Raw genomic sequence first — 51,900 nt, 5'->3', positions numbered from 1 at the left:
ACAAGCTTCGCAGCGACGATTGTTACGTTGATTTCGGCAAGGCAAACGGACTTTCAGAGTGATTTCTGATTGGTAACTTTGGGCTCAAAGCTGCCCTTTACAACCGCAAGAACAAGCTGAAGCGACCTTAGCGATTACTCTCCATAAAAAAAAACCCGCCAACATCTCTGCCGACGGGCCCTAAGTCGCTTATTCGTCAGATCACATCCGCGACGCGACGTTTTCCCAGTTCACCAGATTGTCGAGGAAGTTCGACAGGTAAGCCGGGCGCTTGTTGCGGAAGTCGATGTAGTAGGAGTGCTCCCACACGTCGCAGCCCAACAGAGCAGTCTGGCCAAAGCACAATGGGTTCACGCCGTTTTCGGTCTTGGTCACGGCCAGCGAGCCGTCTGCGTTCTTGACCAGCCACGCCCAGCCCGAGCCGAACTGACCGGCACCAGCAGCGCTGAACTGCGATTTGAATTCGTCAACCGAGCCGAAGCTTTCGGTCAGAGCCCTTTCCAGCTCACCGGGCATGGCGTTGCCGCCGGGGCCCATCATTTCCCAGAACTGGTTGTGGTTCCACAGCTGGCTGATGTTGTTGAATATACCGTTCTGCGCGACGGCGTTGGCGTCATAGGTGCCGGTGATGATCTCTTCCAGCGACTTGCCGTCCCACTCGGTGCCGGCGATCAGCTTGTTGCCGTTGTCGACATAGGCCTTGTGGTGCAGGTCGTGGTGATATTCCAGTGTTTCCGCGGACATACCCTTGGCTGCCAGCGCGTCATGTGCATAAGGAAGATCAGGAAGTTCAAAAGCCATCTCGGCCCCCTGTAAATATAAGTTGCGGTTCCCAAGCGTTAAATGCTTTGGCAAGGGCCGCAGGTCAAGGGCAGAGACAAGAAAACCCGGAGGCAGGCGATGCTGACCCAAGCGCGCAAGATGTTTTACCGCGCCCGCGGATACTATGCAGGCCGCCTAAACGGCGAACCGTTTCGCCTTGATCCCTATCATTCGAAATTCTGGCGCAAAGCCTCCTCTGGCGCGTGGGAGCCTGAGACATTTGCCATCCTCGACAGGTATCTAGCCCCGGATCAGGATTATCTGGATATCGGCGCTTGGATCGGGCCCACCGTCCTTTATGGCGCGCGCCGGGCGCGGCATGTCTGGTGTTTTGAGCCCGACCCAACGGCCTTTCGTCATCTGGCCTGGAACCTGGACCTGAACGATATTCATAACGTCTCGGCCTTTGGAGTTGCCCTATCGGACCAGTTTGGCGTTGCCCGGATGGCCTCGGTCCGGGGGGAGCCTGGGGATTCCACAAGCTCGTTGCTGCACGATGCGGCGCATGGAACCGATGCCCTGACCATCGCATGGGCGCAGTTCGAGGCTGCGAATGACCTGTCGGCGGTGACGCTGGTCAAAATGGACATCGAAGGGGCCGAGTACTTTGTGCTTCCGACGCTGCTGGAGTGGTTGGAACGCACCCGACCGGCGCTGTATCTTTCCCTTCACGCGCCCCTGCTGGCAGAGGGTGACAGAGCTCAGAAGACAAAGACCCTGTTGGAATGTCTGGGTTTTTACTCGGAATGCTGTGATGAAACTGGCAAAGCGCTGGACATTCAACAGCTTCTCGACCCCGGCGCGTTGGACCGGTTTAGAACGATCCTGCTGAACAACTGATCCGCGACATATTGCACCCCATTAAGGGGAAACGATCCTTGCACTTTCTGCTTTGGGTTGCTCAGATGTATCTACGGAATAGAAGTTGGAAAAACAAAAATGAAAGTCCTTTTTGCCGCGATCCTCACGGTCGCAGCTTCGGTGCCGGCATTCGCTGCGCAGCCCAAAAATTATCATTGCACCATGACCAGACAGGACAGCCACGGCTGGATCGCCGAAGAGTACAAGTTCCGCATTGACGCCGACCAGAACACGGCAGAAGCCGCAAGCAGTTTTCAGGACTGGACAAATGCGAAGCTAAAGGTCCGATCCGGCGATCGCTATCGGATTTCATGGAAGGTCACCCTGCCTGCAAGCGACGGGGCAAATCTTCGGATGAACTATCAGGCCAATCTGGACGCGTCGGAGGACACGGTTAGGGTGCGGGCCAGTTTTGCGCATGTGAGCGCCGCGAACAAACCCTTTGGCACCGGCACCTGCAAAATCGAAAAGTAAGCCAGAAGACCACTGAGTTTCAGAGGTCTTCCACTTAAGATCGGATCAGTAAACTCCAACCTCGCTGCCCGGTTGGGCGGCGACCTTCAGCAACTTGAACACGTAATCCGCAGCCGAGCGAAAACAGACGACGCGGAACGTGTCGGGATCATCCATCCAGAAAGCCCCGGCCACCTGCGCCAGACGCGAGCGGCGGACCTGGCCTGGCTGGAACGCTTCTGTGGACAGATCGACGGGCGCGAGCTTGCCCAGCACTTCGCGCGCGTTTGCGCCTGAGACGCGGAACACCGCCCGCGCGTCCGAGACATTGACAGCCAGCGCGTGGATACCGCTGAGCGCGTTGGTCATCGTGGCCAGTTTCGCTTCGACCTCGGCATAAGGTACCAGCACCAGCAACTCATCGGGTGACATCCAGGCGACGCCGGTGTCCTCTTTGATCAGAACCTCTCGCTGGCCCGGGATCTTTTGCCCGGTGGCGTCCTTGACGGCCTTGGCCAGCACCTTGTCGGACAGATCTCCGCGCAGGGTGATCATGCCTTGCAGGCCGCATTCCTCGACCTTGGCAATGCCGTCATAGCTGGCATGGTTCAATGCGCTGATGGGTTCAGACATTCTGCTTCTCCCCGTCTTTGTCATAGAAGATCGGGTCCACGATCCTGGCTTTGTAGATTGTGTCATCCGTGCCCGGGAACTCGACAATCTCTCCCATCCGGTCAGGCCCATGCTTGATCAGCCCCATGGCGATGCCTTTGCCCAGATTGGCCGAGTAGTATGTCGAGGTCACACGCCCGATCATGTTGCGCTGACCGTTGGCATTGACGCCCTCGCCCACCGCATAGGCGCCGTCCGGCAGAACCGATCCATCCACAGTCTCAAGCCCGACCAATCTCCACCGCTCAGGGTCTGCCATGTGGCTGCGCGAATGGGCGCGTTTGCCAAGGTAGTCCTCTTTCTTTTTCGACAGCGCCCAATGCAGCCCCAGATCCTGCGGGATCACGGTGCCGTCGGTCTCGTCGCCGATCATGATAAAGCCCTTTTCGGCCCGCAGGATGTGCAGACATTCGGTGCCGTATGGCATCACGCCGAGTTCTTTACCCGCCTCCATCAAAGCATCCCAAAAGGCCTGTCCCTGCGAGGCAGGCACGGCGATCTCATAAGACAGCTCGCCCGAGAACGAGATGCGATATGCTCGGCAGTCGAAGTCACCGATCTTGCCGTCACGCCATTCCATGAAAGGCAGCGCATCTTTGCTGACATCCATGCCGCCCAGCTTCTCCAGCACTTTGCGGGCGTTCGGACCGACCACAGCGACCTGCGCGTATTGCTCGGTCACGTTGGCGACATAGACTTTCCAGTCCCACCATTCGGTTTGCAGCCATTCTTCCATGTGACCATAGATCGTCTCGGCCCCACCGGTGGTGGTGTGGCACAGCCATGTGTCGTCGTCGATGCGGGCCACAACGCCGTCGTCGATCAGAAAGCCATTCTCGGAACACATCAGCCCATAGCGGCATTTGCCGACCTTCAGCGTGGACATCATGTTGGTGTACAGCATGTCCAGAAACTTGCCCGCATCGGGGCCCTTGACGATCAGCTTGCCCAGGGTCGAAGCATCCAGCAGGCCGAGGTTTTCGCGGGTGTTTTTCACCTCACGATTGACCGCATCATGCACGGTTTCGCCGGGACGGACATAAGCATAGGTCCGGCGCCAGTGACCGACGGGTTCCCACTCGGCTCCGTTCTTGTCATGCCAGTCATGCATCGGTGTCTGACGGATCGGCTGGAATACTTCGCCGCGCGCCTCGCCCCCGATCGCACCCATCGAGATGGGGGTATAGGGCGGGCGGAAGGTGGTTGTACCGACCTTCGGAATCTCAGATTCCAGCGCATCAGCAAGGATCGCCAATCCGTTGATATTGCTCAATTTACCCTGATCTGTTGCCATGCCCAAAGTGGTATAGCGTTTGGTGTGTTCGACGCTTTCATAGCCTTCACGCACGGCCAGTTGGACGTCGGAAACTTTTACGTCATTCTGGAAATCCAGCCAGGATTTCATGCGCAATCCGATCTCGGCATTCGAGGGCATCAGCCAGACCGCGGCCATGGCGGCTTCGTCCGTGCTCTCGCCGACCGGAGCTTTGGTTGCCTTGGGCTTGGACCCTGCCGCCTTGGCTGCCGCCTGACCCGCCGCATGCGCATCGGCCAGAACCGCGCCCAGCACCAGCGGGCCGTTCGACGACCCCGCGGCCAGAACGAAACCTGCGCCATCCGCGCCCAAAGGCGGACGTTCGGGATCGGGACGGAAATGCGCCTGCGCCTCATCCCAGATCAGCTTGCCGCCGCAATGGGACCACATGTGAACAACCGGAGACCACCCGCCGGACATTGCAACTGCGTCCGCTTCGACCTCTTCGCGTGCGCCGCCGATGCCGTCCTGATTGCAGATGGCAACTTTCTTGACCCGCTTGCCGCCCTTGACCTTGGCGATCGCTTTTCCGGGATCAACCCGGATGCCAAGGTCACGCGCTTGCTGGGCCAAGGGCCCTGCCGCGGCGCGCGCGTCCACAACCCGCAGGACATCAACACCGGCCTGTTTCAGAATTATCGCGGTACGATAGGCGTCGTCGTTATTGGTGGCCACGATCACACGCTCACCCGGGGTCACACCCCAGTTCACGACATAGTCGCGCATGGCCGAGGCCAACATTACACCGGGAACATCGTTACCCGCAAAGGACAAGGGACGTTCAATCGCGCCGGTGGCTGTCACTACCTGCTTTGCCCGGATCCGCCACAAGCGATGACGTGGCCCCTGCGCACCCGGGTTATGGTCTGTCAGACGCTCGTACCCCAGCACATAGCCGTGGTCGTAGACGCCCGCACCCATGCAGCGATTGCGCAGGGTGACATTGTCCATTGTTTCCAGTTCGGAAACCAATTGTTCCACGAACTTATCCACAGGCTGCCCGTCAACCGTGCCGCCGTCAACCGGGGCGCGGCCGCCCCAATGCGCGGTCTGCTCGATCAACAGAACCTTCGCGCCGGATTGCGCCGCCGCTTTGGCAGCTTGCAGGCCCGCCACACCGCCGCCGATCACCAGCACATCCGTGAAGGCATAGAAATGTTCGTAGGTGTCCGCATCCCGCGTGTCCTTGTCGGGGGCTTTGCCCAGACCCGCGGACTGCCGGATGAACGGCTCGTATACGTGCTTCCAGAACGGTTTGGGATGGATGAACATCTTGTAATAGAACCCGGCGGGCAAGAAGCGCGAAAGATGGGTGTTGACCGCACCCACGTCAAACTCAAGGTTCGGCCAGTGGTTCTGCGATACCGATGTCAATCCATCGAACAGTTCGGTCGTGGTGGCGCGCTGGTTCGGTTCGAACCGATTGTCCTCACCCAGACCAACCAGCGCGTTTGGCTCTTCGGCCCCGCTGGCGACAACACCGCGCGGGCGGTGATATTTGAACGACCGCCCCACCATCATCTGGTCGTTGGCCAGAAGAGCCGAGGCCAGCGTGTCGCCCTCATACCCCTGCATCACGGTGCCGTTGAACGTGAAGTTAACCTGTTTCGACCGGTCGATCAGGCGGCCTTGTTTTGCGAGGCGGGTGCTCATGGTGCGGACCTTTCGCATGTGGAGGCGTCAGAGCCTCCGGCGGGAGTATTTTCGAAAAGATGAAGCATCAGGAGAACTCTCTCCAGCTCCAACCCGGGCGCTTGGCAGTGATGGCATCCTTGATGTCTTGGGGCGGCTCGGTCGTTTGGGCCGCGTAGGTTCCAAAAACCTCAAGCGTCCGCGTGCAGCGCGCGGCGTGGAACCACTTGCCACAGCCATTGGCATGGCGCCAGCGTTCGAAATGCACATCTTTGGGATTTTCGCGCGTGAACAGGTAGTCGTGGAACTCATCATCAGACGAGCCCGGACCGAAGCGTTTCAGATGCGCCTCACCGCCTGCAGCGAGTTCGGTTTCTTCGGCATCAACGCCGCAATAGGGGCAATTCAGGATCAGCATGTGGTCATCCTTTTGTCGCCAGGCTGATCGGAGAGACCAGACTAGAATTAGCTACATCAACGTGAACAACTGTTTTGTTTTTCTTGAGGTTACGTGGAAGTCGACACCCTGCGTTCGTCTTGTCCGAAGTTATCCCCAAAGATTTACAGATTGCGTTGAGTCCCATAGCTAGCTTAGCATTGGGGTAAATGGAGAACACACAGCCTTGAAGTACCGTATGAACAATTACTGGACACATCTGGCTTTTGAGCTTGAAAGCATTCACAAACAGACTGTGGAAGCCTCCAAAATTGCAGACGGCGATGAAAGCGGATGGCAAAAACTTCGAGATGTTCGAAAGTCTTTCGAAAACTGTCTTGAGCGCATCCGTTCTGCTGAAGCTTCGGCTAAAGAGAAGTTCCGAAAATCTCACGAATCTCGTTCTGGACTTCGGTCCTTGCAAGGTGAAGTCGAGGACGAGTTCTTCCGAAATGGAGAAGAAGCGAACGACTGGTTTAGACATCAATGAGCCACCCCAGCAGCGACGCTTTCGTCGATGAAGCGGCCTTCTTTGAAACGGTCCAGCGTAAAGGCTTCGGTCAGTGGCGAATGGCCCGTGGCCATCAGTTGCGCCATGCCCCAGCCCGAGCCCGGGATGGCCTTGAATCCCCCCGTGCCCCAGCCGCCGTTAATAAAACAGCCTTGCAGCGGTGTTTTTGACAGGATCGGTGACCGGTCGCCGGTCATATCCACGATCCCGCCCCATTGGCGCAGCATTTTCAGGCGCGAGATCATCGGGAAGGTTTCGACCAGCGCCCGCACTGTTTCCTCGATATGGTGGAAGGAACCGCGCTGGGTGTAGTTGTTGAACCCGTCGGTGCCGCCACCAATCACCATCTCGCCCTTGTCCGATTGGGACATATAGCCGTGCACGGTATTGGCCATCACGACCACATCCATGCAGGGCTTGATCGGTTCGGACACCAGCGCCTGAAGGGCCACGGCCTCAAGCGGTAGACGGAAACCCGCCATTTCGGCCAGTTGCCCTGAATGCCCTGCGACCACGATGCCCAGCTTGTCGCAATCAATCGCGCCCTTGGTGGTGTCGACACCTACAACGCGACCCTGATCCCGGCGCACGCCTGTGACTTCGCATTGCTGGATGATATCCATTCCCATGGCCGAGCACGCCCGCGCATAGCCCCAGGCCACCGCATCGTGGCGTGCGGTACCACCGCGTTCCTGCCAGAGACCGCCCAGAACCGGATAGCGCGGGCCGTCCAGATTGATGATCGGCACCAGCTCTTTCACGCGCTCGGGCGTGATCCACTCGGTTTTCACGCCCTGCAACGCGTTGGCATGCGCCGTGCGCTGATAGCCGCGAATTTCGTGTTGTGTTTGCGCCAGCATGATCACGCCGCGCGGGCTGAACATGATGTTATAGTTCAGATCCTGGCTTAGATCCTCATAAAGGCTGCGCGCCTTTTCATAGAGCGCCGCCGAGGGATCCTGCAGGTAATTCGACCGGATGATGGTCGTGTTCCGACCGGTGTTGCCACCGCCCAACCAGCCCTTTTCGATCACAGCCACATTCTGGATGCCGTAGTTCTTGCCCAGGTAGTAAGCCGTCGCCAAACCATGACCCCCCGCACCGACGATGATCACGTCATAGCGTTTCTTGGGCTCGGGCGAGCGCCAGGCGCGTTCCCATCCGGTGTGATAGCGCAGCGCTTCGCGCGCGACAGCAAAGGCTGAATAGTGTTTCATGTACGAATCCATCCGGTTCGGTGATTGGACACAGATATGCCGTGCTAGCGCTGTTTCCCTACGCCATGCAACGGCACAATATCGCAATATTGCGACATGCAACTGTTTCGCGGCCATTTGTCCCTTTTTTAAACGGCCAGAGAGGGCTAAGTCGAGGCTGCAATACTGGAGTGACCATGACGTTCTGGGTTCTCATTTCTCTGACCGCTGCGCTGATTGCCGGGCTGCTTGGGTTAACCATGCTGCGGGGGCGTCGCGCGGATGAACCGACCGCGGCCTATGACCTGCGTGTCTATCGCGAGCAATTGGCGGGCGTGGACCGCGATCTGGCCCGCGGTGTGATCGGCGCCGAGGATGCCGAGCGGGTACGCAACGAAATCTCCCGGCGCATTCTAGCGGCGGATGCAAAGATGCGCGCCGAAGAGCAGAACGAAGGCCCCGGACGGGCGGTCTCTACCGTCTCGATAGCGTTGGTCGGCGCTGTTCTGATTGGTGGCGCATTGTTGATCTATCGGCAAATGGGCGCTGTTGGATATCCCGATATGCCTCTGGCGCAGCGCATCGCGTTTGCCCAGGAACTTCGCGAAAACCGGCTTGACCAGGCCGAGGCAGAGGGTCAGTCACCCGGGTTTGAGAAACCTGTCCTGGATGAAAGCTATGCGGCGCTGTTGCAGCGCCTGCGGGACACCGTCGCGCAACGGCCTGACGATCTGCAGGGGCACATCCTGCTGGCACAACACGAGACGAATGCCGGAAACTTCAAGGAAGGTTACGAAGCTCAGGTTCGCGTGATCGCCCTGTCCGGCGATCAGGTAACAGGCGAGGCTTATGCGGATCTGGCCGAGATGATGATTCTGGCGGCGGGCGGCTATGTCTCTCGCGAGGCGGAAGATGCGTTGACACAAGCGCTAAATCGCACGCCCGATCTGGGTCCGGCGCGGTATTACTGGGGGCAGTTGCTGGCGCAGACCGGGCGACCGGATCAGGCTTATGTGGTCTGGGCGCAGGCCTTGCAGGATGCGCCCGCTAACGCGCCCTGGGCAGATGCGATCCGCTTTCAGATCGAAGAAATGGCCTTTCGGGCCGGTGTCTTTAACCCACCGGACTTTACAGCCAGCCCCGCTGCCCCCGGACCGTCTGACGAGCAGGTTCAGGCGGCAGCCGAGATGACGCCGGAAGAACGGCAGGAAATGATCGTCGGCATGGTTGAAAACCTGTCGGACCGGCTGGCGACGGACGGGGGCTCAGCCGAAGAATGGGCCCGGCTGATCGCCGCACTTGGTGTTTTGGGCCAGACCGACCGCGCAGAGGCCATTCACGATGAGGCATTGGCGACATTTGCCCAGGACGACGCGGCCTTGCAGATGATTGCCGCCGCCGCACGTCAGGCGGGTATTACGCAATGATCCACGACGACTTTCAGGACTATGCCGCCGCCCTGCCCGCAATGACCGCGCTGATGGGGCTGGACCTTGGCGAAAAAACAATCGGTGTCGCCGTATCGGACCGGATGCGCACCGTTGCCAGCCCGCTTGAGACGGTGCGGCGCAAGAAATTCACCCTGGATTCCGCCCGGTTGATTGACATTGTGAAAGACCGTGAGATCGGCGGCATTTTGTTGGGCCTGCCCAAGAACATGGACGGCACAGAAGGCCCGCGATGCCAATCCACCCGTGCATTTGCCAGAAATCTAAGCCGTTTGACCGATCTTCCCATCGGTTTCTGGGACGAACGGCTCAGCACGGTTGCGGCAGAAAAAGCACTGCTCGAGGCGGATACGACACGAAAACGTCGCGGACAGGTTATCGATCACGTCGCAGCTGGCTATATCTTGCAAGGGGCGCTCGACAGGATGCGCTTTTTGTAACGGATCGGAAAACGCTGATGACAAACATGGTTTGGAAACGGAACGAGGTCGAAAGCCCTTGCATCCAGATCTGTGTCGTACACCCGACCGAACGCATCTGCACTGGCTGCTATCGCACAATGGACGAAATTGCTCGTTGGTCGAAAATGGACAGCTCTGAACGTGCGGAAATCATGAAGGCCCTGCCCGACCGCAAACCGCAACTGGCCAAACGCCGCGGTGGACGTGCCGGGCGGCTGAACAAGGCCTGAAGCCATTTCATGTCCAGTTGGGGGCCTGCGCCGTTGCGGGCCGGTATGAACTCCGAGGGGGATGAGTTCAGGTATCGAGCGTGAGTGAGCGACAACCCACAACGGCGCGTTTCCGTCAGAAATGTTCCCAAGCGGCAGCCCGGGGAACCTAGCGCTCTTAGTCTTTTACTGATCGGTCAATCAAGAAAAAGTTGTGCCTCTCGCAGGGTGACCTTGCGTCATTTGTCTGCACAAAACCGGTGCTTTTCCTAGCCCGCTGCCAACCAGATTTTTGCGTCTTCATAGGCATCGGATGGGAAATATTGGGTGCGTGTGCCAAGTACATGTCCAGCGATCCGTTGCGCCAAATGCTGCCAGGTCTTGTCGCCAACAATGGCGGCCCGGTCCAACTGTCCAATATGACCGGCGGCCAGACGGACATGGGCCGTCAATGCCGTCAAACCTTGCCAACCATCGAATTCGCTCAGGTCGATTAGCAGGCGAAAGCCGTCCCGGTTGTGCAGCAAACTGTCCAGGTCGGTCTGCGCCTGCCGATATTCGTCGGGTTCCAGTTTGCCCAGCAGGCTGATCTGAACACAAGGACCGCCCAAATCCGTCACGTGGATCGCACCCAGCGATTCCCGTATCCAGCGCCGCGCCGTTTCAATCTCATCCATTCCGAATACCTGAACCGGGCACGGCAAAATGGGTGCAACCAACCGGACGCTGGTCTGAACCCAGCCCTCATCAGCGACAACGCCAATACGGTCGAAACCGCGCCAGTGCCCCAGTCCCAGCTTGGTGTCGGCCCAGGCCGCGCTCAGGTCGTAGCCTTTGAACTCGGGCGTCATGATGACCAGCAAGCGAACCGCATCATGGTCCGCAAGGGCGGTTTCAATCGCAGGAACCAATGAGGTCGCGTAATCCGCGGCCGTAATCTCGCCCGACAATTCTGCTTCGATCAAAGAGCCATCTGAATTTGTCTGGATCGTAATCATGAAAGAAATCCTCCAAAGCCGAATAATGGCAATACGTTAGGGGGATTCTATCCATTCGGCTACACCGCCCGTCAGTTCCGGGCGGAAATAGGCGATCATTCGACCGTCCGGACCGGCCGCCGCGCTTTCGCCCCAGGGCGCCACGCCATGCAGACAGTGCCGATGCAAGATATAAGCCTCGCCCGGTCGCGCCGGAACTTCGATGCGTTTGCAGCTGTCAAAAACGGCCCGACGCGTGGCCTGATAAATCTCGGTCACGTCGGCCTGTGCCATGTCCTCGGGCGACACACCACCCAGCGCCTCGCTAAATGCTGCGGCCATGAGTTTGTGGCTGCCTTCCCACAACACCAGCGGCGCGGCGTCGGCGCTGGCCTCGTTCAGCGGGATCCCGAGGATCCAGGCATGCGGTTCCTCGACCCGCCTACGGCGTTCCGGGCCGCTGGGCCGCAACCCGTCAATATGCGCCGCATCGCGTTTGGCGCGATACCTTGCGGCGGCGTCATTCTCGCCCTGTTTGGGACGGGGGTAGCCGGGGTAGATGACCGAAATCTGCCCCTTGTGCAGTGACAACGCCCCATAATGCTGGGTCAGAAAATCCAGGGCGCGGCCCGCCAGAGGGGCCGATCCCCCGACCCGTCCTTGCGCATCATTATCCAGCGCATCGACCCCGACGAACCAGGTCCCCTCGCAATCATGCCATTGCGCGTGCGCGGGATCATCAATGGACGCCCGTGCCAGCGGCAGAGCCTTTGCCACCCATTGCTGAACCGCTGGGTCGACAGAGAACTTGGCCCAGCCTTTTTTCCAAAACTCCGCTACCACCCCAGCGCCTTTCGCAGCATGTTCAGCGCAACCAGCGTCAAAAACACCGCAAACACACGTTTGAGCGGCTTCGGGTCCATCGCATGTGCCAGTTTCACGCCCCAGGGCGCCGTGATCATGGTCATCGCCACCACGATGCCGAAGGCCACCAGATTGACCGCGCCGATAGTCAGCGGCGGGCGATGCTCCGCTGCGATCGGCAAAAACAGAAAGCCCAGAACCGAGGGCACCGCGATTATCACACCAAACCCAGCGGCTGTGGCCACCGCGCGGTGGATCGGCGTATTGAAAAGGCTCATCAGCGGCACGCCGAAGCTGCCGCCTCCGATCCCCATGAGGACCGACAAAAAGCCGACGCCCGGCGACAGGGTCGCGCGGCGCAGGCCTTTGGGCATCGCATCACCCAACCGCCACTCGGAGCGTCCCAAGCCCAGATAGAGACCGATGACAATGCCCAAGACACCGAACAAGGCTTGCAACGCCTCAGTCCGCAGCGCTGACGCAACCAACACCCCGGCCACCGCGCCCAGCGCGATACCCGGCCCCCAACCGCGCAGGATATCCCAATCCACGGCACCTTTCTTGTTATGGCTCAGCACGGACCGGATCGACGTCACGATGATCGTCGCCAATGAGGTCGCCAGACACAGCTGCATCAACTGCGGGCCGCCATATCCAAGGGTTTGGAACGCATAGAAGAAGGCGGGCACCAGCACGATGCCTCCGCCCACGCCCAGCAATCCGGCCAGCACACCAGCCAGCGCACCGATCACCAGCAAAAGACCCGTCATCTGGGCCAGCAACATCGTTTCGGGCATCTTTCCCCCTTCGCGGCCTGCGGCCTGTTCAAACTGCTCTTTCTTCCTGTGCCACAGGCACCACGCGGTCCAGGGCGTGCATCAGAACCTCGGTCCCGGCATTTTCGCGCACGGCGCCCTCGGACAGCAGCCTGCGCCACGCCCGCGCGCCGGGACGGCCGGCAAACAGACCCAGCATATGCCGGGTGATCTGATGCAGGCGTTCGCCACCGGCAATATGCGCGTCGATATAGGGCACCATCTTGTGCACAACTTCGATCGGATCGGAAACCGTGCCTGCGCCATAAATCCGCGCATCGGCCTGAGACAGGATGTCTGTCGGCTGGTGATACGCCGCCCGCCCGATCATCACACCGTCCAGTCCGGCCTCAAGATGAGCAAACGCCTGATCCAGTGAGGTTATTCCCCCGTTAATCGAGATATGAAGGTCAGGAAAGGCCTGCTTCATCCGATGAACAAGGTCGTAGTCCAGCGGCGGAATATCCCGGTTCTCCTTGGGGCTCAGACCCTGCAGCCATGCCTTGCGCGCGTGGATGGTCACACGTTTGCACCCGGCGTCAGATATCTTGTTCAGGAACTCGGGCAGCACTGTGGTCGGGTCCTGATCATCCACGCCGATGCGGCATTTCACAGTGACCTCGACACTGACGGCATCTCGCATCGCCTTGACGCAATCGGCGACGCGATCGGGTTCTCTCATCAGCACCGCACCAAACGTGCCCGATTGCACCCGATCAGACGGGCAGCCGCAGTTCAGGTTGATCTCATCATATCCGGCCTGCGCACCCAGTTTCGCGGCCGAGGCGAGCTCTTGCGGGTCCGACCCGCCAAGCTGCAGGGCCACAGGGTGTTCCTGGGGATTATAGTCCAGCAAATGCAGCGCCCCGCCCCGCACCAGTGCCGGAGCTGTGACCATCTCGGTGTAGAGCAATGCGTTGGCGCTGAGCAACCGGTGCAGATACCGGCAATGGCGGTCAGTCCAGTCCATCATCGGTGCCACGCTCAGGCGCGCACTTCTGGCAAGGTCATTCACCCTGTTATCCATGATCGAACATCCCGAAAGCCCTGCCGCCTGACATTTGGTGAGTTAGTCCAAAACTTGGGCAACAACAAGTGAGCCGAGAGAACATCCCTGTGTTGACCCCGTGGCTGTCCATTTGAACAGGGTGCAATTACACGAGCGATCCGGCATCTCAGCGGTTGGGGACGCTATCCTTGAACTTCAATGGCAGACGAGGTTCGGCCAATCGGACGCGCCTTGAAGCGTCTGCCGAAGTACGCACAGACCGGGTGTTCGGCCGATCAATCGCCGCCTCGGCATAGGCGCGCAGAACCAGATAGGCGCAGCGAGGCCCCCGGACGCCCTGCGCCAGGGCAGAGATTGTCGTGACAAGCAGATCGCGGGCTTTACGAAAAACTCCGGCTTTGGAGGGCGAAAAATACTCAAAATCAATGAAACGTATCTGAGCGCCGTCCCAACACATGTCACGAAAAGCCGGTCGCCCATGGGCCAGATTTTCAGCATGCAAACGCGCCAGCGCGCGCCCGGCCTCGCGGCAAGCGGTGGCCTTTTCAGACACGCTCAGCGTTCTGTCCTGATAGATTTTTGTCAGGCTGGGCCCGGCATCTTCCAGCGCGATGAAATCGTCACCTTCGGCCACCATCGCGGGCACAGGCACACCGCGCCGCCACAGAAATTCCCGCGCCGCGCGGTCGCGTGCAAACGCCTTTTCCGGGGCTCCTTTGACCAACCACAGGCCCGCCGAGAACCGCTCGACCCGTTTTATCCAGACCACAGACCCTTGCCGGGTCTGAACCCGCGAGACGCGTTGGTCGGTTGCATGCACCGTATTTTCAACCATGAGGCGTATTTCCAGTTCCACCTCGCTACAAAAGAAATCCTGATCAAATGCCATGCAAAGGATGTAGGTACGCACAGCCCAATTGACCAGACCCTTGGGATTTATTGGCAAATTCGCGCGATGTTCCTAGGTGCGCGCTGATTGGCAGGATTTTCACAGCTTCAAGCGCGTCAGAGGCTACAACCTTCGGCGCATCGATCCCGCAGACCAGATTTGGCGTTTTCTTGAACACCCAAGCACAACCTTTACAATATGGCTTCGCTAAATTCAGGTCTGATCAATCTTGCGGGTCATCGGTTCGCACGGGCCTCTGCATCTCGGTTATCAGATCGTCCCAATCTGATCGCTGCCGAAGGTCTCGCGCCTTCTCGCGGTGCCAATCACACGCCTGTGCGTGGAGCTTTCCCAGTTCGGGGTCAGCCATCATCTGCGCCTTGACCTGATGCATCGCAGGCATGTGTTTCAGGATCGAGCGGTCCTCGACATGGTTATGGTTCATCACGCGCCAGTAATCGATGCCCTGATCTTTGTGCACGTGATTGGTACGCCCCCTGTCCCGCTTGATCAGAAAACTGTCTGAACTGCGAACGGCATAATGATTGATACGGGCATAAGTATGTCGGAACCCCGACCACGCCCGCCATCTGACCTCGTGCGCCGGGTACAGGTTTCCACCCGCATCTCGCCAAAGCACGCCATCGTAAGGCGCATCCGGAAACGGTGCATGTTCGGGATCAATTCGGGGGCGATGCGCGCGGAGGCGATTGAATTTGCCATTGTTGCGGAATAGCGTCTTAAAGCCGTTGGCCCGTTCATGCGGAACGCGATCCTCGGGCGAGGCCCGCAGAAAAACCTCGGTCACCGGGCGATCCACGAATTCCTGCATTCCCGCCTGGCCAAACATGCGCCAACAGATCGAAATCGCATCAGCCTCGCCACTGGCCTCGACGAGGCTGCGGATGTCGCCCCCAGGCAGATGAAGGTTGATGTATTCGTCAACGTCCAGGCTCATGATCCAGTCAGAGGTCAAATAGCTGGGATGCTGGCGCGCCTGTGTGAAAGCCCGCCCTTGCGGCGTTTTCAACAGGCCATCATTGGGTTGGTGATGGGCCCAACCAAGTTCCTGAAGGCGGCGACCGATTGCATCGGTTCCGTCCTCGCAATCATTGGTGTAGATCAGGATATCGTCAAAACCGATCGCACGATGGTAAGCCACCCAGTCAATCATGAATGGCCCTTCGTTTTTCATTGTAGTTACAATGAGAAAGGTCTCATCCGTCATCTACCGGTCTCGTGCCTGCGTGCTGAAAGCTATCCCTTTGCTGTTTAGAGGACCGGTGCGCCCTTGTCCAACCGGTATGCGCCCCATTCGGGCGCATGGCTTTGGCCTTTTTTGCTACACAACCGCGCGATTTCCGGGAACAACTTCGTAACCCGGCTCTTCGGGTTCATCATCTGTCATTTCCGGTGGAAAACCGGGCGCGCGGATATCCAGACCTGTCGCTTCTTCCAGGCGTTTGATGATGTTGGGCGACAGCTCGCGTTCGCCAAACCGGGCGATGCCGTCCTCGAAAATCTTGATCATCAGCGGATTGATTTCAAGCGGCACGCCGGCACGGTCGGCCACGTCCTGAAACAGGCCAATGTCTTTCTTGACCAGATCCATCGTGAACGAGATATCGCGCGACCCGTTCAATATGACCTGACTTTCCGTCTCGTGCACAAAGGACGTACCTGACGAGATCCTGATGGCCTCATACGTCGTGTTCAGGTCCATCCCTGCGGCTTTGGCCGTCACCAGCGCTTCGGCACAGGTGATCAGGTTCGCGGTGGCCAGATAGTTGGTCATCACTTTCAGAACCGAGGCCGAGCCCAATTCGCCCGTATGCAGGATACGCCGCCCCATCTTGGTCAGAAATGGCAATATCCTTTCAAACGTTGCCCGATCACAGCCCGCAAAGATCGAGATATTGCCGGTGGCCGCGCGATGGCATCCGCCCGACACGGGGCAATCGACGGCTGCGCCGCCCCGTTCTATGACCATGGCACCCAGACGTTTGACCTCGGCCTCGTCAGTGGTCGACATCTCCATCCAGATCTTGCCCGGCCTGACCTCGACCAGCATCTCTTGCATGACCGCGTCCGAGGCGGCAGGTGATGGCAGGCAGGTGATGACAGCATCACAATCGCGCATCAGCTGCGCGGGGCTTTCAGCCGCTTTGGCACCTTTTTCGACAAATTCGGCGACCAATTCCGCGTTCAGATCGTGGACCGTCAGATCGATTCCGTTGCGCAGCAGAGATCCCGACAGCTTGCCGCCGACATTTCCCAATCCGATGAATCCTACTTTCATGTCACGCAACTCCCTATTCGCGCTTTTGGTCATGGCAGCATGTGCGGTGCAGGTATTCATGCCGCCTAGCGACGCTGTCAGGTCGCTTTTCACCCTACCGCTGCCCAAGGGGTCGTATCGCGCTTGACAAGTCGCCTGCGCGTGCCGCATGTCCCTTCTGTTGGTGTCTGTGAGAGCAGATGAAAAGGGAATGCGTCAGCGGGTTTTCCGTCAAACGCAGCCGCCCCCGCGACCGTGAACGGAGAGGGTGCCCAAAGCCACTGGCGCAAGCCGGGAAGGCGGGACATCCGACAGGGTTATACCCTGACATCCTCAAGCCGGGAGACCTGCCAACACCCGAAACTGAAACCGGACGGGGTGTTCCGGTGTTGGGTCCATGTCAATGCGTGGCCCGCATGAAACCCCGTCCCCCGAAACCTATTGGGGGGATGAGAGATGACCGACGTAACTCCGGTCGAATTGCTGGTTTGTACCACCTGTCGCCGTGGACTACCTGTCGAGGATGACGCCGAACGGCCCGGAACCCTACTGCACAAAGCGCTTGAGCAGGCGGACCTGCCACAAGGGATCACACTGAAAGCAGTGGAATGCCTGTCGAACTGTGATGAGGGCTGCTCGATCGTGCTGCGCGGCGGACCAGATCGCTGGACCTTTGTCTACGAGCACCTCAACGAATCCGACCATGTCGAAACCATCGTTGAAGGCGCGACCAAATACCTCGCCACCGAGGACGGTCTGGTCAAATGGCGCGAACGCCCCGAACATTTCCGCAAAAACTGTGCGGCCCGCATTCCCCCGATTGGAGCCCTGAAATGAGCAACTTGGAAAAACTCCCCGTTACTGTGATCACCGGCTTTCTGGGCTCGGGCAAGACCACACTGGTGCGCCACCTGATGCAGAACCCGCAGGGCAAGCGTCTGGCCGTAGTGGTCAACGAGTTCGGCGATGTGGGTGTAGATGGTGATATCCTGAAATCCTGCGCCATCCCGGATTGCCCGGCGGAAAACATCATGGAACTGGCCAATGGCTGCATCTGCTGCACCGTGGCCGATGATTTCATCCCCACGATTGAGGCACTGATGGCGCTGGAGCCGCGCCCTGATCACATCCTGATCGAAACCTCCGGCCTCGCGCTGCCCAAACCGCTGCTGAAAGCGTTCGACTGGCCGGATATCCGGTCAAAGATCACCGTGGATGGCGTGATCGCTCTGGCCGACGCCGAGGCTGTGGCCGCCGGTCGTTTTGCGCCGAATGTGGCGGCGGTGGACGCCCAGCGTCTGGCAGATGACTCGATTGACCACGAAACGCCCCTGTCCGAAGTGTTCGAGGATCAGATTTCCTGCGCCGATATCATCCTGCTGACCAAGCCCGATCTGGCCGGTCCCGAAGGTGTTGCCAAGGCACGAGAGGTCATCGCCGCCGAGGCTCCGCGCCCCCTGCCCGTGGTCGAGGTTGCCGAAGGCGCGGTTGACGTGCGCGTCGTGCTGGGGCTTGAGGCTGCCGCCGAAGACGACATGGACGCGCGTCCCAGCCACCACGATGGTCATGATGATCACGAACACGACGATTTCGAAAGCATCATCGTCGAGTTGCCGGAACAGACCGATCCTGCCGCGCTGGTGGCCAAAATCGAACGTCTGGCCAATGAGCTGAACATCCTGCGCGTCAAGGGGTACGCCGCTGTTCAGGGCAAGCCGATGCGCCTACTGGTGCAGGCCGTGGGTGCCCGCGTGCGCCATCAATACGACCGACCATGGGAGCCCGGCGAAGATCGCCGCTCGCGCCTGGTCGTCATCGCCGAACATGACGACATCAAAGAGGCTGAAATCCGCGATTTCCTTGCAGGCGTGACCGAGCCCGCCGAGTAAGTCATGCACGTTGTCTTCCGCGAAAGCCATGGGTTAGAGGAAACCGAGACCCCCACCGATCTGGGCCAAAGCCCGGCGGATCTGGTGGTGCTGTCCTTTTCCGACAGCGACCTTGGCGCTTTCGCGGCGGGCTGGCATCGTGGCGGCGGGGCCGAAGGGCGGATGCCGACCCTGCGGCTGGCCAATCTGACGGCGCTGAAACATCCTTTGTCTGTCGACACTTATGTCGAACAGACGCTGGAGGGGGCCAAGGGCATCCTGATCCGCCTGATCGGCGGGGTGCCGTACTGGTCCTACGGGTTGCAGCAGGTTCTGGCGCTGGCACAGGCCAAGGGAATCGCGCTGGCCGTCCTGCCCGCCGACGGGCGTGAAGATACGCGGCTGGACGACTATTCCACCCTACCCGTCTCGACCCTGCGGCGGCTGGCGCATTTGTGTGACACGGGTGGAGAGGTCGCGGCACAGGCCGCTCTGGCGCAGATGGCGCTGGCGGCGGGGCTCTATGCCGGGCCGGTGATGGGGGCCAAGACGATCCCGGAATGCGGCGCGTGGTGCCCCGACCGGGGCGTGATTCCGGCGGATGCCGCCTTTGCAGGCGCTGCGCACCGTATCCTCGTGACCTTCTACCGGGCCTATCTGACTTCTGCCGACACCGCGCCCGTTGCGGCGCTGATCCGCAGGTTGCGGGAACGCGGCTTTGATGCGGTTGGCCTGTTTGCCCCCTCGCTCAAAGCCCCCGCCGCCGCCGACTGGCTGCGCGAGACCATCACCGCGCTGGCCCCATCGGCGATTGTCAACGCCACCTCGTTCTCGGGCAAGGGCGCGTCGGGCACCTCGCCCCTGGATGCTGCCAACGTGCCGGTGTTTCAGGTCGCCCTCGCCACCTCGCGCCGCAAAGCCTGGGCCGAGGCCGAACGCGGCCTGTCCCCCGCCGACCTTGCCATGCATGTGGTGCTGCCCGAGGTGGACGGGCGGATCAACGCGGGCATAGTCTCGTTCAAGGAACCGAGCAAACGCGATCCCCATCTGGAATATTCCCGCTTTGCCCACCGCCCCGAGGCCGAGCGGATCGAGGCCGTCATCGACCGCGTCTCTGGTTGGCTGAGCCTGCGCGATACACCGAAGGCCGAACAGATCCCGGCGCTGGTTCTGTCCACCTATCCCGGCAAGGATTGGCAAATGGCCCATGCCGTGGGTCTGGACGCGCTGGCCTCGGCCGAGGCCATTTTGAGCGATCTTGAAACGCAGGGTTTCAAAACCGAGGATCGCGACCGACCCGATCCGGGGCTACCACCCCGGGAAACGGGTGAAGACCTTGCCGCGGAATTGCTGAACTCGCGGATTTCATGGCCCCTTGCCGATTATCAAACCACGCTTGCCGACCTGCCCGAAAACCTGCGCGCAGATCTGCAAACTGTCTGGGGCCAACCACAGGACGATCCGACATTTGCGGACGGCGCATTCCATTTCACCGCCCTGCGCCGAGGTAAAGCTCTGGTCGCATTGCAACCTGAACGTGGCACGCCTGAGCTGCGCGATGATGACTATCACGACCTGTCGCGCACCCCGCGCCACAGCTACGTGGCGTTTTACCTGTGGCTGCGCAAAGGTTTGGGCGCAGATGCTCTGATCCATATTGGCGCCCATGGTACGCTGGAATGGCTGCCCGGCAAGTCCGTCGCCCTGTGCAATGAATGCTGGCCCGAGGCGCTGATCCGCGACCTGCCCGTCATCTACCCCTTCATCGTCAATGACCCCGGCGAAGCCGCGCAGGCCAAGCGCCGGATCGGGGCCGTGACGCTGGGCCATATCCCGCCTGCGCTGAAGGAAAGCGGTACGCCCGACCGGATGGTGCGGCTGGAATCGCTGCTGGACGAATTCTCGAACGCCGATGGCCTGGACCCCAAGCGCCGCGACCGGTTGCAGGAGGATATCCGGGACGAGGCGCAGGCGATCGGGCTGGAAAACGATCTGGGTCTGGATCAGGCCACCTGCACCGCCGAGGCGATCACCCGCATCGACCGCTTTGTCTGTGACATCAAGGAAAGCCAGTTCGGTGACGGGCTGCATATCTATGGCCGCATGCCGGAGGTCATGGGCAATTTCGACCCCGCCCACTCGGCCCATGCCGAACGCAGCTCCCTGATCGATGCGCTGGCTGGAAAACGGATCGAGGCCGGTCCGTCCGGCTCGCCTTATCGTGGCCGCTCGGACGTGCTGCCAACGGGCCGGAACCTCTATACCACCGACCCCCGCTCGGTGCCGACTCGCGCCGCCTATACCCAGGGGGTGAAGCTGGCCGAGGAACTGGTGCGGCGGCATTTGCAGGAGGAAGGCGACTATCCCAAAGGTCTGATCGTCGATCTGTGGGGCTCGGCCACAATGCGCACGGCGGGGGAAGAATTTGCCATGGCGCTGCACCTGCTGGGCGTCAAACCCAACTGGGACAAGGGGTCGGAACGAGTCTCGGGGGTCGAGGTTCTGCCGATCACCGATCTCAGCCGCCCGCGTCTGGACGTGACACTGCGGGTCTCGGGCCTGTTCCGCGACGTATTCCCGACGCTGTCTGCGCTCTATGGTCAGGCCATCCGCGCCCTCTCCGCACGGGATGAGGCCGCCGACTGGAACCCCTATGCCGGTCAGGATCCAACGCCGCGCGTCTATGGCCCCGCCCCCGGCAGCTATGGCCTGAACATGACCCACCTGTCGGAAACCTACACCGACGAGGCCCGCACGCAGGCGGGTGAGGCGTGGCTGGAGGCCAGTTCCTTTGCGCTGGAAGGCGAGCATATCAGACAGGACAGGAACGGCATCACGCAGCGCGTCGCCGAAGCGGACAGCTTTGTCCACCTGCAAGACCTGACCGAGACCGACCTGTTGCTGGCCAACGACTATGCCACCCATGAGGCCGGGTTCGCAGCGGCCAAGAAGATCACCGGCGGCAGCGCGCAGCTGTACCATCTGGACAACACCAATCCCGAAAACCCGCGCGCCCGCACCCTGCCCGAAGAAATCAGCCGCGTGGTCCACGCCCGCGCCGCCAACCCCGGCTGGATCGCCGGGATGCAGCGACATGGATTCCGGGGCGCGGCGGAAATCGCGGCGACGCTGGATCACATGGCGTCTTTTGCGCATCTGTCCGGCACCGTCGCGCCGCATCTGTTCGATCTCTACCACGATGCCACGCTGGGCGATGCCGAGGTAGATGCCTTTCTGGCGCAGGCCAACCCGCAGGCCCATCAAGCCATGCAGGACCGGTTCCGCGCCTTGCTGGAGGCGGGGCTGTGGGACACGCGCCGCAATTCGATCCGCGCTGATCTGGCGGGGTTGCGATGAGCGCGCCCATCGTACAGGGCTGGTGCCCCGGCGCGCATCGGCCCATGATGTCGGGCGACGGGCTGGTCGTGCGGGTGCGGCCCCGGCTGGCGCGCCTGACGGCGGAGCAGGTCGTAGGTCTGTGTGATCTGGCGGAACGCTTTGGCAACGGCACGATCGACCTGACCAATCGCGCCAACCTGCAACTGCGCGGCGTGGACGAGGACGATCATCAGCCGTTGCTGTCGGACCTGGCCGCGCTGGACCTGCTGGATGCCGAACCGGGCATCGAGGTGCGGCGCAACATTCTGGTCTCACCGCTTTATCAGCCGGGCGATTTGACCGCGCGACTGACGCAGGAATTGATAGACCGCTTGGCGGAACTGCCCGCCCTGCCCGCCAAGTTCGGGTTTGCAGTGGACACCGGACCCGAACGCCTGCTGACAGGGAATTCGGCGGATATCCGGTTGGAGCCCGGCATGGATGGCCTGATCCTGCGCGCAGACGGGGCAAAGACCGGGCGAGCCGTCTCAGAGACTGAGGCCATCGACCAAACGATCGCGCTGGCCAAATGGTTCGCCCGGACCCACACCCCCAAGACCCGCCGCATGGCGCGTGTGGTGTCAGCCCTGCCGCAGACATGGCAGGGGAGCGCGCCAGGACCGGTTGGAACTGCGCTTGAACCCGGCGATTGTGCGCAAGGAACGCTCTACGGCGCCGTGTTCGGTCAATTGCCTGCGCGTAAGCTCACTGAGTTGATCGAGAAAAGCGGCGCGACTGCCCTGCGGGTCACGCCGTGGCGGCTGATCCTACTGGAAGGCGGGGCGGCGATACCTGCCCCAGCCTTTGTCACGGACGGCACCGACCCGCTTATGACCACCGACGCCTGCCCCGGCGCGCCGCTCTGCCCGCAGGCACAGGTGGAAACCCGCAACATAGCCCGTGCGCTGGCCCCCCGTATCCCCGGCAGCCTGCATGTTTCGGGTTGCGCTAAGGGATGCGCCCGGATGGGGGCTGCCGATATCACTCTGATCGGACATGGCGGGCGATTTGATCTTGTCAAACAGGGCCGCGCGGGGGATGAGCCCTGCCAGACCGGCCTGACCGCAGAAACACTTATGACCATGGACTTCACCTGATGCCCTACACTTACGAAACCGATGGCGCGGCGATCTATAAGCAAAGCTTTGCCACCATCCGGTCCGAGGCCGATCTGGCCCGCTTTGATGCGGATGAGGAACAGGTCGCTGTCCGCATGATCCACGCCGCCGGGATGGTCGGGCTGGAGGAGTTCGTGCATTTCTCACCCGGCTTCGTATCCGCCGCCCGCACCGCGCTGGAGGCAGGCGCGCCGATCCTGTGTGATGCGCGCATGGTCAGCGAAGGTGTCACCCGGTTCCGCCTGCCCGCCGAGAACGAAGTGATCTGCACCCTGCATGACGAAGCCGTGCGCCCTCTGGCCGCACAGATGAGCAATACGCGATCCGCCGCCGCCCTTGAACTGTGGCGGCCACATCTGAAGGGCGCTGTGGTCGCCATCGGCAACGCGCCCACCGCCCTGTTCCATCTGCTGAACATGCTGGAAGACCCCGACTGCCCGCGCCCCGCCGCCATCATCGGTTGCCCGGTGGGCTTTGTCGGCGCGGTCGAATCCAAGGATGCCTTGTGGGCTGCCCAGCCGGTTCCGTCCTGCATCGTCAAAGGCCGTCTGGGTGGCAGTGCCATCACCGTCGCGGCCGTCAACGCCATCGCGAGCCGCGCGGAATGAGCAGCGGCACCCTATACGGTGTGGGCCTCGGCCCCGGTGACCCCGACCTGATGAGTGTCCGGGCCGATCGCCTGTTGCGCAATGCCAGCCATGTGGCGTTTTTCCGCAAACCCGGGCGCAGCGGTCAGGCGCGCAAGATCGTCAACGGGATGCTCCCCGAAGGTGCCGTTGAATTTCCGATGGAATACCCGGTGACCACGGAAATCCCGGTTACGGATCCGCGCTATAACGAGCTGCTGTCCAAATTCTACGAAGACTGCGCAGATCACTTGAGGGCGCTTGTGGACCAAGGCAAGGACGTTGTGGTTCTGTGCGAAGGAGATCCTTTCTTCTACGGATCTTTCATGCATCTTTACAGTAGGTTGCGCGACTTAATTCATGTCGATGTCGTGCCGGCAATCACCGGAATGTCCGGGGCCTGGACCGCCACCGGTGACCCGATCACCTGGGGCGACGATATCCTGACCGTGCTGGCTGGAACACTGCCCGAAGAGGTTCTGGCCAAACGCATGGCCCAAACCGACGCGCTTGTGGTGATGAAGATCGGCCGCAATATCGACAAGGTAACGCGGGCGCTAAAATCAGCCGGTCTTTTTGACCGCGCCTGGATCGTGGAATACGCTCAGATGCCGAACCAAAGGGTTTGTAAACTCTCCGAGAATTGCGCGGGGATCACGCCATACTTCTCGATCATTCTGGTGCACGGTCAGGGACGACGGCCATGAGCGGATGGGTCAAGATCGCAGGCCTGGGCCCCGGCGACGAGGCGTTGATAACGCCCGAAGTCACAAATGCTTTGGCCGAGGCAACCGATGTGGTCGGATACATCCCCTACGTCGCACGTGTGGCGGAACGCCCTGGTCTGACCCTGCATGCCAGCGACAACCGGGTTGAGATCGACCGATCCCAACACGCCTTGCAAATGGCCGCCGAAGGCAAACGAGTGGTCGTGGTGTCGTCCGGCGATCCGGGTGTCTTTGCGATGGCCTCGGCAGTGTTTGAGGCGCTGGAAAATGGGCCCGACGAGTGGCGTGACATACAGATCAATGTTCTGCCGGGGATCACCGCCATGCTAGCGGCGGCGGCGCGGGCGGGTGCCCCTTTGGGTCACGATTTCTGCGCCATCAACCTCAGCGACAACCTCAAGCCCTGGGCCTTGATCGAGAAACGACTGCGGCTGGCTGCGCAGGCAGACTTCTCGATGGCTTTCTACAATCCGCGCTCGAAGTCTCGCCCGGAAGGCTTTGTTAAAACGCTGGAAATCCTACGCGAGGAATGTGAGCCCGAGCGGCTGATCCTGTTTGCCCGCGCGGTGTCGCGAGCGGACGAAACGCTGCGCATATCGACCTTAGCCGAGGCAACAGCCGATATGGCGGATATGCAGACGGTGGCGATTGTTGGCTCGTCCCGCACCCGCATGATTGAACGTGCTGGTGCGCCCATTGTCTACACGCCGCGCTTTACCCCTGATAAGGATCAGGGATGAGCCAGCCAGTCCAAAACCTGCGCAACTGTCGACAGCTCGATCCGCAGCGGCATTTCAGGTCGGTCGATCATCAGAACCGGCAGACCCAGCGCCCGCGCCGCATCCAGCTTGGCACGCGCACCACTACCACCGGCGTTTTTGGAGACCACCAATTGCGTGCCATGACGCTGCAACAAGGCGCGATCTTCGGCCTCGGAAAACGGCCCGCGCGCCACGACGACCTCTGCGTTCGGCAAGGGCACTGTGTCCGGCTCATCCACAAGCCGCAACAGGTAATGGTGCTGGGGTTGGACTGCGAAGTCTTCAATGTGCATCCGGCCGACTGCCAGGAAAACCCGCTGCGGCGCGCCAGCCAGCGCCTCAACCGCTGCAGTGATATCAGGCACATGCTGCCACGTATCACCGGGCTGAGCGGTCCAGGCCGCACGCGTCAGCGCTGCAAGCGAAATCTGCGTTTCGCGACACGCTTCAACCGCATTTCGGCTCATTTGGGCTGCAAACGGATGGGTCGCGTCCACCACATGGGTGATTTCATTCTGACGAATGTATCCGGCCAGACCCTCGGGTCCACCAAAACCGCCCACCCGAACCGGCAGTGGCTGCGGGCGCGGTTTGTCGACGCGTCCGGCATAAGAATAGACCGCCGTAATCCCTTGTTCGAAAACGGCTTTGGCCAAGGCGCTGGCCTCGGTCGTGCCGCCGAGGATCAGGAGGTTTGGCATGCGTGACGCTCCGTGGCTGACCGTATTGGGTTGGGGCGAAGATGGGCCAGATGGCCTGTCTGCCGCAAGCCGTCAAGTGCTGGACCGCGCAGAAATCATCATGGGCCCGCCCCGTCACCTGTCGCTGCTGCCAGAGGTTGGCGCGCGCCGGATCGAATGGCCGGTGCCTTACGCAGACGGTCTGACGATATTGCAAGGGCTGCGCGGGTCGCGGGTGGTTGTGCTGGCCTCTGGCGATCCGTTCTGGTTTGGCGCGGGCTCGGTCATCGCGCGAAATTTTGCCGCGGGTGAATGGGTGGCATTGCCGGGTCAATCGACCTTTTCCCTGGCCGCCGCTCGGCTGGGATGGCCGTTGGAGGCCACGCAAACCTTTGGCCTGCACGCAGCCCCCCTGACCCGCTTGCGTCCGCATCTGTCGCCGGGGCTGCGCGCCATCTTGCTGTTGCGAAACGGCGCGGCGGTGGCTGAGCTGGCGCAGTACCTGACCGAGACCGGATTTGCCGACACGCAACTGCACGTGATGGAGGCTTTGGGTGGCCCGCGCGAACGCGCCCGCTCGGTCTCATTGACCGAAGCCTTGCTGGGCTCGTTTGAACACCCGGTATGTGTGGGCCTTGAGGTCGCGGGTGAGGGCCGGGCCTTGCCCAAAGCATCCGGAAAACCCGACGAGATTTTCGAAAGCGACGGGCAGATCACCAAACGGCCAATTCGCGCCCTGACCCTGTCGGCACTGGCGCCGCAACGGGGTGAGCATCTTTGGGATATCGGCGGCGGGACCGGATCGATCAGTATCGAATGGTTGATGTGTGACCCCAGCCTGACCGCAACCACGATCGAACCACGCGCGGATCGCGCGGAACGTATCCGGCGCAATGCCGACGCTTTGGGGCAGGACCGGCTGAGCGTTGTGCACGGGACCGCGCCAGACGCGCTGGATGGGCTTGCCCTGCCGGATGTCGTGTTCATCGGCGGCGGGCTGAGCGATGATCTGCTGACCTCGCTGCAGGGTGTCTTGCCCAACGGAACCCGGCTGGTCGCGAATGCAGTAACGCTGGAAAGCGAGGCGATATTGGCGGCTTGGCAGGCCAAGCTGGGCGGCACTTTGCTGCGCATCGAACTGTCTCATGCAGCACCGCTTGGCCCAAAACGCGGTTGGAAGTCGGCCTATCCGGTGGTGCAGTGGAGCGTCACGCTATGATCGTCGCAGGATTTGGATTTTCAACCGCCGCAACCGCGGAAAGCTTGCGGTCAGCCTATGACTCGGCAGCCGCAGATCACGCGGTGGACGCCTTGGCGACAGCTGCCGGCAAGCAGGGGCATCCCGCATTGGTGAAATTGGCAGAAACACTAGCCCTGCCCCTGCATCTGGTTGCGCCCGCCGATCTGGCCGAGCAGCGCACCCTGACCTGTTCCAACCGCAGCCGGGCAACTCATGGCACCGGCAGCGTGTCCGAGGCCTCGGCGCTGGCTGCTGCCGGTGCGGGTGCGCGGTTGTTGGCGCCAAGACAGATATCACACGACCGGCTGGCCACCTGCGCCATCGCCATCGGAGGACAAACATGACCGTTCATTTCATCGGCGCCGGACCGGGCGCCGCCGACCTGCTGACCCTGCGCGGGCGCGATATCATCGCCTCTTGCCACGTGTGCCTTTACGCGGGATCGCTGGTGCCAGAGGAAATTTTGGGCCACTGCCCCGAAGGCGCAAAGATCATCAACACCGCGCCGATGGATCTGGACCAGATCATGGCCGAGATCGAAGCCGCCCATCAGGCCGGTCACGACGTCGCGCGGCTGCATTCGGGCGATCTGTCGGTCTGGTCTGCCATGGGCGAGCAGATCCGACGGTTGAAAGCGATGGGCATTCCGGTCAGCGTGACGCCTGGTGTGCCGTCTTTTGCTGCCGCTGCCGCCGCGCTTGGGACCGAATTGACCCTGCCCGGGCTGGCGCAATCAGTGGTGCTGACCCGGACACCGGGCCGCGCCTCGTCCATGCCAGAGGGTGAAACGCTGGAAAACTTCGCGCGCACCGGGGCAACGCTGGCTATTCATCTGTCGATTGGCAATCTGGACAGTGTCATCGCCGATCTGACCCCGGCTTACGGGGCCGATTGCCCGGTGGCCGTTGTCTATCGCGCAAGCTGGCCGGATGAACGGATCATCCGCGCCACTTTGGAGACCTTGAAAGAAGCATTGGACGAGAGCATCTCGCGCACCGCCTTGATCATGGTGGGTCCCGCGCTAGCCGGTGAAGGGTTCGACGAAAGCTGTCTGTATTCCAAAGATTATGACCGCCGCTATCGCCCGCAAAGCGCCGACAGCCCGTGGTCAAGCTGGAGCCCCGAGGATGAATGACCCGATGACGAACCCTCCGGGCCTTTTGATCTCGGCGCCGTCCTCTGGGACGGGCAAGACAACGGTCATGCTGGGCCTGCTGCGAGCGCTGGCCGAAGACGGGTTGGCCGTGCAGCCGTTCAAGAGCGGGCCAGACTATATCGACCCCGCCTTTCATCGCGCGGCGGCGGGTCGGGCCTCGTTCAACCTGGACAGTTGGGCCATGGGCCCGCCGCTGCTGAACGCCATCTCGTCACAGGCTGACGGTGCGGATATCGTGGTCGCCGAAGGCTCGATGGGCCTGTTCGACGGTGTGGCCAAACCCGGAGAGCTGGGGCATGGAACCAGCGCAGAGACCGCGCTGCGCATGGGCTGGCCCGTGGTTCTGGTGCTGGATGTAGGCGGTCAAGCGCAATCGGCGGCGGCCACGGCACTGGGGTTCAAGATGTACAACCCCGATCTGCCATTTGCCGGCGTGATCCTGAACCGATGCGCCAGCCCCCGGCACGAACGCTTGACCCGGCTTGGGATGGAGCGCGCGGGCCTGCCCGTGCTGGGTGTGCTGCCCCGGCGCGGTGATCTGACCTTGCCCGAACGGCATTTGGGTCTGATCCAAGCGGTCGAACATCCTGATCTGGAAAGCGCCATTGTGGGTTATGCTGCGTTTCTGCGCGAACACGTCGATCTTGAGGCGATCAAACGGGCGGCGTCCTCAGGCCCGATTGGGCCATCGTCCGCCGCGCTGCCGCGGCCCCCGGCCCAACGCATCGCACTGGCGCGGGATGCGGCGTTTTCGTTCACCTATCCGCACCTGCTGGAAGGATGGCGCACAGCGGGCGCCGAAGTGCTGCCGTTTTCGCCGCTGGCGGATGAGGCTCCGAGCCCGGATGCCGACCTGGTCTGGTTGCCCGGTGGGTATCCCGAGTTGCATGGCGGCACGCTGGCTGCGGCGCAAAATTTCCAGTCCGGGTTGCGCAAACATGCCCAGACCAAACCCGTGCATGGCGAATGCGGTGGCTATATGGCGCTTGGGCAGGCATTGATCGATAAGGACGGCATAAGCCACCAGATGGCGGGGCTGCTGGGTTTGGTGACTTCCTATCAGAAGCGCAAGTTCAACCTGGGGTATCGCAAGGCCGAACTGATCGCGCCCATGCCGGGCTTTGAAGCCGGCAGCGCCCTGCGCGGGCATGAGTTCCACTATTCATCCATCGTTGAACAGCCCGATGGACCGCTGGCACGGGTGTTTGACGCGGAAGGCGCAGAAGGGCCGCAAACAGGCTCGGTCCGCGGTAACGTCACCGGCACATTCTTCCACCTGATCGCCGAGGCACAGGCATGAGCGGGTTTGTCTCGTTCGTCGGGTCAGGGCCCGGCGATCCCGAGTTACTGACCTTGAAGGCCGTAGATCGGTTGCAAAGAGCCGATGCGGTTCTGTTCGACGACCTCTCCAGCGGTCCGATTTTGGGGCATGCGCGCGCAGATGCCGATCTGGTTGGTGTGGGCAAGCGGGCTGGCCGCCCCTCACCCAAACAGAACCATGTGAGCCGGTTGCTGGTCGAATACGCCCAGACCGGTCAGCGGGTGGTTCGACTAAAGTCGGGCGACGGCGGCATGTTCGGACGGCTGGAAGAAGAGCTTGTCGCTTTGCGCGAAGCTGGTATCGGCTATGAGATTATCCCCGGGGTGCCCTCGGCCGTCGCGGCAGCCGCGGCAGCAGGAATACCGCTGACTCGACGCTTGACGGCACGGCGGGTGCAGTTTGTCACCGGGCACGATGTCAGCGGCAAGTTGCCCGAAGACCTGAACCTGACGGCGCTGGCCGATGGCGATGCCACCACCGTTGTGTTCATGGGCAAACGCACTTTCCCGCTGCTGGTTGACACGCTGCATGCACATGGTCTGTCGCTGGATACGCCTGCCCTGTTGGCCGAGGCGGTGTCGACCCCCGACCAAGTGCTGCACCGGACAACAATTGGAGCGCTGTCCGAAAAGCTGCGCGCCGAGTTTGGGACAGCCCCGGCCTTGATCCTCTATGGTCCGCTTGCGGAGTTCGACGATGGATGAGCTGGTCCTGATTGGCATCGGAACCGGCAATCCCGATCACGTGACGTTTCAGGGCGCCGAGGCTATTCGCGCGGCTGACCTGATCTTGATCCCGCGCAAAGGGGAGAACAAGGCCGATCTGGCAGGAGTTCGCGAGCAGATCATCGCGCAAGTGGTGGAGAACAAACCACAGCTCGCCTATTTTGACATTCCCAAGCGCAGATCGGATGACGGGTATCTGCAGGGGGTTGAGGCGTGGCACGATGCAATCGCGATACGCTGGCAAGAAGCCATCGCCGCACATCCTGACGCCCATCGGGTAGCCCTGCTGATTTGGGGAGATCCGTCGCTCTATGATAGCTCGCTGCGCATTGCAGCGCGGCTTTCTCCACAGCCGAAAACACGGGTGATCCCCGGCATCACTGCCCTTCAGGCACTGACTGCGGCACATGCCATCCCGATCAACGACCTCGGCGCGCCCTATGTTGTCACGACCGGTCGGCGGTTGCGTGATGAGGGTTGGCCCGACGGCGCCTCGAAAGTGGCGGTCATGCTGGACGGAGAATGTTCGTTCCAGACGCTGGACATGGCGGAGTATGAGATCTGGTGGGGGGCCTATGTGGGCATGGCCGAAGAGATTCTGATCAGCGGCCCGCTGTCGGATGTGTCGGGGAAAATCCTTGAAACCCGTGCCAAAGCGCGCGCCGATCACGGTTGGATCATGGATATCTATTTGCTGAGCCGGACAAGCTGATCCAACCGGGTGCCAACGGGCGAATTGCACGCATTCTGACTCTGCCACAAGAATGTGAATGCGCGATGGCATGATTTCTGGCATCACCGTACTCGGATCACGCAAAGAGGGTTGGATGATGAAACTGCTTGCGATCGTATTTTCCCTGCTGGCTTTCCCCGCGCTTGCGGGCGATCTGCAACCTCAGGAAGGTTGGGCGATCTACCCGTCGGGCAAACCCTATTCAGAACTTGTTGCCGACACGGTTTCGGCGGTGAAGGATAACGGGCTGATCGTGGTAACTCAGGCTGGCCCAACCAAGGCGGCGGCGTCACGCGGAATTACCATCCCGGGCAACCGCGTGATCGGGGCGTTCAACAACGATTACGCCGTTCGCGTGCTTGAAACCTCGACCGCTGCAATGATCGAAGCTCCGATCCGGTTCTATGTCACCGAAAACAAAGACGGCACTGCGACACTGTCTTACAAGACACCCAGCTATGTGTTTGCGCCTTATGTTTACGAAGGAGGCGAACCCCTGATGGACATCGCGCAGGAATTGGACGCAAAGTTCCAATCCGTCGCTGAAACCGCAGTCAAATAGTCACACTGGCGTGAACCCGCTTGCGTCCGGTGCGATCCTCCGCAATTTGCTTAGAGAACAGGAATTCGGAGCACACCTCATGCAAGACCCCACGCCCCGCGCCGCGGACCTTTTGGCCCAACGTTTGTACGAGGCCGGGTGCCGACATGCGTTCGGTATGCCTGGTGGCGAGGTCCTGACACTTGTTGATGCGCTGGAAAAGGCCGGGATCACCTTTCACCTGACCAAGCACGAAAACGCAGCCGGGTTCATGGCCGAGGCGGTGCATCACCGCGATGGAGCCCCCGCCATTCTGGTGGCGACACTTGGGCCCGGCGCGATGAACGGCATAAATGTCGTGGCCAACGCGTTGCAGGACCGGGTTCCAATGATCGTATTGACGGGCTGTGTCGATGCGGATGAGGCGCTGACCTATACCCATCAGGTCATGGATCACGGGCAGGTCTATCGCTCGATCACCAAAGGCACGTTTACGCTGACCGCCAAAGGCGCAGATATCATTGCCGACAAGGCGGTCTCGCTTGCCAATCAGCCGCGTCCCGGTCCGGTGCATATCGACGTACCGATCTCGGTCGCCGATACGCCTGCTTCTGGTGTGAAACCTCGCCGCCTGGCCAAAACTGCACCTGTCGCGCCTGAAGGCGAATGCCTGGAAAAAGCCCGCCGCTGGGTCGCTGATGCGGAACGTCCGCTGGCGATCGTGGGGCTTGATGTGCTTTATGACGATTCCCGCTGTATCGTCCGGGCCTTCCTTGAGCATTTCAACATTCCCTTTGTCACCACCTACAAGGCCAAAGGCGTGGTGCCCGAGGATCATCCGCTGTGCCTGGGCGCTGCGGGATTGTCGCCCTTGGCAGACAGCCATCTTGTGCCGCTGGTCAAGCAGGCCGATCTGGTCCTGTGCCTTGGCTACGATCCGATCGAGATGCGCCCCGGCTGGCGCGAGATCTGGGATCCGGAGGAAAAGCGGGTCATCGACATTTCCGCAGTGGTCAACGACCACTATATGCATCAGGCGGGCCTTAATCTGGTGGCAGATACCGGGGCCACGCTGGAAGCCATCGCCAAAGGCAATCCGGCGCGGCAGACCTGGTCCGCGGATGAGCCTGCTCAGGTCAAGGCAGCGCTGGCGAAGGCGTTTCCAACCGATGACGAATGGGGCCCCGCCGGTGTGATCGCCGAGACCCGCGCCGCCCTGCCCGCCGAAACGCTCGCCACCGCCGATAGCGGCGCGCATCGCATCCTGCTGAGCCAGATGTGGGAGTGCGGCGAAGAACGCGGGCTGATCCAATCCTCGGCACTGTGCACCATGGGCTGTGCCTTGCCCATGGCCATTGGTCTGAAATTGGTCGAACCTGATCGTCCGGTGATCAGTTTTTCCGGTGACGCAGGCTTTTTGATGATCGCCGGAGAGCTTTCGACCGCCTCAGAGATGGGCGGTAACCCGATCTTTCTGGTTTTTGTCGATGCCAGCCTTGCACTGATCGAGTTGAAACAGCGCCAACGGCAGATGGGCAATCGCGGGGTCGATTTCGACCGCCACGACTATGCCGCGATGGGCCGCGCCTTTGGGGGCTATGGACATACGGTACGCAACCGCGCAGAACTGCGCGCGGCACTGGACGCGGCGGTCAAAGCCGACCGTTTCACAGTGATCGCCGCAGAGATTGAGCGTGGGGGATATGATGGCCGCATCTAAGGGACCGCTGCAGGGCGTCAAGGTTCTGGACCTTTCGCGTATTCTGGCCGGACCGACCTGCACGCAGCTGCTGGGGGATCTGGGTGCCACCGTTATCAAGATCGAAAACCCCGCAACCGGGGGGGATGACACCAGACAATGGGGGCCCCCCTATGTGACGGATGCCGATGGCAACCCATCGGACCTGAGCGCCTATTTCATGTCTGCCAACCGGAACAAGAAATCCGTCGCCCTGGATATCTCGTCGCCCGAAGGACAGGCCGAGATTCGGCGGCTGGCCGCGCATGCAGATATCCTGATCGAGAATTTCAAACCGGGTGGCCTGGCCAAATACGGGCTGGATTATGCCAGCCTGTCCAAGGATTTGCCGGGGCTCGTCTATTGCTCGATCTCGGGCTATGGCCAAACCGGACCAAACGCCAGCAAGCCGGGATATGATCTGATGGCTCAGGGCTATGGCGGGATCATGTCTCTGACCGGCGATCCCGACGGCGCGCCGATGAAAGTTGGCGTCGGCATTGCGGATGTGATGTGTGGCATGTACGCGACCGTTGGTATTCTGGCGGCCTTGCGCCACCGCGACCAGACCGGCGAAGGCCAGCAGATCGACCTTGCCCTGGTCGACGCACAGGTTGCCTGGTTGATCAACGAAGGTGTCAACTATCTGACCTCGGGCAGCGTACCGCAGCGGCGCGGCAACGGGCATCCCAACATCGTGCCTTACGGTGTCTACGAAACCGCCGACGGGCATGTGATTCTGGCGGTTGGAAATGACAGCCAGTTCAAACGCTTCTGCGACTTCATCGAACAGCCGGATCTTGCAGACGACCCCAGATTTGCCACCAACCCTGCCCGGCTGGAAAATCGCGACGCGCTGAACGCTCTGCTGAACCCTGCGGTCAGGGCACGACAGACCGCACATGTGATTGCAGGGCTTGAGGCGTTGAAGGTTCCGGTTGGCCCGGTGCAGACGATGGATCAGGTTTTTGCCACCGAACAGGTTGCCGCACGCGCCATGCAAATCTCGATGCAGGCAGAGCCCGGAGAGGTGAACCTGATCGGAAATCCGCTCAACCTGTCGCGCACGCCTGTAACATATCGCAGTGCTCCGCCTGTTTGCGGGGCCGATACCCAGGCCGTTTTGAACGCAGAGAACCCCTTCGAAGATTGAAACACTCTGCCCAATTAGGCGGCAAGTTGCTGAAACATGTCGTTGAATCGGCGGATTTATTCACTTTTTGCACACACGGCTTTTCACCAATTCGAGAGCAGGGTCGATACTGATACGACGCCGCTGCACACTCTGCTACATCAAACAGTGTCAGATTACTCAATCAGATTGGACCCAAGAATGAAACAAGACGTTTTCGGACAGATGAACACCCTGACCCAGCCGGCAAGTGTCGAGGCATGGGATGGTGTTCTGCTTGGGTTCATGGCGCATGCTGCCGTCACCCCGCAGCATCTGGGCAAAGTGCTGGAGCTTGAGCCCGACTTTGCGCTGGGCCATGCGGTCAAAGGTCTGTTCATGGTATTGTTGGGGCGGCGCGAGATGATCGCGGTAGCCCAAGACGCCCTGACAGCCGCCAAAGCCGCGATGCAGCGGCAGCCTATCTCAGCACGCGAGACGCTTTATGTCGAAGCGCTTGAGATGTATCTGGCCGATCTGCCCTCGCAAGCGATCCAGAAATTCGAAGAGGTCCTGCGCACCCATCCCGAAGACAGCCTGGCGATGAAGCTCAGCCACGCAACACGGTTTGTGCTGGGCGATGCCGAAGGCATGCGCCGGTCGATTGAACGCGTGATGCCCGCCTATGCCCCGGACCACCCCGGTCGCGGCTATCTGCTGGGCTGCCATTCCTTCGCGCTCGAGGAAACCGGAGCCTATGAAAAGGCCGAGATTGCGGGGCGTCAGGCGCTGTGGATGGTGTCAGATGATGCCTGGGGTCTGCACGCGGTGGCGCATGTGCACGAAATGACCGGCAACGCGCAGCTGGGGCTGGATTGGCTGGCCGGGCGCGAGGCTGCCTGGGCCCATTGTAACAACTTCCGCTATCATGTGTGGTGGCACAAGGCGCTGATGCATCTGGATCTGGGTCAGGTCGACCAGGTGATGGAGCTGTATGACCAGCATATCCGCAAGGACAAGACAGACGATTACCGCGATATCTCGAACGCGACCTCGCTGTTGTCGCGACTTGAGCTGGAAGGCGTCAATGTCGGCAGCCGCTGGGAAGAACTGGCAGATCTGAGCGCCAACCGGACCGAGGATGGCTGCCTGATCTTTGCCGACCTGCACTATCTGCTGGCGTTGACCGGTGACAATCGCGGTGACGCGACCGGCAAGATGCTGCAGCGCATCCAGAAGGACGCACAGCGCAATCAGGGCGACACCCCGATCCGCATGTCTGATCCGGGCGTCGCCGCAGCCAAAGGGCTTGAGGCCTTTGGTGACGGGCTTTACGGGCAAGCCTTTGATTTTCTGTCGACTGCGCGCGACGGAATGCAACTGGCGGGTGGAAGCCACGCCCAACGTGATGTATTCGAGCGCATCACAATCGACTCGGGCCTTCGGGCGGGGCGTCTGGATGATGTCGAGCGCATCCTGGACGATCGCCGCGCAAAACGGGCCGGAGGCGAGGACAACTATGCCATCGCGCGCCGCGCCCTGATCGACGCGGCCCGGGACAGCGACGACGCCCAAAGCGTCCCAGCCGAATAACGACAAGACCTAAAAGGACCAAGACCGAATGGCGACCATATCGCCCTCTTCTGATTTTGCACCGGTTGCGGCAGCCCCTGCCGCAACGCCGGCCCGCACGCGCGACCCGCGGCTGGATTTCTATCGCGGCATCGCGATGTTCATCATCCTGATTGCCCATATCCCCAGCAACCCCTGGTCCAAGTGGATTCCAGCGCGGTTCGGATACTCGGACGCGACCGAGATTTTTGTGTTCTGCTCGGGCATGGCCTCGGCCATCGCATTTGGCGGGGCGTTCATGAAAAAGGGCTGGCTGATGGGCACAGCCCGCGTCGCCTTTCGGATTTGGCAGGTCTACTGGGCGCATATTTGCCTGTTTTTCTTCGTCGCAATGACGATGGCTGCGCTGGATCAAAGCGGATCGTTCGAGAAAACCTATATCTCGTCGCTGAACCTGCAGCATTTCTTCAAGGATCCGGCCTCGCAAATGGTGGGGATATTCACGCTCACTTATGTGCCGAACTACTTTGACATTCTGCCGATGTATCTGGTCGTTCTGGCCTTGATGCCGCTATACATGGCGCTTTATCGCGTCAGCTTTTGGCTGATGGCGGCGGCCTGCGTGGGCATCTGGTTCGTGGCGCAATTCGGCGTGCTGGGGCTTCCGGCAGAACCCTGGTCCGACCGAAAATGGTTCTTCAACCCGTTTGGTTGGCAGCTTTTGTTCTTCACCGGTTTTGCCTTCATGCGTGGCTGGATACCCGCCCCGCCGGTGTCGAAAACCCTGATTTGGCTGGCTGCGGGCTTTCTGATGCTTTCCGCGCCGTTCGGGTCCTGGAAAGTGTTCTCATGGATCAATGACGCTGCCCCTAGTCTAGGAGAGATTCTGCGCCCGGTCTGGCCTCTGACGGAAGAGCTCCGCCCGAAAACAGAGTTCGGCCTGCTGCGGTATCTCCATTTCCTGGCACTTGCCTATCTGGGCTGGGTCGCCGCGGGCGCGCAGGGCCACCGCCTGATTGCCACCGGGCACAGCCTGGGAGCGCGCGCCTGGCAAAACGTGCTGGCCGTGATCACCAAGGTCGGCCAGCAATCCCTTGCGGTGTTTGTATTTTCCATGGCCATGGCCCGTCTGATCGGCGTGGCCCTGGATCAGGTTGGGCGGGAATTCGCCCCGGTCTTCGCAGCCAACATGATTGGCTTTGCCATGATCATCGGCGTGGCCTATTTGGCCGCGTGGTTCAAGTCACAACCCTGGAAGTCGAAGAAATGAACTTTACCCGTCGCGCATTTCTGGCCTCGTCAACGGCTCTGGCCCTTGCCCCGTCTGCATATGCTACCGGCGGCGAGGCCCCGTTCGACCGCAATGTCGTAATCGAGATGGCCCGCGATCTGGCCAGTCGCCCTTATGCCAAGCGCGAGATGGTGCCGCAGGAATGGCAGGACCTGACCTATCAGCAATATCGCTCGATCCGGTTCAAACTGGAAAAGGGGCTTTGGTACGACACGCAAACCCCGTTCGAAGTCGATTTCTTTGCGCCCGGCCTGTATTTCCCGCGCGCGGTTCAGATTTCCGTGGTCGACCATGAACAGGTCACGCCGGTGGCCTTCGATCTGGACATGTTCACCAAAAGCGAGGATGTGCCCACCTTGCCGGCAGACGAATCCCTTGGGTTTTCGGGCTTCCGGCTGCGGGCCGAAATGCACCGTCCGGGTTTGACGGACGAGTTCTGCGTCTTTCAGGGTGCCAGCTATTTCCGCGCCATCGGTCTGCACGAGGCGTATGGCCTTTCGGCGCGCGGGCTGGCTCTGAAAACAGGCGATCCCGACGGAGAGGAATTTCCCGATTTCATCCGCTTTTGGCTAGAAAAGCCTGCACCCGGGCAGCGAGACATGGTTGTCCACGCGCTGATGGACAGCCCGAGTGTCAGCGGCGCTTACCGGTTTGAAATCACGCCGGGGCAGGATTGCATCATGAATGTCGAGGCGACGCTGTTCCCACGCGAAGAGCTGCTGCATGTGGGCATCGCGCCGGGAACTTCGATGTTCCTGTTCGATCAGACCAATCACAGCCGCTTTGACGATTTCCGCCCAGCGGTGCATGACAGCGACGGGCTGCTGGTCCGCAATGGCGCAGGCGAAGTGATCTGGCGCCCGCTGGCAAACCCGACCCGCCTGCAGGTATCGTCTTTCGTCGACACCAACCCCCGCGGTTTTGGCCTGATGCAGCGCAAGCGCGCCTTCTCGGATTACGCCGATCTTGAAGCGAACTACCACAAACGCCCCAGCCTGTGGGTGGAACCCAACGGGGATTGGGGCAAAGGCTCGGTCACTCTGGTCGAAATCCCAGCGGATCAGGAAATCTATGACAACATTGTCGCTTACTGGCGTCCGTCTGATCCTTACGCCGCTGGCAGCCAGGTTGACCTGTCCTATCGCCTGATCTGGGGCGAGGAACCACAGCGCACGCCGATGCCACGCGTCATCAACACAGCTATGGGCGACAATACCTTTGGCGAGGGACGCCTGGCGGTGATCGATTTCGAGGCCAGCGATCTGTTCGACGATGTCGACGCCATGACCATCTTTGTGGATTCGCCCCATGCCGAGACCTCGGATGGAGTGCTGCAACGCAATCCCGACACCGGCGGTTTGCGGCTGGCGTTTTCCTTTGAACCCGGCGAGCGCAACCATGTGGAACTGCGCGCGCAATTGCTGAAAGACAAACAACCGGCCTCTGAGGTCTGGTTGTACCGTTGGACCACATGAGCCGCGATCTGCATATCATGCCGCCAGAGGCCCCTCTGGCGATGCCCGCGCAGGATTTCAGCGCTGGGTTCCGCGACGCGGACGCGCCCTCAAATACGCGCACGCCGTCGGCCGGGTTTTGGCGGGCGCTGGCCTTCTCTCCTGCCATGGCCGCAACTCTGGGGCTGTTGTGGGTCATGAGCGACTGGTTCGGTGCCGAAGGCATCAATCTGGTCGAAGGCATCCTGCTGGCGCTGATTTCCTTCAACTTTTTCTGGATTTCCTTCACCGTCTGCACCGTCCTGCTGGGCATGGTCTCGCTGTCGCGGCAGGATGCGCCGAAACGGGACCAGACCGCGCAGCCCTTGCGCGTGGCCCTGCTGACGCCGGTCTATAACGAGGTGCCCTGGAACGTGCTGGGCAATGCCCGCACCATGCTGGAGGACCTGCAAACGCGTGGCGGTCGGCATCACTATGCGATGTTCATCCTGTCGGACACGCGCGACCCCGAAATAGCCGCGCAGGAACAGGCCAGTGTCGAGGCGTTGCGCACCACGTTGGCACCGGGGCTGGAACTGTATTACCGCCGCCGTGAGCAGAATACCGACCGCAAGGTTGGCAATATCGCCGACTGGGTCAGCCGCTGGGGCGCGGATTGGGACGCCATGCTGGTGTTGGACGCGGACAGCCTGATGACTGGCCGCGCCATTGCCCGCCTCACCGATGCGCTGGCGCGGGATCCGGGGGCTGGCCTGATCCAAAGCTATCCGCAGCTGATCGGCGCGCAGTCGGTCTTTGCCCGCATGCAGCAGTTTGCCAACGGCGTCTACGGCATTGCCTTTGCAGAAGGCCTGGCCCGCTGGTGCGGGCAAGAGGGCAACTATTGGGGTCACAACGCCATCATCCGCACCAAAGCCTTTGCCACCAGCGCGGGCTTGCCCAAGCTGCGCTCGTTCAGCGGGCAGGACAAACTGATCATGAGCCACGACTTTGTCGAGGCAGGTCTCTTGCGTCGTGCAGGCTGGGCCGTGCGGTTTCTGCCGCGCATTCGCGGATCGTACGAAGAAACGCCGCCCACATTGATCGACCACGCGATGCGCGACCGGCGCTGGTGTCAAGGCAACTTGCAGCATCTGAAACTGCTGGGCTCCAGCGGGTTCCGGGCGGTGTCGCGGTTCCATATGTTCCACGGTGCTGTCGGCTATCTAATGTCACCGTTGTGGTTTGCGCTGCTGGTGATGTGGGCCCTGATCGGTCAGGGCAAAGAGGCGTCGGTCCTCTATTACTTCAGCCCCGACAATCCGCTGTTCCCGCAATGGCCCGAGATGTCGGAAACCCGTCACGTACTGATCATTCTGGTGATGTATGCCATGTTGCTGGCGCCCAAGGTTCTGGGCGTATTGGCCCTGCCCCTCAGCGGGGTGCGATATGCCGAGTTCGGAAGCCGTCACAAATTCCTGACCTCGTTCCTGGCCGAGGTCGTATTGTCGATCCTCTACGCACCGATCCTGATGGTGCAACAGATGATCGCCGTGTTGCGCACCGCCTTCGGCATCCAAAAAGGTTGGTCCCCGCAGGCTCGCGATGGCGGCAGCTATGGGCTGCGCACGCTGGTGCTGTGCCATGCGCTGGAAACTGTCAGCGGTTTGGCTTTGACGGCGGGCATTCTGTCCGGCCTGGTTTCGGTCTGGCTTGCCCCGATTGCAATCAGTCTTGCTCTGGCCATCCCGCTTTCTGCGCTCAGCGGTGTCTCTGCCGGGGCAGCACGGCGCATGGTCGGTATGCGAGAGGATGTCAACGAGCCTGCAATCACCCGCTCTGCCCGCCGGTACCGGGACGAGCTCAAGCGGTTGGTTGAGGGCAAAGGCAACCTGACCCCGGCAGAATGATCAGCTGCCGGGCAGGCCTTCGTACCAGTCGATGATCATGTCAGACCATCCTTGCGGCACGGAATGGCCACCGGGAAACAGGGCAAATTCCAGCACACCGCCGTCATCGGTGCAATTGACCCAGCGGCGACGCATGAACTGATCTGTTGTGCTAAAGCCCGATGGTTTGTCATCGGTACAGCCGTTTGCTTCGCGCCAAATCTCCAGCCCGGCAAAGATGTCGCCCTGCTGAAACCTGCCACCTCCCAGCACCCGCCCTTCCAGCGGTACAACGTTGTCAATCCAGCCATGAGTATGGAACAGCCGCACAGGGCCATCACAGCTTTCAGGATGCGGGCGCCAAAACCCGCCAGAGACCGGCACATAGGCCGAGAACGTGTCGGGCGCATCGCAGGCGAGGTAATTAACCATGAACCCGCCCGCCGAAAAACCACCCAGCAGCACCCTGTCAGGGTCGATGCCAAACCGTTCGGCTGCATCCTCGACCACTTCGGTCAAAAAGGCCGTTTCATCACGATCCCCGAAGCCGGGATAGAAATTCCAGCTTTGCGGCGCACCTTCGCGGTCGCGTTTCAAACCTTCGGGCGCCATCACCGCGTATCCCCGCGCCAGCAGCGGCTCGACCATACCTCGGTTGCGCATCGTGCCGGTGCCACTGCCGCCATAGCCGTGCAGAAACACCATCAGCGGCGCATTCTCGGCCTGCGCGGGCAGTTCGATGTTGTATTCACCCATCGGGGTCTGGCACGCGGTTTCCTGATCGGCACACCCGGCCATCGCAGTTTGCCCCGCTACGGCAACCGCGGCTGCCAGGCTGAAATTTCGGATCATCCTGTATCCTCATCAAAATCAAGAACCGGCAGCCCGGCCCGTACCCAGCCCGGTCCCGCCGCCGAGCCCAACATGCCTTCGGGAACATCTATGATGTTGGTAAATCCTGCTTCGATCAATCGGTTGGTCAACCGGGCCGAGCGCACACCCCGCGCACAGATCAAGGCAATGGCCGCGCCCTGGTCGCCATCGACCAGATCGTCCAGCGCGGTCACGAAGTCATCGCGCCGCATGTCCAGAGGCACCGCGCCCTCGCCCACGCCCGAGGCGCGCCATTCATTGGGTGTACGTATATCGACCAGCAGAATGTCGCCTTGCAACGCCTGATCATGGGCCTCGGTGACCGTGATCCGTTGTCCGGCATGGGCTTCGGGGATCAGACGGTACTCGCGAATGGCAAAGCCTGCGGCCACGGCCGCGCCGCCGCCAATCAACACCCACCTGCGGGTTCGATTTGTTTGTTCCGCCACGCCGTGATCTCCTGTCTTCTGGCGCAAGTTCTATCACAACATGGCCCGCATCGTGGGGCAGAAAAGCGGGCCGAAGGATCAAGTTCGCGTCATTTTCTTTGCAAAAATTTTCCGCAGCCTTTGATCCTGGAACTCTATTAAATCCTTGCAAGTTCTGGACAGTCTAAAAAATATCCTTACAAAATTGGCTTCACGCTGACCGCCCAGACCGGAGTATCGCTGTTGTCCCTATTCCTTATCGCGGCCCTACCATTCCTTGGCGCTGTTTTCCCGGCATTACTGATCCGTGCAGGCCGGAACGCTGCGGCCTCGGCCGCCGGGTTGACCACGTTTCTTGCCCTCATGGGATTACTGATACACATCCCCTCAGTGATGCGCGGAGACGTGGTGACGGCCCGGTTTGACTGGATCCCGGGCCTGGGACTGAACGCAAATTTCATGCTGGACGGCCTGGGTTTTCTGTTTGCGCTGCTGATCCTTGGCATCGGTCTTTTGATCATTCTCTATGCCCGGTTCTATCTGTCGCGCGAAGATCCGATGGGGCAGTTCTATACCTATCTGCTGCTGTTTCAGGGCGCGATGGTCGGGATCGTCCTGTCCGACAATATCCTGCTTCTGCTTATTTTCTGGGAACTTACATCGCTCAGTTCATTCTTGTTGATCGGCTATTGGAAGCATCTGCCCGAAGGGCGCCAGGGCGCGCGGATGGCGCTGGCCGTTACTGGCTCGGGCGGATTGGCAATGATTGCGGGGATGTTGATCCTGGGCAATATCGTCGGCTCTTATGACCTGAGCGTCATTCTGCAGAACAAAGAGTTGATCCAGGCCTCACCCTATTACCTGCCTGCGTTAGTCCTTATCCTGCTGGGGTGTTTCACCAAGTCGGCACAGTTCCCGTTCCATTTCTGGCTGCCCCACGCGATGGCTGCGCCGACGCCGGTCTCGGCCTATCTGCACTCGGCCACAATGGTAAAGGCGGGTCTGTTCCTGATGGCGCGGATGTGGCCGGTTCTGGCGGGCACCGATGCGTGGTTCTATATCGTGGCGACCACAGGATTGATCACCATGCTGATCGGTGCGGTCATCGCGCTGTTCAAGGACGATCTGAAGGCGCTGCTGGCGTTTTCGACGGTATCGCATCTGGGCCTGATCACCATGCTGTTGGGATTTGGCACCAAGTTTGCCGCCGTGGCCGCCGTATTCCACATCATCAACCACGCGACGTTCAAAGCCGCCCTGTTCATGTCCGCCGGGATCGTTGACCATGAAACCGGAACCCGCGACATCAAGAAACTCGGCGGGTTGCGGCATCTGATGCCGATCACCTTCACCATCGGCACAATCGCTGCGCTGTCGATGGCCGGTCTGCCACCGCTCAACGGCTTTTTGTCGAAAGAGATGATGCTGGAAGAGACTGTGCACACCACCTGGCTGAATTCGCACTACCTGGTGCCGGGGCTGGCGCTTTTGGCGGCACTGTTCTCGGCCGCGTATTCCTTCCGTTTCGTGAGCCACGTGTTTCTCGGCCCGCAGCGCGACGACTATCCGCATCACCCGCATGATCCGCCTGTCGGGCTGTGGCTGGCGCCTGCCTTCCTGGTCGTGCTTGTTGTCCTGATCGGTCTCTATTCAGCGGCAATCGTCGGACCGCTGGTGGCGGTTGTGGCCAGCGCCGTGATCGGTGGGGAAAAGCTGCCGTACTATTCGTTGAAACTGTGGCACGGTTTCACCCCGGCGCTGTATATGTCTGCGGTCGCGACGGTCGGTGGCTTGATCCTTTTGTCCCAGCATCCCAAGGCGGAACGGCTGTGGAATGCCCTGCCCCGACCCGAGGCCAAGGTGATATTCGAGGCCATCATCGCCGCGCTCACACGGCTTAGCCGCTGGATCACGGACGAGCTGCATAACGGCGTGATCAGCCGCTATGCCATCATCTTCGTCGCCTTCACGGTCGGGCTGGGCTATTACGCCTATGCTACCGGCACGATCGGGGTGGAGACACGCATTCCGTTGCCTGCCCAGATCATTCCCATTGTCGGCTGGATCTGTCTGGTCGGGGCAACGCTGGCGATCATGTGGTTCCACCGCAATCGGTTGCTTTCGCTGGTTCTAATCGGTGTCGTGGGCCTGATTGTTTCGATGGCGTTCAACTATCTGTCCGCACCCGACCTTGCGCTGACACAGATCTCGGTCGAGGTGGTGACGATGATCCTGTTGTTGCTGTCGCTGAACTTTCTGCCAACGGACACGCCGTGGGACAGCAGCGCGGCGCGGCGGTGGCGCGATGCGGCCATTTCGGTCGTGGCAGGCCTAGGCACCGGTGGGCTGATCTATGCGCTCATGCTGCGTGACTTCGCCTTTCCGACAATCTCCGAGTTCCACCTGGCCAATTCCTACAAAGGCGGTGGCGGCACCAATGTGGTGAACGTGATCCTGGTTGATTTCCGGGGTTTTGATACCTTTGGTGAAATCATCGTGCTGGGCATTGCCGCGCTGATCATCTTTGCCCTGACCGAGGCGGTGCTGGGCACCAATGTCCGCAGCTATCTGCTGAACCGCAAACCGCATTGGCCGCAATCCGGCGACTCGCATCCACTGATGATGGTGGTGGTCACCCGCGTGATGATGCCCATTGCGCTGATGGTCGGGGCCTATATCTTTTTCCGCGGCCACAACCAGCCGGGCGGTGGTTTCATCGCCGGTCTGATCGTGGCGATTGCGTTCCTGATGCAATATATGGCCAGCGGCTATACCTGGGCGATCGAACGACAACGATTCTACTACCACGGCACCATCGGCTGGGGCGTTCTGATCGCAGCCGCCACCGGTCTGGGCGCGTGGTTCAACGAGCGCCCCTTCCTGACCAGCGATTTCGGCTATATCCACTGGCCGCCGCTGGAAGAATTCGAATGGGCCACCGCGCTGCTCTTTGACACCGGTGTGTTCCTGGCCGTTTTGGGCGCAGTGATGCTGGCGCTGGACAGCCTGTCACGCTTTGCCTGGCAGCCTGGTATGGCGCAGGAATTCCCGATGGATATTAACCCGTTGCGGGACGATCCTCAGGACGAAAATCAAGAAAAGGAGCAAGCCTGATGGAATTGCTCGTCGCCTCTGCCGTGGGCGTGATGACGGCTGCCGGAGTTTTCCTGATCCTGCGCCGCCGCACCTTTCCGGTCATCCTGGGCCTGTCGCTGGTCACATATGCCGTGAACGTGTTTCTGTTCGCCACGGGCCGCCTGGCACTGGATGCGCCTGCCGTTCTCAACAAATACGAAGAAGTGCCCTATACCGATCCGCTGCCGCAGGCCCTGGTTCTGACGGCCATCGTGATTTCCTTTGGCATGACCGCGGTGATCGTGATGATCGCTCTCAGCGCGTATTTGTCTTCCAAGGATGACCATATCGACATGAAAGCGCAGGACAGTGTCGACGCGCCGGGAGAAGACGCATGAATCACTGGATTGTTGCGCCGATCGTCCTGCCCGCGATCCTGGCTCCCTTCATCATCATGGTGCTGCGCTATCACTTGGACCTGCAGCGCATCTTTTCGGTCGCGGGGGTGATCGCCCTGTTGGGCATTGCCCTGACCATCACGGCACAGGCCACCGGGGGCGACATTCAGGTCTATGAGCTGGGCAATTGGCCCGCCCCGTTCGGCATCGTGCTGGTTCTGGATCGCATGGCAGCCATGATGGTGCTGCTGACGGCATTGTTGGCGTTGCCGATTGTGCTTTATGCAATTGGATCGGGCTGGGACGAACGCGGCAAGCATTTTCACGCGCTGTTCCACTTTCAGCTGATGGGCGTGTGCGGAGCCTTCCTGACAGGCGACGCGTTCAACCTGTTCGTGTTCTTCGAAGTTCTGCTGATCGCATCCTACGGGTTGATGACCCATGGCGGCGGCGCGGTGCGCCTGAAGGCCGGGGTTCAGTATGTCACCTACAACCTGCTGGGCTCGACCCTGTTCCTGTTTGCCCTTGGCACGATCTATGCCGTGACTGGCACGCTGAACATGGCCGATCTGGCGGTGCGCGTGGCCGAGATACCACCCGAAGACACCGCCCTATTGCGGGTCGGTGCGGTGCTGCTGTTGCTGGTCTTCTGCATCAAGGCGGCGGTGTTGCCGCTGCATTTCTGGCTGCCTGCCAGCTATGCCAATGCGCCTCTTCCCGTTGCCGCCCTGTTTGCGATTATGACCAAAGTCGGGGCCTATTCGATCCTGCGGGTCTATACGCTTGTCTTCGGACCCGAGGTTGCTGTCACAGATGGTCTGGTCGCGGATTGGCTGCAACCTGCAGCGCTGGCGACACTGGCCGTGGGCGCCATCGGTATTCTTGGGGCACAGCACATCGCGCGCATGGTGGCGTTCTGTGCTATCGCATCTATGGGCACCCTGCTGATCGCAATCTCGCTGTTTACCGAACTGGCGACGGCGGCGGCGCTGTATTACGTTTTCCATTCGACGCTGGCCACGGCCCTTCTGTTTCTTGTGGCCGATATGGTGATGGAACGACGCGGCGGAGCAATCGCGCCGCGGCCACCCATGGCCCAAGGGGGACTGATCGCCAGCCTGTTCTTTGTCGGCGCAATTGCCATGGCCGGAATGCCGCCCTTGTCGGGGTTCATCGGCAAATTGCTGGTTCTCGACGCCTCGCGCGGGGCGGCGGATGCAACGGCGATCTGGGCCGTTGTCCTGATCGGATCGTTTGTGACCATCGTCGGCCTTGCCCGGGCGGGTACGCTGATCTTTTGGAAAAGCCACGACGCGCAGACCCAACCCGATCTTGACCCCGAGGCTGAGGTCGAAGCCGCTACCGCGCCCGAACCCCAACCTGGCCTGGCCTTTACCGCGGTCTTCGGTGTTGTTCTGGGGCTTGTCATGCTGACCCTGTTCGCAGGCCCGGCCTTGCAATACACTCAGAAGACGGCGGAACAGCTGTTTACCCCTGATCAGTACATCTCGGCCGTTTTGGGAAGGGAAGAATGATGAAGCTTTTGCGCAGGATATTCCCCCACCCGCATCTCAGCTTTTTGCTGACATTGGTCTGGATGCTGTTGGCGAACTCGCTGTCGCTGAATTCGCTGGTGTTTGGCCTGATCCTGGGGATCATCATCCCCTTCATCACACAGCCCTACTGGCCCGACCGGCCCAAACTTCGAAATTGGCCGATGATTGCGGAATACCTGCTGGTCGTGCTGTGGGATATCGTCATGGCCAACATCACCGTGGCCCGGATCATCCTGTTCAAACGCGATGCGGATCGGCAACCCAACTGGATCTGTATCCCGCTGGAACTGCGCACGCCCGAGGCGATCACGGTTCTGGCCGGTACGATCACGATGACACCCGGCACTGTCAGTTGTGATCTGTCCGCGCAAGGGCATAACCTGCTGGTTCACTGTCTGGACGCGCCAAACCCCGAAGAGGTCCGCGACCAGATCAAAAGCCGCTATGAACGCCGCCTGAAGGAGATTTTCGAATGATCGAATATGCGATCTACTTTGCCTTCACATGTTTTGGGGCGGCAATCATGATGTGCCTTTGGCGGATCATCACGGCAGACGGCGTCGGCACCCGTGTTCTGGCCCTGGATACGATGGTGATCAACACCATCGCACTGCTCATCCTTTATGGACTGGATCAGGGCACCGAAATCTTTTTCGAAGCCGCTATGATCATCGCCATGCTGGGATTTGTCTCAACCGTTGCCTATGCGCGCTTTATGCTGCGCGGCAATATTATCGAGTGAGGGCAACATGACGGTTTTGTTCGAAATCTTCCTCACCTTCTTTTTGATCGTGTCGGGTATTTTCGGCTTTGTCGGTTCGTTTGGCATGATCAAACTGAAAGACCCCATGTCGCGCCTGCATGCGCCGACCAAGGCAACCACGCTGGGCGTCGGCGGTGTCCTGCTGGCGTCGATCCTGCATTCGTTTGTGTCCGAGGACTACCCGTCCCTGCACGAGCTGCTGATCACGCTGTTTTTGTTCCTGACCGCCCCGATCACGGCCCTGTTCATTGCAAAATGGCACATACACCGGCATGAAAGGCCCGAAGATCTGCCGGACGCGGGTGAAGATGAGCTTTGGGCCACGCACGCTGTCGAGCAGGTCGAGGACGTCCCGGACCACAGCGCGAATTAACACAGATGCACCATCCCCCTTTGCCCCTGACCCGCGATCTGGTTTTGATCGGCGGAGGCCACACGCATGCGCTTGTCCTTCGCAAATGGGGCATGTACCCTTTGCCCGGTGTGCGGGTGACGGTCATCAACCCCGGGCCGACCGCGCCCTATTCGGGGATGCTGCCGGGGTTTGTGGCCGGCCATTATGCGCGCCGGGATCTGGACATCGACCTTGTGAAACTCGCGCGGTTCGCCGGTGCACGCGTAATTCTGGGCTCGGTTCATGGCCTGGATACCGATGCAAAGGTGATTCATGTCGAGGGGCATCCCCCCATCGCCTTCGACATCGCATCGGTCAATGTTGGGATCACCTCGGATATGCCTGCGCTTCCGGGTTTTGCTGCACACGCGGTTCCGGCAAAACCGCTGGGGCCATTCGCGGCCCGATGGGCCAGCTATCTTGCCGGCGACGGGCCCGCCTCGGTCGCCGTGATCGGCGGCGGTGTCGCAGGCGTTGAGCTTGCAATGGCTATGGCGCACGCGTTGCGGGCCAAGGCGCGCCAGGCGCAGGTCACCTTGGTCGACAACGCCACAGCGCTGACCGCAGCTTCGCCCAAAGCGGCTGACACCATTCGCTCAGCAATGGCCAAACTTGGGGTAGACGTGATCGAGCAGGCCGCAATCGCCAAAGTTACCGAAAGCAGGTTGGAACTGCAGGATGGGCGCTCGATCCCGGCCGAATTCGTGACCGGCGCCGCCGGGGCGCGGCCCTATGGCTGGATTGCCGACACAAGCCTCGCCTTGCAGGACGGATATATCCGGGTCGACGGGCATTTGCAGTCCAGCGACCCGGGTGTTTTCGCAGCCGGAGATTGCGCGCACCTGACCGAAAATCCGCGCCCGAAGGCGGGCGTATTCGCGGTGCGTGAAGCCCCTGTTTTGTTCAACAATTTGCGCGCAGCACTTGGTGCGGGAAACATGCGGCGCTACGTAGCGCAAGGGGACTACCTGAAACTGATCTCTTTGGGCAGTAAGTCGGCCTTGGCCGAGCGATTGGGAACCTCCTTTAGCGGTCCTTTGATGTGGAAATGGAAAAACCACATTGATCAGGGATTCATGAACAAGTTCCGCGATCTGCCGCAAATGAGCACACCAGCCTTGCCCCGTCATCACGCAGCCGGTGTGGTTGAGGCGCTGGGCGACAAACCCATGTGCGGCGGCTGTGGTGCAAAGGTTGGGCGCGGCGCATTGCAGGCCGCTTTGCAAGACCTACCCGCACCGAACAGGTCGGATGTGACGGCCCTGCCCGGCGATGATGCCGCCCTGCTGACCACCGGTGGCGCGCGGCAGGTCATCACATCGGACCATCTGCGCGCGTTCTCGCTGGATCCGGTGGTGATGACACGGATCGCCGCGGTTCATGCCTTGGGCGATATCTGGGCAATGGGGGCCACGCCGCAGGCTGCGACCGCAACGCTGATCCTGCCGCGCATGTCCGCGCAGATGCAGCAGCGCACCATGGCCGAAATCATGGCAACCGCCAGCGATGTCATGCGCAATGCCGGTGCTGACATCGTGGGTGGCCACAGCTCTATGGGCGACGAGATGACCATTGGCTTTACAGTGACCGGCTTGTGCGAACGCGATCCGATCACCTTGTCCGGCGGGCGCCCCGGTGATGTGCTGATCCTGACGAAACCTCTGGGAACCGGCGTTCTTATGGCCGCCGAGATGGCATGCAAGGCCGATGGCGCATGGGTCGCAGATGCGTTTGCGCATATGGTCCAGCCGCAAGGCGAGGCCTCGTGCATCCTGTCCGACGCGCATGCCATGACGGATGTGACCGGCTTTGGCCTGGCCGGGCATCTGAATGGCATCTGCGCCGCCTCAGGATGTGGTGCGACGCTGAACCTGGACGCCGTGCCAGTTCTGCCGGGCGCCGTAGAGCTCAGCGCGTTGGGCATTCGGTCTACGATCTTCACGGATAACCGGATGATCACCCCAAAGTTGCCCGAAGGCGGCACAGCCGATCTGCTTTATGATCCGCAAACCGCTGGAGGGTTGTTGGCCGCCGTCTCCCCTGATCAGGCAGACGCAATGCTGCAGGGCCTGAAAGACGCCGGATACCCCGCCGTGATCATCGGAGAACTGACCGAAACGCCGGGCCTTCAGCTTCAGAGCTGATCCAACACCTGTTCAACCTGCTCTGCCACGTTTTCAAGTCCCGCCGCATCCAGCGTCGCGGCCTGAACTTCGGCCAAAACCTCGGGGTTCTTGGCACGCCGAGATTTCGTGTAAGCCGGATCATAGTGCTGCTCCATCAGTGCTCGGGTCAGCGCTTGCTTGTCACCGGCATCGATCATGGCCAGCCAACCGTCGACCACCTCGTGCCCGCGATGGGACCGCAACGGCATCAGGCGGTCGCGCAGCCGCGTGGTGTCTGACAGAATGTCATCGTAGGCCGCCACAAGATAGTCGGTACGTACCTCGATGGGCGCTGAAATCTGTATCCTTGGTGCGGCACACAGCGCGCTCCAGACGCTGGGCGGCAGGATCAGGTGCCCGATCTTGGAGGATTCCGCCTCGACCAAAACAGGTCTTGCAGGATCCAATGCGCAAAGCGCGCGTGCCAGCGCGGATTCGAACCCCTTTTGGCTGGGTTGCCCACCCGGCCTCTCTCCCAACAGCGAACCGCGATGATTGGCAAGCCCTTCGAGGTCCAGAACCTGCACATCCCGGGTCCGCAAACAGGCAAGGATATCCGTCTTGGCCGTGCCGGTGAACCCGTCCAACGCAATCAACCGATGCGGCAACGGATCATCATAAAGATAGCGATTAACCAGACGCCGATAGGTGCGATAGCCACCCTCGACCACCTCGGCCCTCCACCCGATCTGTTGCAACATCCAGGTAAACGACCCTGACCGCTGCCCACCGCGCCAGCAATAGACCAGTGGCCGCCATCCACCCTCATGGTGGCTGAGGCTGTGTTCTATGTGGTTGGCGGCGTTGCGAAACACCAGTGCTGCGCCCAGCTTGCGGGCCATAAACGGGCTTTGCTGAACATAGATCGTACCGACCTGCGCGCGTTCTTCATTGTCCAGAACCGGCAGATTTATCGCGCCCGGCAGATGATCTTCGGCAAATTCTGCCGGGCTGCGCACATCAATGACCGTATCGAACGGGTGCGCAAAGAGCTGTGGTAAATCGGTGAATTTCAAGACCATGCCCACGATCTAACGGGCGGTCGCGTGAAAGGAAAGTTCCTTCACGCGTCCTCGAACGGCTCGATCAGCTCGGGGCCCGAAGCGCGATTGGAATTCACGGCTGGATCGACCCGATGAAAACTCAGCATTTCCTCGGGACCGGGCACCATCAGACGTGCCGCACCCTTGCCCTGCTCGCCCAACCAAAGCGGCCAGTCCTTTTGATCCAGAATCAGCGGCATTCTGTGGTGAATCTGACCCAGCGTGGTGTTGGCAGCGGTGGTGACGATGGCGCATGTGCCCTGACGCGCATGTTCGGGCCCCCAATCCTGCCAGACCCCGGCAAACGCGATGGGCGCCTGATCCTTTCGGGCGATGTACCAGGGCAATCGTTTACCTTCTTCGGTCTTGGTCCATTCGTAAAATCCCGTCACCACGATCAGACAGCGGCGATCCCGGCACGCGTTGCGAAAGGCCGGTTTCTCGGCCA

Annotated in this window: 50 protein-coding genes and 1 riboswitch (1 of these 51 cut by a window edge); of the genes, 33 read left to right on the top strand and 17 right to left on the bottom strand. The window is 60.8% G+C overall.

What is annotated here, in order from left to right:
- Positions 1 to 201 precede the first annotated feature (201 nt).
- Positions 202 to 801, bottom strand: coding sequence for a superoxide dismutase (locus tag ACR0AG_RS04635; protein WP_480836836.1), 600 nt, complete (start codon positions 799 to 801; stop codon positions 202 to 204).
- Positions 802 to 900: 99 nt separating this feature from the next.
- Between ACR0AG_RS04635 and ACR0AG_RS04630 the strand changes: the two genes are divergently transcribed.
- Both ACR0AG_RS04630 and ACR0AG_RS04625 read left to right on the top strand, forming a co-directional pair.
- Positions 901 to 1,662, top strand: coding sequence for an FkbM family methyltransferase (locus ACR0AG_RS04630; RefSeq protein ID WP_480836834.1), 762 nt, complete (start codon positions 901 to 903; stop codon positions 1,660 to 1,662).
- Between the two features lie 99 nt (positions 1,663 to 1,761).
- On the top strand, positions 1,762 to 2,157 hold the full coding sequence (locus ACR0AG_RS04625; protein ID WP_480836832.1) for a hypothetical protein: 396 nt from the start codon (positions 1,762 to 1,764) through the stop codon (positions 2,155 to 2,157).
- Between the two features lie 45 nt (positions 2,158 to 2,202).
- Here the strand turns inward: ACR0AG_RS04625 and ACR0AG_RS04620 are convergent, their stop codons facing one another.
- The 3 genes from ACR0AG_RS04620 to ACR0AG_RS04610 form a co-directional block, all read right to left on the bottom strand.
- Complete coding sequence (locus tag ACR0AG_RS04620; RefSeq protein WP_480836830.1) at positions 2,203 to 2,769, bottom strand: sarcosine oxidase subunit gamma; 567 nt, start codon at positions 2,767 to 2,769, stop codon at positions 2,203 to 2,205.
- A complete protein-coding gene (locus ACR0AG_RS04615) occupies positions 2,762 to 5,776 on the bottom strand; it encodes a sarcosine oxidase subunit alpha family protein (RefSeq protein ID WP_480836828.1) in 3,015 nt (1,004 codons plus the stop codon). Before ACR0AG_RS04615 ends, ACR0AG_RS04620 begins: the two co-directional genes overlap by 8 nt.
- Positions 5,777 to 5,843: 67 nt before the next feature.
- The gene (locus ACR0AG_RS04610; protein WP_480836826.1) at positions 5,844 to 6,173 is read right to left on the bottom strand and encodes a sarcosine oxidase subunit delta; all 330 of its coding nucleotides are present in this window, start codon (positions 6,171 to 6,173) and stop codon (positions 5,844 to 5,846) included.
- 217 nt (positions 6,174 to 6,390) lie between these two features.
- Here ACR0AG_RS04610 and ACR0AG_RS04605 point away from each other — a divergent pair, with 217 nt between their 5' ends.
- Positions 6,391 to 6,681 (top strand): hypothetical protein, encoded by a 291-nt coding sequence (locus ACR0AG_RS04605; RefSeq protein ID WP_480836824.1) that lies wholly within the window; start codon positions 6,391 to 6,393, stop codon positions 6,679 to 6,681.
- Here ACR0AG_RS04605 and ACR0AG_RS04600 read toward each other — a convergent pair.
- Positions 6,675 to 7,919: a sarcosine oxidase subunit beta family protein gene (locus ACR0AG_RS04600; protein WP_480836822.1), complete on the bottom strand. Its 1,245-nt coding sequence runs from the start codon at positions 7,917 to 7,919 to the stop codon at positions 6,675 to 6,677. The two genes, ACR0AG_RS04605 and ACR0AG_RS04600, sit on opposite strands and share 7 nt — an antisense overlap.
- 176 nt (positions 7,920 to 8,095) lie before the next feature.
- Between ACR0AG_RS04600 and ccmI the strand changes: the two genes are divergently transcribed.
- The 3 genes from ccmI to ACR0AG_RS04585 are packed head-to-tail and all read left to right on the top strand — an operon-like array spanning position 8,096 to position 10,037.
- Positions 8,096 to 9,325 (top strand): c-type cytochrome biogenesis protein CcmI, encoded by a 1,230-nt coding sequence (ccmI, locus tag ACR0AG_RS04595; protein WP_480836820.1) that lies wholly within the window; start codon positions 8,096 to 8,098, stop codon positions 9,323 to 9,325.
- The gene (gene ruvX / locus ACR0AG_RS04590) at positions 9,322 to 9,786 is read left to right on the top strand and encodes a Holliday junction resolvase RuvX (RefSeq protein WP_480836818.1); all 465 of its coding nucleotides are present in this window, start codon (positions 9,322 to 9,324) and stop codon (positions 9,784 to 9,786) included. The genes ccmI and ruvX overlap by 4 nt, the downstream gene beginning before the upstream one ends.
- Positions 9,787 to 9,803: 17 nt before the next feature.
- Positions 9,804 to 10,037: a DUF1289 domain-containing protein gene (locus tag ACR0AG_RS04585; protein ID WP_480836816.1), complete on the top strand. Its 234-nt coding sequence runs from the start codon at positions 9,804 to 9,806 to the stop codon at positions 10,035 to 10,037.
- Positions 10,038 to 10,285: 248 nt separating this feature from the next.
- Here ACR0AG_RS04585 and ACR0AG_RS04580 read toward each other — a convergent pair whose 3' ends face one another.
- The 7 genes from ACR0AG_RS04580 to ACR0AG_RS04550 all read right to left on the bottom strand — a co-directional run bounded on the left by ACR0AG_RS04580 (position 10,286) and on the right by ACR0AG_RS04550 (position 16,902).
- On the bottom strand, positions 10,286 to 11,014 hold the full coding sequence (locus ACR0AG_RS04580; protein WP_480836814.1) for a SpoIIAA family protein: 729 nt from the start codon (positions 11,012 to 11,014) through the stop codon (positions 10,286 to 10,288).
- Positions 11,015 to 11,050: 36 nt separating this feature from the next.
- Entirely contained in the window at positions 11,051 to 11,836 is a 786-nt protein-coding gene (locus tag ACR0AG_RS04575; protein ID WP_480836812.1) for a hypothetical protein, read from the bottom strand.
- A complete protein-coding gene (locus ACR0AG_RS04570) occupies positions 11,830 to 12,654 on the bottom strand; it encodes a sulfite exporter TauE/SafE family protein (RefSeq protein WP_480836810.1) in 825 nt (274 codons plus the stop codon). Before ACR0AG_RS04570 ends, ACR0AG_RS04575 begins: the two co-directional genes overlap by 7 nt.
- A 28-nt stretch (positions 12,655 to 12,682) precedes the next feature.
- The gene (gene dusA / locus ACR0AG_RS04565) at positions 12,683 to 13,699 is read right to left on the bottom strand and encodes a tRNA dihydrouridine(20/20a) synthase DusA (RefSeq protein WP_480836809.1); all 1,017 of its coding nucleotides are present in this window, start codon (positions 13,697 to 13,699) and stop codon (positions 12,683 to 12,685) included.
- A 148-nt stretch (positions 13,700 to 13,847) separates the two neighbouring features.
- The gene (locus ACR0AG_RS04560; protein ID WP_480836808.1) at positions 13,848 to 14,591 is read right to left on the bottom strand and encodes a hypothetical protein; all 744 of its coding nucleotides are present in this window, start codon (positions 14,589 to 14,591) and stop codon (positions 13,848 to 13,850) included.
- Between the two features lie 202 nt (positions 14,592 to 14,793).
- A complete protein-coding gene (locus tag ACR0AG_RS04555) occupies positions 14,794 to 15,765 on the bottom strand; it encodes a glycosyltransferase family 2 protein (protein ID WP_480836807.1) in 972 nt (323 codons plus the stop codon).
- Positions 15,766 to 15,912: 147 nt separating this feature from the next.
- Positions 15,913 to 16,902: an NAD(P)-dependent oxidoreductase gene (locus ACR0AG_RS04550; protein WP_480836881.1), complete on the bottom strand. Its 990-nt coding sequence runs from the start codon at positions 16,900 to 16,902 to the stop codon at positions 15,913 to 15,915.
- 111 nt (positions 16,903 to 17,013) lie between these two features.
- A riboswitch (cobalamin riboswitch) is annotated at positions 17,014 to 17,217 on the top strand.
- Between the two features lie 87 nt (positions 17,218 to 17,304).
- On the opposite strand from ACR0AG_RS04550, the gene ACR0AG_RS04545 reads away from it, so the two are divergent.
- The 7 genes from ACR0AG_RS04545 to cobJ are packed head-to-tail and all read left to right on the top strand — an operon-like array spanning position 17,305 to position 25,306.
- Positions 17,305 to 17,685: a DUF1636 family protein gene (locus ACR0AG_RS04545; protein WP_480836805.1), complete on the top strand. Its 381-nt coding sequence runs from the start codon at positions 17,305 to 17,307 to the stop codon at positions 17,683 to 17,685.
- Positions 17,682 to 18,737 carry a cobalamin biosynthesis protein CobW gene (gene cobW / locus ACR0AG_RS04540; protein ID WP_480836803.1) on the top strand — a complete coding sequence of 352 codons (1,056 nt, stop codon included), beginning with the start codon at positions 17,682 to 17,684 and terminating at the stop codon, positions 18,735 to 18,737. The genes ACR0AG_RS04545 and cobW overlap by 4 nt, the downstream gene beginning before the upstream one ends.
- 3 nt (positions 18,738 to 18,740) lie before the next feature.
- Positions 18,741 to 22,073 (top strand): cobaltochelatase subunit CobN, encoded by a 3,333-nt coding sequence (gene cobN / locus ACR0AG_RS04535; protein WP_480836801.1) that lies wholly within the window; start codon positions 18,741 to 18,743, stop codon positions 22,071 to 22,073.
- On the top strand, positions 22,070 to 23,191 hold the full coding sequence (cobG, locus tag ACR0AG_RS04530; RefSeq protein ID WP_480836799.1) for a precorrin-3B synthase: 1,122 nt from the start codon (positions 22,070 to 22,072) through the stop codon (positions 23,189 to 23,191). Before cobN ends, cobG begins: the two co-directional genes overlap by 4 nt.
- Positions 23,191 to 23,820 carry a precorrin-8X methylmutase gene (locus tag ACR0AG_RS04525; RefSeq protein WP_480836797.1) on the top strand — a complete coding sequence of 210 codons (630 nt, stop codon included), beginning with the start codon at positions 23,191 to 23,193 and terminating at the stop codon, positions 23,818 to 23,820. Before cobG ends, ACR0AG_RS04525 begins: the two co-directional genes overlap by 1 nt.
- Positions 23,817 to 24,545 (top strand): precorrin-2 C(20)-methyltransferase, encoded by a 729-nt coding sequence (locus ACR0AG_RS04520; protein WP_480836795.1) that lies wholly within the window; start codon positions 23,817 to 23,819, stop codon positions 24,543 to 24,545. The genes ACR0AG_RS04525 and ACR0AG_RS04520 overlap by 4 nt, the downstream gene beginning before the upstream one ends.
- Positions 24,542 to 25,306: a precorrin-3B C(17)-methyltransferase gene (cobJ, locus tag ACR0AG_RS04515; RefSeq protein ID WP_480836794.1), complete on the top strand. Its 765-nt coding sequence runs from the start codon at positions 24,542 to 24,544 to the stop codon at positions 25,304 to 25,306. The genes ACR0AG_RS04520 and cobJ overlap by 4 nt, the downstream gene beginning before the upstream one ends.
- On the opposite strand, the gene ACR0AG_RS04510 is transcribed toward cobJ, so the two are convergent.
- Positions 25,297 to 26,028, bottom strand: coding sequence for a cobalt-precorrin-6A reductase (locus tag ACR0AG_RS04510; RefSeq protein ID WP_480836792.1), 732 nt, complete (start codon positions 26,026 to 26,028; stop codon positions 25,297 to 25,299). The two genes, cobJ and ACR0AG_RS04510, sit on opposite strands and share 10 nt — an antisense overlap.
- Between ACR0AG_RS04510 and cbiE the strand changes: the two genes are divergently transcribed.
- The 13 genes from cbiE to mdoH all read left to right on the top strand — a co-directional run bounded on the left by cbiE (position 26,027) and on the right by mdoH (position 40,778).
- Positions 26,027 to 27,226 carry a precorrin-6y C5,15-methyltransferase (decarboxylating) subunit CbiE gene (cbiE, locus tag ACR0AG_RS04505; RefSeq protein WP_480836790.1) on the top strand — a complete coding sequence of 400 codons (1,200 nt, stop codon included), beginning with the start codon at positions 26,027 to 26,029 and terminating at the stop codon, positions 27,224 to 27,226. The two genes, ACR0AG_RS04510 and cbiE, sit on opposite strands and share 2 nt — an antisense overlap.
- Entirely contained in the window at positions 27,223 to 27,591 is a 369-nt protein-coding gene (locus ACR0AG_RS04500; protein ID WP_480836788.1) for a cobalamin biosynthesis protein, read from the top strand. Before cbiE ends, ACR0AG_RS04500 begins: the two co-directional genes overlap by 4 nt.
- Complete coding sequence (gene cobM / locus ACR0AG_RS04495) at positions 27,588 to 28,382, top strand: precorrin-4 C(11)-methyltransferase (RefSeq protein WP_480836786.1); 795 nt, start codon at positions 27,588 to 27,590, stop codon at positions 28,380 to 28,382. The genes ACR0AG_RS04500 and cobM overlap by 4 nt, the downstream gene beginning before the upstream one ends.
- Positions 28,375 to 29,703 (top strand): cobyrinic acid a,c-diamide synthase CobB, encoded by a 1,329-nt coding sequence (locus tag ACR0AG_RS04490; protein ID WP_480836784.1) that lies wholly within the window; start codon positions 28,375 to 28,377, stop codon positions 29,701 to 29,703. Before cobM ends, ACR0AG_RS04490 begins: the two co-directional genes overlap by 8 nt.
- Positions 29,700 to 30,428, top strand: a complete 729-nt coding sequence (gene cobA / locus ACR0AG_RS04485; protein WP_480836783.1) for a uroporphyrinogen-III C-methyltransferase — start codon at positions 29,700 to 29,702, stop codon at positions 30,426 to 30,428. Before ACR0AG_RS04490 ends, cobA begins: the two co-directional genes overlap by 4 nt.
- Positions 30,421 to 31,161, top strand: a complete 741-nt coding sequence (gene cobF / locus ACR0AG_RS04480) for a precorrin-6A synthase (deacetylating) (RefSeq protein WP_480836781.1) — start codon at positions 30,421 to 30,423, stop codon at positions 31,159 to 31,161. The genes cobA and cobF overlap by 8 nt, the downstream gene beginning before the upstream one ends.
- A gap of 118 nt (positions 31,162 to 31,279) precedes the next feature.
- Positions 31,280 to 31,744 carry a DUF302 domain-containing protein gene (locus tag ACR0AG_RS04475; RefSeq protein ID WP_480836879.1) on the top strand — a complete coding sequence of 155 codons (465 nt, stop codon included), beginning with the start codon at positions 31,280 to 31,282 and terminating at the stop codon, positions 31,742 to 31,744.
- Between the two features lie 79 nt (positions 31,745 to 31,823).
- Positions 31,824 to 33,443: a thiamine pyrophosphate-binding protein gene (locus ACR0AG_RS04470; RefSeq protein WP_480836779.1), complete on the top strand. Its 1,620-nt coding sequence runs from the start codon at positions 31,824 to 31,826 to the stop codon at positions 33,441 to 33,443.
- Positions 33,430 to 34,614 carry a CaiB/BaiF CoA transferase family protein gene (locus ACR0AG_RS04465; protein ID WP_480836777.1) on the top strand — a complete coding sequence of 395 codons (1,185 nt, stop codon included), beginning with the start codon at positions 33,430 to 33,432 and terminating at the stop codon, positions 34,612 to 34,614. The genes ACR0AG_RS04470 and ACR0AG_RS04465 overlap by 14 nt, the downstream gene beginning before the upstream one ends.
- A gap of 180 nt (positions 34,615 to 34,794) precedes the next feature.
- Positions 34,795 to 36,165: a tetratricopeptide repeat protein gene (locus tag ACR0AG_RS04460; RefSeq protein ID WP_480836775.1), complete on the top strand. Its 1,371-nt coding sequence runs from the start codon at positions 34,795 to 34,797 to the stop codon at positions 36,163 to 36,165.
- A 28-nt stretch (positions 36,166 to 36,193) separates the two neighbouring features.
- Complete coding sequence (locus ACR0AG_RS04455) at positions 36,194 to 37,414, top strand: OpgC family protein (protein WP_480836773.1); 1,221 nt, start codon at positions 36,194 to 36,196, stop codon at positions 37,412 to 37,414.
- Positions 37,411 to 38,910 (top strand): OpgD/OpgG family glucan biosynthesis protein, encoded by a 1,500-nt coding sequence (locus ACR0AG_RS04450; RefSeq protein ID WP_480836772.1) that lies wholly within the window; start codon positions 37,411 to 37,413, stop codon positions 38,908 to 38,910. The genes ACR0AG_RS04455 and ACR0AG_RS04450 overlap by 4 nt, the downstream gene beginning before the upstream one ends.
- Positions 38,907 to 40,778 carry a glucans biosynthesis glucosyltransferase MdoH gene (mdoH, locus tag ACR0AG_RS04445; protein ID WP_480836770.1) on the top strand — a complete coding sequence of 624 codons (1,872 nt, stop codon included), beginning with the start codon at positions 38,907 to 38,909 and terminating at the stop codon, positions 40,776 to 40,778. Before ACR0AG_RS04450 ends, mdoH begins: the two co-directional genes overlap by 4 nt.
- Here mdoH and ACR0AG_RS04440 read toward each other — a convergent pair whose 3' ends face one another.
- Together ACR0AG_RS04440 and ACR0AG_RS04435 are read right to left on the bottom strand one after the other, a co-directional pair.
- The gene (locus ACR0AG_RS04440) at positions 40,779 to 41,609 is read right to left on the bottom strand and encodes a CE1 family esterase (protein WP_480836768.1); all 831 of its coding nucleotides are present in this window, start codon (positions 41,607 to 41,609) and stop codon (positions 40,779 to 40,781) included.
- Positions 41,606 to 42,079 (bottom strand): rhodanese-like domain-containing protein, encoded by a 474-nt coding sequence (locus ACR0AG_RS04435; protein ID WP_480836766.1) that lies wholly within the window; start codon positions 42,077 to 42,079, stop codon positions 41,606 to 41,608. The genes ACR0AG_RS04440 and ACR0AG_RS04435 overlap by 4 nt, the downstream gene beginning before the upstream one ends.
- Before the next feature lie 222 nt (positions 42,080 to 42,301).
- On the opposite strand from ACR0AG_RS04435, the gene ACR0AG_RS04430 reads away from it, so the two are divergent.
- The 7 genes from ACR0AG_RS04430 to selD are packed head-to-tail and all read left to right on the top strand — an operon-like array spanning position 42,302 to position 50,388.
- Positions 42,302 to 45,172 (top strand): monovalent cation/H+ antiporter subunit A, encoded by a 2,871-nt coding sequence (locus tag ACR0AG_RS04430; protein ID WP_480836764.1) that lies wholly within the window; start codon positions 42,302 to 42,304, stop codon positions 45,170 to 45,172.
- On the top strand, positions 45,172 to 45,531 hold the full coding sequence (locus ACR0AG_RS04425) for a Na+/H+ antiporter subunit C (RefSeq protein ID WP_480836762.1): 360 nt from the start codon (positions 45,172 to 45,174) through the stop codon (positions 45,529 to 45,531). The genes ACR0AG_RS04430 and ACR0AG_RS04425 overlap by 1 nt, the downstream gene beginning before the upstream one ends.
- Positions 45,528 to 47,066, top strand: coding sequence for a monovalent cation/H+ antiporter subunit D (locus ACR0AG_RS04420; protein WP_480836761.1), 1,539 nt, complete (start codon positions 45,528 to 45,530; stop codon positions 47,064 to 47,066). The genes ACR0AG_RS04425 and ACR0AG_RS04420 overlap by 4 nt, the downstream gene beginning before the upstream one ends.
- Positions 47,066 to 47,563, top strand: coding sequence for a Na+/H+ antiporter subunit E (locus ACR0AG_RS04415; protein ID WP_480836878.1), 498 nt, complete (start codon positions 47,066 to 47,068; stop codon positions 47,561 to 47,563). The genes ACR0AG_RS04420 and ACR0AG_RS04415 overlap by 1 nt, the downstream gene beginning before the upstream one ends.
- The gene (locus ACR0AG_RS04410) at positions 47,560 to 47,829 is read left to right on the top strand and encodes a K+/H+ antiporter subunit F (RefSeq protein ID WP_480836759.1); all 270 of its coding nucleotides are present in this window, start codon (positions 47,560 to 47,562) and stop codon (positions 47,827 to 47,829) included. The genes ACR0AG_RS04415 and ACR0AG_RS04410 overlap by 4 nt, the downstream gene beginning before the upstream one ends.
- Positions 47,830 to 47,836: 7 nt before the next feature.
- Positions 47,837 to 48,223, top strand: coding sequence for a Na+/H+ antiporter subunit G (locus tag ACR0AG_RS04405; protein WP_480836757.1), 387 nt, complete (start codon positions 47,837 to 47,839; stop codon positions 48,221 to 48,223).
- Positions 48,224 to 48,228: 5 nt separating this feature from the next.
- Complete coding sequence (gene selD, locus ACR0AG_RS04400; RefSeq protein ID WP_480836755.1) at positions 48,229 to 50,388, top strand: selenide, water dikinase SelD; 2,160 nt, start codon at positions 48,229 to 48,231, stop codon at positions 50,386 to 50,388.
- Here selD and mnmH read toward each other — a convergent pair.
- Both mnmH and ACR0AG_RS04390 read right to left on the bottom strand, forming a co-directional pair.
- Positions 50,379 to 51,431 carry a tRNA 2-selenouridine(34) synthase MnmH gene (gene mnmH, locus ACR0AG_RS04395; RefSeq protein ID WP_480836753.1) on the bottom strand — a complete coding sequence of 351 codons (1,053 nt, stop codon included), beginning with the start codon at positions 51,429 to 51,431 and terminating at the stop codon, positions 50,379 to 50,381. The genes selD and mnmH overlap by 10 nt on opposite strands.
- A 41-nt stretch (positions 51,432 to 51,472) precedes the next feature.
- On the bottom strand, positions 51,473 to 51,900 hold the 3' portion of the coding sequence (locus ACR0AG_RS04390) for an SOS response-associated peptidase (RefSeq protein WP_480836751.1). The gene runs 241 nt beyond the window's last position; only the last 428 of its 669 coding nucleotides appear in the window; its start codon lies off the right edge, out of view; its stop codon occupies positions 51,473 to 51,475.

The sequence above is a fragment of the Ruegeria sp. H6 genome (assembly GCF_056532975.1).
Note: the sequence above shows the minus strand (reverse complement) of the source record. Positions and strands in the feature narration are given on the sequence as shown.

Excerpts from the sequence above, each read along its gene's own strand:
- ACR0AG_RS04525 (WP_480836797.1), top strand. The coding sequence starts at position 23,191 with ATGCCCTACACTTACGAAACCGATGGCGCGGCGATCTATAAGCAAAGC.
- ACR0AG_RS04520 (WP_480836795.1), top strand. The coding sequence starts at position 23,817 with ATGAGCAGCGGCACCCTATACGGTGTGGGCCTCGGCCCCGGTGACCCC.
- ACR0AG_RS04620 (WP_480836830.1), bottom strand. The coding sequence starts at position 2,769 with ATGTCTGAACCCATCAGCGCATTGAACCATGCCAGCTATGACGGCATT.
- ACR0AG_RS04580 (WP_480836814.1), bottom strand. The coding sequence starts at position 11,014 with ATGATTACGATCCAGACAAATTCAGATGGCTCTTTGATCGAAGCAGAA.
- mdoH (WP_480836770.1), top strand. The coding sequence starts at position 38,907 with ATGAGCCGCGATCTGCATATCATGCCGCCAGAGGCCCCTCTGGCGATG.
- ACR0AG_RS04405 (WP_480836757.1), top strand. The coding sequence starts at position 47,837 with ATGACGGTTTTGTTCGAAATCTTCCTCACCTTCTTTTTGATCGTGTCG.
- ACR0AG_RS04550 (WP_480836881.1), bottom strand. The coding sequence starts at position 16,902 with ATGACCAAAAGCGCGAATAGGGAGTTGCGTGACATGAAAGTAGGATTC.
- cbiE (WP_480836790.1), top strand. The coding sequence starts at position 26,027 with ATGCGTGACGCTCCGTGGCTGACCGTATTGGGTTGGGGCGAAGATGGG.
- ACR0AG_RS04410 (WP_480836759.1), top strand. The coding sequence starts at position 47,560 with ATGATCGAATATGCGATCTACTTTGCCTTCACATGTTTTGGGGCGGCA.
- ruvX (WP_480836818.1), top strand. The coding sequence starts at position 9,322 with ATGATCCACGACGACTTTCAGGACTATGCCGCCGCCCTGCCCGCAATG.
- ACR0AG_RS04465 (WP_480836777.1), top strand. The coding sequence starts at position 33,430 with ATGGCCGCATCTAAGGGACCGCTGCAGGGCGTCAAGGTTCTGGACCTT.
- dusA (WP_480836809.1), bottom strand. The coding sequence starts at position 13,699 with ATGGATAACAGGGTGAATGACCTTGCCAGAAGTGCGCGCCTGAGCGTG.
- cobG (WP_480836799.1), top strand. The coding sequence starts at position 22,070 with ATGAGCGCGCCCATCGTACAGGGCTGGTGCCCCGGCGCGCATCGGCCC.
- ACR0AG_RS04450 (WP_480836772.1), top strand. The coding sequence starts at position 37,411 with ATGAACTTTACCCGTCGCGCATTTCTGGCCTCGTCAACGGCTCTGGCC.
- ACR0AG_RS04510 (WP_480836792.1), bottom strand. The coding sequence starts at position 26,028 with ATGCCAAACCTCCTGATCCTCGGCGGCACGACCGAGGCCAGCGCCTTG.
- ACR0AG_RS04585 (WP_480836816.1), top strand. The coding sequence starts at position 9,804 with ATGACAAACATGGTTTGGAAACGGAACGAGGTCGAAAGCCCTTGCATC.
- ACR0AG_RS04420 (WP_480836761.1), top strand. The coding sequence starts at position 45,528 with ATGAATCACTGGATTGTTGCGCCGATCGTCCTGCCCGCGATCCTGGCT.
- ACR0AG_RS04605 (WP_480836824.1), top strand. The coding sequence starts at position 6,391 with ATGAACAATTACTGGACACATCTGGCTTTTGAGCTTGAAAGCATTCAC.
- cobJ (WP_480836794.1), top strand. The coding sequence starts at position 24,542 with ATGAGCGGATGGGTCAAGATCGCAGGCCTGGGCCCCGGCGACGAGGCG.
- cobM (WP_480836786.1), top strand. The coding sequence starts at position 27,588 with ATGACCGTTCATTTCATCGGCGCCGGACCGGGCGCCGCCGACCTGCTG.
- cobN (WP_480836801.1), top strand. The coding sequence starts at position 18,741 with ATGCACGTTGTCTTCCGCGAAAGCCATGGGTTAGAGGAAACCGAGACC.
- ACR0AG_RS04490 (WP_480836784.1), top strand. The coding sequence starts at position 28,375 with ATGAATGACCCGATGACGAACCCTCCGGGCCTTTTGATCTCGGCGCCG.
- ACR0AG_RS04570 (WP_480836810.1), bottom strand. The coding sequence starts at position 12,654 with ATGCCCGAAACGATGTTGCTGGCCCAGATGACGGGTCTTTTGCTGGTG.
- cobF (WP_480836781.1), top strand. The coding sequence starts at position 30,421 with ATGGATGAGCTGGTCCTGATTGGCATCGGAACCGGCAATCCCGATCAC.
- ACR0AG_RS04470 (WP_480836779.1), top strand. The coding sequence starts at position 31,824 with ATGCAAGACCCCACGCCCCGCGCCGCGGACCTTTTGGCCCAACGTTTG.
- selD (WP_480836755.1), top strand. The coding sequence starts at position 48,229 with ATGCACCATCCCCCTTTGCCCCTGACCCGCGATCTGGTTTTGATCGGC.
- ACR0AG_RS04615 (WP_480836828.1), bottom strand. The coding sequence starts at position 5,776 with ATGAGCACCCGCCTCGCAAAACAAGGCCGCCTGATCGACCGGTCGAAA.
- ccmI (WP_480836820.1), top strand. The coding sequence starts at position 8,096 with ATGACGTTCTGGGTTCTCATTTCTCTGACCGCTGCGCTGATTGCCGGG.
- ACR0AG_RS04475 (WP_480836879.1), top strand. The coding sequence starts at position 31,280 with ATGAAACTGCTTGCGATCGTATTTTCCCTGCTGGCTTTCCCCGCGCTT.
- cobW (WP_480836803.1), top strand. The coding sequence starts at position 17,682 with ATGAGCAACTTGGAAAAACTCCCCGTTACTGTGATCACCGGCTTTCTG.
- ACR0AG_RS04415 (WP_480836878.1), top strand. The coding sequence starts at position 47,066 with ATGAAGCTTTTGCGCAGGATATTCCCCCACCCGCATCTCAGCTTTTTG.
- ACR0AG_RS04555 (WP_480836807.1), bottom strand. The coding sequence starts at position 15,765 with ATGAAAAACGAAGGGCCATTCATGATTGACTGGGTGGCTTACCATCGT.
- mnmH (WP_480836753.1), bottom strand. The coding sequence starts at position 51,431 with ATGGTCTTGAAATTCACCGATTTACCACAGCTCTTTGCGCACCCGTTC.
- ACR0AG_RS04630 (WP_480836834.1), top strand. The coding sequence starts at position 901 with ATGCTGACCCAAGCGCGCAAGATGTTTTACCGCGCCCGCGGATACTAT.
- ACR0AG_RS04610 (WP_480836826.1), bottom strand. The coding sequence starts at position 6,173 with ATGCTGATCCTGAATTGCCCCTATTGCGGCGTTGATGCCGAAGAAACC.
- ACR0AG_RS04460 (WP_480836775.1), top strand. The coding sequence starts at position 34,795 with ATGAAACAAGACGTTTTCGGACAGATGAACACCCTGACCCAGCCGGCA.
- ACR0AG_RS04425 (WP_480836762.1), top strand. The coding sequence starts at position 45,172 with ATGGAATTGCTCGTCGCCTCTGCCGTGGGCGTGATGACGGCTGCCGGA.
- ACR0AG_RS04635 (WP_480836836.1), bottom strand. The coding sequence starts at position 801 with ATGGCTTTTGAACTTCCTGATCTTCCTTATGCACATGACGCGCTGGCA.
- ACR0AG_RS04440 (WP_480836768.1), bottom strand. The coding sequence starts at position 41,609 with ATGATCCGAAATTTCAGCCTGGCAGCCGCGGTTGCCGTAGCGGGGCAA.
- ACR0AG_RS04455 (WP_480836773.1), top strand. The coding sequence starts at position 36,194 with ATGGCGACCATATCGCCCTCTTCTGATTTTGCACCGGTTGCGGCAGCC.
- ACR0AG_RS04500 (WP_480836788.1), top strand. The coding sequence starts at position 27,223 with ATGATCGTCGCAGGATTTGGATTTTCAACCGCCGCAACCGCGGAAAGC.
- ACR0AG_RS04600 (WP_480836822.1), bottom strand. The coding sequence starts at position 7,919 with ATGAAACACTATTCAGCCTTTGCTGTCGCGCGCGAAGCGCTGCGCTAT.
- ACR0AG_RS04545 (WP_480836805.1), top strand. The coding sequence starts at position 17,305 with ATGACCGACGTAACTCCGGTCGAATTGCTGGTTTGTACCACCTGTCGC.
- cobA (WP_480836783.1), top strand. The coding sequence starts at position 29,700 with ATGAGCGGGTTTGTCTCGTTCGTCGGGTCAGGGCCCGGCGATCCCGAG.
- ACR0AG_RS04625 (WP_480836832.1), top strand. The coding sequence starts at position 1,762 with ATGAAAGTCCTTTTTGCCGCGATCCTCACGGTCGCAGCTTCGGTGCCG.